The organism is Hallella seregens ATCC 51272, from assembly GCF_000518545.1.
Taxonomy (GTDB): Bacteria; Bacteroidota; Bacteroidia; order Bacteroidales; family Bacteroidaceae; genus Prevotella; species Prevotella seregens.
This window is the reverse complement of record NZ_JADU01000025.1, coordinates 1-57671: the sequence shown is the minus strand read 5'-3', so window position 1 is coordinate 57671 and position 57671 is coordinate 1. Positions and strand designations below refer to the sequence as shown.

Genomic DNA, 57671 nt, shown 5'->3' with positions numbered 1-57671 from the left:
ACCATCCACGGTGGTTTCTATCAGGCAGAGGCTGTCGCCGTCCTCTACATCAATTTTCCCAATGGGGTAGACACTTTTCGCCTTTCCTGCACGGGTTTCAGGGTCTCCTGTTTCCATATCAGCCTCGGGAGCATCCTGCACATCGCGCACATCGAATGTCATCTCCATGCCCTGTTCTTCCTGCGAATTGCCCTCATCGGGCAGATCCTTGTCGGCGCACGAGACGACCATGAGCAGGACTGCGAGAGACAGCGCCTGCACGGCAACGCTGAATGGGGGATATTTATTCCATTTTGTTTTCATACTTCCGTTTTTAAATGATTTTACTTGAGTTTTCTTCTTTGTCCTCTGCTGCCATCAGGCATTCTGTTGGCCTGTCAGCCGTTTAGGCTCACCGAAGCAGGACTATTCCTCGTCCCACTTCCAAGGCTCGAATTGTTTGGCTGGCACGCCATTGTTTTCGTCGTCCAAATTCGTGTCATTGTCATCAACCCCGGGAGGAACTACGATGGGAGTTGTGCTGATGGGCGGACTGCCGACAAGGATGGCGTTTTCGTTCTCCACGGCGACGACCTCGCAGTTGGGGCAGACATAGGGCTGCCTGTGCTTGTCTTGCTCTTTTTTTGTTTTCATGTTTATACGCTTCATTTTAGTTTGGATTTAATTTGCTTTTTGAAGTGTTTAAAAGCTGCTTATTTCCCTTTTCGTCCGGCTGCGAAAAGGGTACGAAAAGTGGGGCAAAGGAAACTCCGGGGAGTCCTTTGCCTATTGGGGTTGCGCGAGGTTCACCTCGCGCGCGTACGCGTGTATGTTTTAGAGAGAGGTAGTAAGTCTGGCTCTTAGAGAGAGAGTAGCAAATTATTTGGAACTACCAAATAATTCGACGAAAAATTTGCAGGAAAAATCATCTTTCCCTGTGCCTCTTCTGCTCTGTTGTATCTCTTTATGGTGTACATGTTTTGCGACAAATGCGCTGCAAAGTTAACGAATGTTTGCGAAACGGGCAAGAGAAAGCCGGGAAAAATTAAAAAACTCACATGTAAAGGCTATGCCCCACACCTCTTATATATACTTCTCAATTCCTGCATCCCCATTTTTAGGTATTCTCGTGATTCCGTCGGTGAAAACCCGACTCTGTGCCGTGATTTCTTCGTAATTTTGCATTGTAATCATGCAAAGCAAGGAGACATGAAATTATCAGAATTGCATACGGGTGAGAGTGGCATCATTGTCAAGGTGACAGGACATGGCGGCTTTCGCAAACGAGTGGTTGAGATGGGATTCATCCGTGGAAAGCGAGTGGAGGTGCTGCTCAACGCCCCACTGCACGACCCTGTGAAGTATAAGATTATGGGCTACGAGGTGAGTCTGCGCCATAGCGAGGCGGAAATGATAGAAGTGATCACCGAAGACGAGGCCCGCCAGAAGCAGATGCACCGCAGCACAAACTCGGATGCCACAGCTACGGCACCGTCAGGCGTAGCCCCACAGGCAGAAGCCAGTCCGGCCGCTGCCTCCACCCAACCCCTGACCGACGAGCAGATGCTGGCGGCAGCCAGAAGCGAGAGCCGGGTCATCAATGTGGCCCTCGTGGGCAACCCAAACTGCGGCAAGACATCGCTCTTCAACTTTGCGTCGGGCGCACACGAGCGCGTGGGCAACTACTCGGGCGTCACCGTGGATGCCAAAGAGGGGCATGCCGTCTTCGGCGACTACCAGTTCAATCTGGTGGACCTGCCCGGCACCTACTCGCTCTCGGCCTACTCGCCCGAGGAACTCTACGTGCGCAAGCAGCTGGTAGAGAAGACGCCCGACGTGGTCATCAACGTCATCGACACCTCCAATCTGGAGCGCAATCTTTACCTTACTACTCAGCTCATCGACATGCACGTGCGCATGGTGGTAGCCCTGAACATGTTTGACGAGACCGAGCGACGCGGCGACCACGTCGACATTGACACGCTCTCGCGCCTGTTCGGCGTGCCTATGGTGCCCACAGTCTTCACCTCGGGCAAGGGAGTGCCCGAACTGTTCCAAGCCATCATCAAGGCTTATGAGAGCGCCGAGGATCAAGACCCCCACTACCGGCACATCCACATCAACCACGGACACGAGATAGAACACGGCATTCAGGAGATACAGGAACACCTGAAAATGGAGCGCGCCTTGCGCGAACGCTACTCCACCCGCTACCTGGCCATCAAGCTGCTGGAGAACGACAGCGAGGTGGAGAACTATGTGCGCACGCTGCCCGATGCCGCCGAGATATTCAGCCACAGGGATGAGGCGGCCCGCCGTGTCAAGGAAGAGACCAAAGAAGACTCAGAGACTGCCATCATGGATGCCAAATACGGTTTCATCCACGGTGCGCTGGAGGAAGCCCAATACGAGACGGGCAACAAGGAGGACACCTACCAAGTTACCCATCTGCTCGACCGTATTCTGACCAATCAGTTTGTGGGATTCCCCATCTTTATCCTCATGTTGGGCATCATGTTCTTCGCCACTTTCATGCTGGGGGCCTATCCCATGGACTGGATAGAGGCTGGCGTGGAGTGGCTGGGGGGCTTGCTCGGCCAGTTTTTACCCGAGGGCCCGGTCAGAGCCATGCTCATCGACGGCGTGCTGGGCGGCGTGGGTGCGGTTATCGTATTCCTGCCGCAAATTCTGATTCTATACCTGTTTATCTCGTTCATGGAGGATTCCGGCTACATGTCGCGGGCAGCCTTTATTATGGACAAGCTGATGCACAAGATGGGCCTGCACGGCAAATCGTTCATCCCGCTCATCATGGGCTTCGGCTGCAATGTGCCGGCAGTGATGGCCACACGCACCATCGAGAGCCGGCGTTCGCGGTTGGTCACTATGCTCATCCTGCCCATGATGAGCTGCGAAGCCCGCATCCCCATCTACATCATGATTGTGGGCACGTTCTTCGGGCTGCGCATGCAGTGGCTCGTCATGCTCTCGCTCTATCTCATCGGCATACTGATGGCCGTAGTAATGAGCAAACTCTTCACCAAGTTTATGGTCAAGGGTGAGGACACGCCATTCGTGATGGAGCTGCCACCCTACCGCTTTCCCACCACCAAGGCCCTACTACGCCATACGTGGGAAAAGGGCAAACAGTATCTGAAAAAAATGGGAGGAATCATCCTGGTGGCCAGCATCATCGTTTGGGCACTGGGCTATTTCCCTCACAACGACCAGCTCGACCAACAGCAACAGCAGGAGCAGAGCTACATCGGACACATTGGCAAGGCCGTGGAACCCCTCTTCCAGCCGCAGGGTTTCAACTGGAAACTCGACATCGGGCTGATAGCCGGTGTAGGGGCTAAGGAAATAGTGGCCTCAACGATGGGCGTGCTCTATTCCAACGACGACAGCTTTTCAGATGACAACAGCTATAATGACGAAAACGGGAAATACGAAAAACTGCGCCAGCAGATGACCGCCGACTTGGCCCAGATGCACGGAATGACCATGGATGAAGCAGCGCCCATTGCCACACTGACGGCCTACTGCTTCCTGCTATTCGTACTACTCTACTTCCCTTGCATTGCCACAATCGCAGCCATCAAGGGCGAAACAGGCTCATGGAAATGGGCACTTTTTGCAGCCGGCTACACCACGGGCTTGGCTTGGGTGGTGTCGGCAGTAGTGTTCCAGATAGGGCGACTGCTGCTGTAGCCCTACCTCACGGTGATGTGGAAGCACCCCTGCTTCACCTCGTACTTGATGTAGCACCGTCCCGATTCGCGCATGTCGCGCAGCACTTCGGCAAGCACATACTTCAGCGTGTCGTTGCGTACGGCGCGGCGTGGCGTGCCCAGTGCCTCGACCGTTTTGTAGCGGTTGTAACACACGTCGAACGTGGTGCCGTAGAGATGGCAGCTGTTTTGGGTGGCGTTGCCGTTGTGACCGCGCAGTTTCTCCACGTCGGACTTGGAACGCAACACACTTGTAACGATGAGTTTATGCAGGGGGATACCTTTGATTTGCAGGCTGTCGAAGAAGTTGCGCCCTATATCCTGCAACAACACTGAGGCACGCGGCACGAGATAAGGAATGCTGTTGCGAAGCTTATCGACATGAAAATACGGATTGCTGCCCACATACACCAGCTCTGCCTTGCGGCGTTCGGCTTCCTCACGGTCGGTCACTGGGCTGACGCCCCACTTGTTGGCAGCAGCAAACTGCACGTCTTGCTGGTCAGGGAACGACTTGGAATAGCCCGGAACACTCAAGATGCGGTTTTTGACAAGACTGCCGTCAGGATGGAAAAAACGTGAACTCGATGTCCCTTGTCTATGAGGTATCGTGCGTACAAGGGCAATACTGTCGCGACGGGTCGGCCGGGAGGCTTCTGCCGTTGCTATAGCATCGGAATCGGTGGCAGACCCGGAGTCAGTGGACGAAGGGGCACCGGCAGCAGGACGGTGGGCCGCCACAGAGGGGAAAATACACCTGACCAATGCCAGAAGCAAGGTGACGGCCAGAAATCCTTCCAAATATCTTCTTTTCGTTATTTTCATTTCATGTGCAAAAATAGCATAAATCGGAAGAAAAACAAAACAAAAACATTGGAAAAACGGCAATCTTTCGGAAAGATTTCGCACTAAATCAACCTGCAATTCACAATTTTCTTGTAACTTTGCAACATCAATATTCCACATCATTATTCAAAAGAACAGATACATTGATAGAGAAGCATATCGTATTGGAAGACATTGATCCGCTGACCTTTTACGGTCTAAACAACGGTCATCTTCAGATGCTCAAATCCCTATTCCCCAAGTTGCGTATCATGGCCCGCGACAACGTGATTCGCGTGCTGGGCGACGAAGAGGACATGGCACGGATAGAAGAGTGCATTGAGAATATGCGGAGGCACGTGCTAAAATACAACACCATCTCGGACGAAGATATCCTCGACATTGTGAAAGGACATAAGACCAAGGCCGATGCCGCAACGGACGTGCTGGTGTACAGCATTTCGGGGCGACCCATCAAGGGTCGGTCGGAGAACCAACAGAAGCTGATAGACGCTTTCGGGAAGAATGACATGATATTTGCCGTGGGGCCGGCCGGTACGGGCAAGACTTATCTGAGCATCGCGCTGGCTGTGAAAGCCCTGAAAGAGAAGACGGCCAAAAAGATTATCCTAAGTCGGCCGGCTGTGGAAGCCGGCGAGAAGCTGGGGTTTCTGCCCGGCGATATGAAAGACAAGATAGACCCCTATCTGCAACCTCTCTACGATGCGCTGGAAGACATGATTCCGGCCACGCGTCTACAGGAGATGATGGAAAAGCGTATCATTCAGATAGCCCCGCTCGCTTTCATGCGCGGACGGACGCTAAGTGACGCCATCGTCATTCTGGACGAAGCACAGAACACGACACCCGCCCAGATACGCATGTTCCTGACACGTATGGGCTGGAGCACCAAGATGATCGTCACGGGCGACATGACCCAGATAGACCTGCCACACGAACAGAAGAGCGGTCTCAAGGAAGCCTTGAAGATTCTCTCGGGCATTGAAGGCATATCGGTGGTGAACCTTTCACAGAAAGACATCGTGCGCCACAAACTCGTCACAAGAATTGTAACAGCCTACGATGCCTACGACAAAAAACAGGAACAGGAGAAGACCAATAAAGTCAGGCTAAGGACAAGGCCCACACACGAAAGCCAGGTGCCGATGCTCGATACCAATATCATCACAGAAAACTAAAATTCAATCACTTAATATGGGAGCCCTCTGTATAAGTACCCCATAAGGGGAAGACGAGGGGATACAGTTTTATGAAAGCATTGACGAATACTGATTTCCATTTTGATGGACAGAAGAGTGTTTACCACGGCAAAGTACGTGACGTTTACAACATCGACGACGACCTGATTGTGATGGTCGCCACGGACAGAATCTCTGCATTCGATGTGGTGCTGCCCAAGGGCATTCCTTTCAAAGGACAGGTGCTCAATCAGATTGCCGCCAAGTTCTTAGACTCCACGAACGACATCTGCCCCAACTGGAAACTGGCCACCCCCGACCCTATGGTGACCGTGGGTGTGAAGTGTGAGGGATTCCGCGTGGAAATGATCATTCGCTCCATCCTCACCGGCTCGGCTTGGCGTGCCTATAAGGATGGCTGTCGCGAACTGTGCGGCGTGAAGTTGCCCGAGGGCATGCACGAGAACGAGCGTTTCCCCGAACCCATCGTCACGCCGACGACGAAAGCCGACGAAGGTCACGACATGAATATTTCGCGTGAAGAAATTATTGCGCAAGGCATCGTGTCGGCCGAGGACTATGCCGTCATTGAGGACTGGACACGCAAGCTCTTTGCTCGTGGCCAAGAGATTGCGGCCAAGCATGGACTGATTCTTGTGGATACCAAATATGAGTTTGGCAAGAAAGGCGATCAGATTTATCTGATAGACGAAATACATACTCCCGATTCCAGCCGTTATTTCTATGCTGACGGCTACGAGGAGCGCTTGGCCAAGGGCGAACCCCAGAAACAACTCTCCAAGGAGTTTGTACGTCAATGGCTCATAGAGCACAACTTTATGAACGAGCCAGGCCAGACCATGCCCGAGATAACGGATGCGTATGCCGAGAGCGTGTCGGATCGTTACATAGAACTTTACGAGCACATCACCGGAGAGAAGTTCGACAAAGCCGCAGAGGCAGGAGATATTGCAGCTCGCATAGAAAAAAACGTCAAGGACTATCTTGCCTCCCGCAAGTAACCCCACCTTATGTATAAGCAAGAGGAAATCAAGCCTTACGACGAGAAGAGCGACAAAGGGGCGTTGGTAGAGGAAATGTTCGACAACATTGCCCCTAATTACGACACCTTGAACCATCGTCTGTCATGGAACATTGACAAGGCATGGAGGCGCAAGGCCATTGGACAGCTGGTGCCCTATGCCCCTCGGGTCGTGCTCGACATAGCCACGGGGACGGGAGACTTTGCCATACTGGCAGCCAAGATGCTCAAACCGGAGAAACTAATAGGGGCTGACATTTCCGAAGGAATGATGACCATTGGAAAGAAGAAAGTGAAAGCAGAGGGATTGGACGAGGTTATCTCGTTCCGTCGGGAGGATTCGCTTCACATGTCTTTTGCCGACGAGACATTCGATGCCGTGACCGCTGCCTTCGGCATTCGTAATTTCGAGGATCTGGATCAAGGGCTCAGGGAGATGTTCCGTGTGCTGAAGACAGGCGGACATCTGAGCATTGCCGAGTTGACAAGGCCCATCTCGTTTCCAATGAAGTCACTCTTTACGTTTTATGCTCATACTTTCTTGCCTGTCTATGGCAGTTTTATCTCGAAAGACAAGAGTGCCTATTCTTATCTCACGGCCACCATTGAGGCTTTCCCGCAGGGAGAGGAGATGATGGCTATACTGAAAAAGGCAGGGTTCCGCAAGGTTTCGTTTCGTCGACTTACCTTTGGCATCTGTACGCTCTACTTCGCCGAAAAATAACCCAAACCACAATAGTCCCACCTGATAAAGTATACAGACGATGGATAAATATGGACTGATAGGCTATCCGCTGATGCACTCGTTCTCTGTTAATTACTTCAATGAGAAATTCCAGAACGAGGGCATTGATGCCGTCTACGAAAACTTTGAAATTCCCACCATAGACGGGTTTCAGGAGATTATCGACACAACACCCGGACTGCGCGGCCTCAATGTCACCATTCCTTACAAGGAGAAAGTTATCAGCTATCTGGACTCACTGAGTCCGGAAGCCAGGGCCATCGGGGCCGTGAACGTCATCAAAGTGATTCACAAAGGCAAGAAGACTCTCCTGAAAGGCTATAACAGTGATGTCATAGGGTTTACCAAGAGTATTGAGCCTTTGCTTGAAACCTATCACAAAAAAGCCTTGGTGCTGGGGACAGGCGGGGCATCGAAAGCCATCGACTTTGGACTTAAGGCTCTGGGGCTGGAAACAGTGAAAGTGAGTCGGTTTGAGCGGCCCGACACCATCTGCTATGAGCAGGTGACAGCAGACGTTGTCAAGGAGTACAACGTCATTGTCAACTGTACGCCAAGCGGCATGTATCCTCATGCAGACGAGTGCCCCAATCTGCCTTACGAAGCCATGGACAGCCGCACGCTGCTCTACGACTTGATTTACAATCCGGACGAGACACTGTTCATGAAGAAAGGATTGGCCCAGAATGCAACTGTCAAGAATGGTTTGGAAATGCTTCTGCTGCAAGCCTTTGCCAGCTGGGAGTTCTGGAACAGCAAGGAATAAGGGAGGCAGAACAAGAAAAACAAGACTGATAAATCAAAGAAAATATGAACAACCGATATATGATGCGAGGCGTAAGTGCAGCGAAAGAAGACGTACACAACGCCATCAAGAACATTGACAAGGGCATCTTCCCACAGGCTTTCTGCAAGATTATTCCCGACATACTCGGTGGCGACCCCGACTACTGTAACATCATGCACGCCGACGGGGCCGGCACCAAATCGTCGCTGGCCTACATCTATTGGAAAGAGACAGGCGACCTTAACGTGTGGAAAGGAATCGCTCAGGATGCCATCGTCATGAACACCGATGACCTGCTTTGTGTAGGTGCAACGGACAAGATTTTGGTTTCAAGCACTATCGGACGCAACAAGGCATTGGTGCCAGGCGAGGTCATCAGTGCCATCATCAACGGCACCGACGAGCTGTTGACCCAAATGCGGGGTATGGGCATTGACATCTGGCCCACGGGTGGAGAGACGGCTGATGTGGGCGATCTGGTGCGAACCATTATCGTGGACTCAACCGTCACCTGCCGCATGAAACGTGCGGATGTGATCGACAACGCCCATATCCGTCCAGGCGACGTTATCGTGGGACTGAGTTCCACGGGCCAGGCCACCTATGAGAACCGCTATAACGGTGGCATGGGCAGCAATGGACTGACCAGTGCCCGTCATGACATGTTTGCCAAATACTTAGCAAAGAAATATCCCGAGAGCTACGACCACGCCGTGCCCAATGAGTTGGTCTACAGTGGAAAGTTCCGGTTGACGGATGCCGTAGAGGATTCTCCGGTGGATGCCGGCCAGCTGGTACTCTCCCCCACCCGCACCTATGCTCCAGTCATCAAGAAACTGCTCGACGAGCTGCGGCCCGAAATACACGGTATGATTCACTGTACAGGTGGCGCGCAGACCAAGGTGCTTCACTTCGTGGGCGAGGATTGCCGTGTTGTGAAAGACAACATGTTCCCTGTTCCCCCACTGTTCAAGGCTATCCACGATGCCTCCGGCACAGACTGGAAAGAAATGTATCAAGTGTTCAACATGGGCCATCGTATGGAAATATACGTACGACCGGAAGTGGCCGAACGGGTAATTGCTGTGAGCAAGAGCTTCAACATCGATGCCCAGATAGTGGGACACGTAGAAAAAGGAAAACGTTCTTTAACCATTACCTCCGAATTCGGAGAATTCAATTATTAATGACAGACAGCAACAACAACATATTAGAGAAGCTGGACGGGCTGGAAGCCCGTTACGAAGAGGTGGGAACGCTGATTACGGACCCATCCGTGATAGCCGACCAACAGCGATACGTCAAGCTGACCAAAGAGTACAAGGATCTTGGCGACATCATGAATGCCCGCAAGCGATATGTGGAGTGTCTCAACGCCATCGCCGAAGCCAAGGATATTTTGGCTAACGAAAGTGACCCCGACATGAAAGAGATGGCCCGTGAAGAGCTTTCTGCCAATGAGGCTTTGCAGCCGCAGCTGGAAGAGGAAATCAAGATTGCCCTCGTACCCAAGGATCCTGAGGATGCCAAGAACGTACAGATGGAGATTCGTGCCGGAACCGGCGGCGACGAGGCAGCTCTGTTTGCCGGCGACTTGTTCAGCATGTACAAGAAGTTCTGCGACTCGAAAGGTTGGAACCTGAGCGTGACCAGCGTCTCGGAGGGTGCTGTAGGAGGATACAAGGAGATAGACTTTGCCGTGAGTGGTGACAATGTATATGGCGTGTTGAAGTATGAGAGCGGCGTGCATCGCGTGCAGCGCGTGCCGGCCACCGAGACACAAGGCCGCATGCACACCTCGGCGGCCACCGTAGCCGTGCTTCCAGAGGCCGACAAGTTCGAGGTCAACATCAACGAGGGCGACATCAAATGGGACACTTTCCGTTCGAGCGGGGCAGGCGGCCAGAACGTCAACAAGGTGGAATCCGGCGTGCGTCTGCGTTATCCTTGGAAGAATCCCAATACGGGCGAAGTGGAGGAAATTCTCATCGAATGCACCGAGACGCGCGACCAGCCCAAGAACAAGGAGCGCGCCCTAAGCCGTCTTTATACCTATATCTATGACCATGAGCATCAGAAGTATCTCGACGACATCTCCAGTCGCCGCAAGAGTCTGGTTTCCACGGGCGACCGTAGCGCAAAGATTCGCACCTACAACTTTCCGCAGGGACGTGTCACCGACCATCGTATCGGCTATACCACGCACGACCTGCAAGGTTTCCTCGGCGGAAACATTCAGGACATGATAGACCATCTCACCGTAGCCGAAAATGCAGAGAAACTCAAAGAAAACGAATTATAACCCTCCCATGACTCGCAAACAACTCGTAGCACAGATATTCGACAAGCAGACGTTTCTGTGCGTCGGCTTGGATACCGACATCAAGAAAATCCCAACTCATTTGCAGACAGCCGAAGATCCTGTTTTTGAATTCAACAAGCGCATTGTCGATGCCACCGCCCCCTATTGCGTGGCCTACAAGCCCAACCTGGCTTTCTATGAGAGTTTGGGCGTGAAAGGCTTGGTTGCTTTTGAACGCACGATAGCCTATCTCAAACAGCAATGTCCCAAGCATCTCATCATCGCCGATGCCAAACGCGGCGACATTGGCAACACCTCCACGATGTATGCCCGCACATTCTTCGAGGAGTACAATCTCGATGCTCTCACTGTGGCTCCTTATATGGGAGAGGACAGCGTGAAGCCCTTCCTGGCCTACGAGGGCAAGTGGGTGGTATTGCTGGCCTTGACATCCAACCAAGGCTCGCACGACTTCCAGCTCACGGAGGACGCACAAGGCGAACGGCTCTTTGAGAAAGTGCTGCGCAAGAGCCAGGCGTGGGGCGACGAAGACAACATGATGTATGTCGTAGGCGCCACCCAAGGTCGGATGTTCGAGGATATTCGCCGCGTAGTGCCGTCGCATTTCCTGCTTGTGCCCGGTGTCGGCGCCCAGGGCGGCAGTCTGCAAGAGGTGTGCCGGTATGGCATGACCAGTCAGTGCGGCCTGTTGGTCAACTCCAGCCGCGGCATCATTTATGCCGGAAACGGAGAAGACTTTGCGGAAATGGCAGGACAGAAAGCACGGGAGCTACAACAACAGATGGCTGCAGAGCTGTCTAAAATCCAGGGCTAAGACTCATTCGGAAAATGCCAAACGGCATTCCCGTGGCTTCCCGCTTGCCAAAATAATTGGGCAACAGGTTCCTTTTCCTGTCGCCCAATTATTTTAGAAGCCTGAAGCAAAAGCCGAAATAACCGGCAAAAAGAACGGACAAAAGCTTGTCTGTTTGTTACTTGAACACGATTTTCTTATGGTTCGCGATGTAGATGCCGTTTGCCCGCGGAGCGCCAACCCTGCGCCCCTGCAGGTCGTAGCAGTCATTGTCGGGGGCGCCGTGTCTCAACTCTCGAATGCCGACGGTTTCGTTGTCCTTTGAAGCCAGCAGTCTCAGATTGTCAATGTAGAGCAGACTGTTGTTGGCCGCGCCGACGGCTGCCGATGTTCCAAATCCCAACGAAATGGTGACCAGTTGTCTTTCAGCCAGTTCAAAGTCGTAGCACAGCTGCTGCCATGTGCTGGGCTGCGTGGGATACTGGAAGAAAGTCTTGTCAGCCGTGATGATTCCAGTCAGCGATGTGTTCACGTTGCCTCCCTGACTCACAACGGTTTGTCCGTCGTTCCGGCTTTCGTTGGTACATACATAGCGGGCATTCATGAGCAGTCGATACTTTCCCTTGTCAAGGCTTGTCTGCTGCGTGATGGCATTTCCGCCCTTGTCCCATGAGTTGAGAACGGTGAGCGTGCGGTTGCCGCACGCCCCATCGGCAATGGGGCGTGGGCAGCGGTCAACATAGTTGCCCACGTTGCCGGGACTTGCACAGTAGAGCGTGGTGCTGTAGGGCATGGAATACATGCGGCAGAACTTGGAACCGCCATGCAGTGTGTTGGCTGCCGTCCACCCCTTCACGGGCAAGATGTTGGGCCATCTGCTGTCATTGGCCTGCACCGTGTTCACATAACACGGGCTGTAGGTGTTGCCTCCTATTGTCACATGACCAGTGGCATCGCCATAGGTCACGTCTTCTTCAAACGAGGCGTTGGCTATATGGTTTGCCGTAATGTTGTTGTAGCCTACGGTGAGGTCTTCTTCTTTATCTTCGGGAAACTCGTTGGTTTCTTCTATCAAGAGCTTGCCGTCAACGATGCTGAGCTTCAGCGTGCCGGCCATGTTGGTGCGTCGGCGCACCACCTTCCCATGGCCCACCATGGCTGCTACGTCCACAGGCGCAAGGTTGCCCTGCAGGTTTTTCAGGTAAACAACGTTGGGCGAGTTTTTATCCTGAACGGCTTTTATTCCGTTCTTGCCGCTGATGAAGAATCGGAGCTCGCCAGTTATGGCGTGATTCTCCTCTGCCACAAAGCTGGCCGAGGCCTTTCCGTCTTCAATGTCGGTCTCGACGTTGAACACCGGGGCCCCGTAGGCCGTGCCAACCTTTTGTATTTTGCATTTTTGGTCGCTGGCAAAGTTGCACAGCAGCAGGTAGAACGTGCTGTCCGGGTCGGCCGCCATGGCGCCGTTCCATCCCTCCGGACAGACAAGCTGCCGGCCTTTTTCAAAAAGCCGCCGCGTGCCGGTGGCGGTCGTGTTGCTGTAATAGATCAGGGCACGGCGGTCTACCACATCATTCCGCCGGCAAGTCCGCTTGCCGGCACCGTAGAGCGTATAGAGCCGGGCCGTCAGTATCGAGTTGTTGTTGCTACGATCGCCGAAAGCCATGTCCTTGTATTTCCCGTCAGCGGCAAGCTGCACAATGCCCAACGCATTGTCGACGTTGACCCATGGCGTGCTGAACGTGGAGAAGCCCGCCCCGTCGAGCTGCCTGTGTCCCGTCTCGGTGTAGAGCGTCCGCCGGGTCTTGGTCAGCTCGTCCACGCTCACGGCCGTCAGTCCGCCCTTTTCGGCCGTGATGACGGCATCGGCGTTTGCACGCACATTGTCCAAATAGATCACAGCATTGCCGGGTGTGGCGTAAATGGCAAATCGGTTGTTCAGCGTCCCCTCATTGGTGTTGAGCTCGCCGTTCATGGCAAAACTGTTGCCTTTCAACTGATAGATGCCGCTCACCACGGGCGTGGCGTTGGTTTTCTTGCCGCTCACTTCGTACCATCCTATGAGGTTTCCGGTGTTGTTGGCCCTGTAAGGCACGATGATTTTATTTTTGTCCACCGAGTTTGCCGCGATATATCCCGTGTAGCTTTGCAGTCCCTTGCTCCACGAGAAAGTGACAAAGCGGTCGTTGGTCGCGGCCCGCACAATGTTTTGCGACGTGAAGAGCTTGGCCGCGCCATATTGTTCGTTGAAGTGGTTCCAGTCGGTTGCCGTCATCGAGGCTGTGGGCAGGAGCTCGTGCATGAGCCAGGTCATCATGACACGATGGGCTTCGACGCCCATGCGGCGTGCGCCCACGTCGGCTCGCAACAGCCAAGAGCCGTCGGCAGTAGTGGTTTGCCGCGCCTTGATCATCTTGTAGGCCAGGTTCTCAAGCAGCAGTGCATGCGGGTCGCGCAGGAAGCAGGCGTTGGTCGAGTAGCTGGTAATCTGGTCATAAAGAAACAGACTCCAGTCGTTGCCGTTGGGCATGGCCAGCTCGCCGTCGGCCAGTGCTAGGTGATAAAGCACCTCTTTCATCACCTTGTCGTTGTTGTGCATGAGGGCGTTTGTCTTCCATTTCTCGTGGCCAATCATTGCCGTTTGGAACAGCTTGAGCGCCAAGGCGGCCTCACCCAACTCTTGAACGACCACATTCTGGTAGGAAGTATGAAAGTAGTTGTGGTTCTGGAGCGTGTAGTCGTCGTAGAGGTTCTGCCCACGATACAGGTCTTTTACCGTGACGTTGTCGTAGTCGGGGTCGATGACTGTCATGTCGTTGGCATCGTCTTTCTGCGAATAGCTGTTGATGGCAAACTCGCGCAAGCGGGCAAACCAGCGGGGCGCCAGCTCGTCATTCGGCATCAGGCCCAAGGTTGCGGCCAGCACGTCGGCCTCCCATCCGTTCTCCTCGGCCTTGGTGTCGCCTGCATAGCCCGTGGGTATGGTGCGCTCCAGCTGGTAGTTGCACTCGGCCTTCAGCAGTTGGCAGACCTGTTTTTTCTGCTCGTCCGACAGCTTATCCCATTGAAAGAAAGCCGAGTAGGCCACCGACATGGCCCACAGAGAGCTTTCCCACACATGGTCTCGCACAGAGGTGGAGCCCCAGTAGTCGCCGCCGGCACACGTTTTCAGCCTGTTGGCCTTGTGTGTGCTGTAGGCAAAGACGAGGCTTTTCATGGCCATTTGCTCCAGGTCGGCCCAGGTAACGCCGCCAGGCAGCACCACTTTCCCCTGGGCATACTTGACGAGGAAAGCGCAAACCATGGACAGGTCGGCATTGGCCCTTACGCCCTGTTCGTTGCTGCCCATGGTGTTCTCGCCTTTGAAGCATCCGCAAGCCTCGCCCAGACTGTTGGCAGTTGCACAGTGCTGGAAGTCGTTCTTCATGTAGACGGAGAAGTTGGCCAGCATCTGCAGCAGGTCCGCCTTCATGGCATCCCCCTCCACGAAACGGGCCGTTATCACGCCCTCGGTAGGGCTTGCAACGCTTTCCTCCGTGTTGTCGTTGTGGAATGAGGCGTTCGGCACGCATCGTGGAGCGGCATCGGCCTTATGGCCGTCGGCCAGGAGAGGCACGACAAGTAAGGCGCAAAAAGCAAGAGTAACGGTTCTCGACATCATTTTTTGTTGGGTTTGCTTGACGTTTTCGGGGTGACATCGTTGGGTTGCCACGGTGCAAAGATAGCAAAAAAATGGGGAGACGATGCGTTTAAAATAGAAATAGATACGGCTTGCCGCCAGTTTGGCCTTGCGATTGCACGGGAATCATGCGGTCAGAAAGGCGTAAACGCGAGCCGAAAAGCCCGTAAACACGAGCTGATAAAGCCGTAAACACGGGCGGAAAAAGGCGTGGACGCGGACGAAAAAGGGCGTGTGGGGTGGATAGGAACCGTATTGACGGCCGAAGCCGGCTTTGTTTTCAGTCGAACAATGACGGGCCAAGAGGCGCATCGGGGACTGTGTCGGCAGTGTCTTTGGCTGTCTCCTCAAAACTGAGCAGCAGTTGCCGCGCACGGTCTGAGTTGGGATTCAGACGGTAGATGCCGCGCTGGGTGTGCTCAACGAGCGAGCTGGGGTATCTGCTGTTGGTGCGCAGGAATTGGACTACACGCATCCGCACCTCGTCGAGGTCGACGGGATGGAAAAAGCTGTTGCTGGCATTGTAGACATGCAGAATGAGCTTTTGCAGCGACATGCCTTGTTCGCCGGCCTCGGTCAGTATGCGCAGGATGGTTTCGTTCATGGGCCAAAAAGGGCCGCAACTCAACGGAACATCAAGCTGCGGCCCTCTTCTATCTCGAACTGTGCTTAGGCAAGAACCACCTTGCCCTCCAAGCCCTTCACCTTGCCTTCTTTCAGCAACCAGCCGATACCGAGCAAAACTTCTGCCTCTGTCTTGCCGGTCTTCTCGGCAAGCTCTGCTACAGACAGGGCGGTGCCTACTGCGGACAGGGCCTGATAAACGTCGCCCGCACGGAATCCGGCGTTCTCGGCGTCTACCAAAACTTCTGATTTCTTGGCTACTGACTTCTTGGTCGTTGTCTTCTTCTTGGCTGCAGTTGTCTTTTCTGCAACTTTCTTCTCTGCTGCTTTCTTTTCTGCCATGATTTAGTGAAACTATTAAATGAACTAATGAATGACTAACCGATTTATGATTTTCTGGGTACAAAATTAGCGTTTTTGCTGCGATTAACAGAGCATAAACGTGAAGAAAATGAGGCGATTAGGAGCTTTTCGCGTGCGAAACCCTGATTTATTGATTTAAATCAATGGTTTTTGCCTACGAGCTCAAACGGCAAGAGCATAAAAAAACCTTCGTGTTCGTCGAAGGCTTGCGGTGCGTACGGAACTTGAACTTGTTTCTGTAACACTCTGTATCACAACTATTTTTATTGGTCTCATTCATCTATGTAGCCAAATTGTAGCCACTATAGAGTATTTTGAGAATACTTAAATAATTCGCTCTACTGACATCACCTATGTCATTTCAGGTACAAAGGTACATAAAAAATGAACCACCGCCAAATATTTGATTGAAAATCTTTTAGAAAGATTCCGGCTACAATTTCAGTGCACGGTGCAAGCCCTTATATATAAAAGGGACTTGCACCGTGCACTGACGGTCTATCCGTGTGTGAAACAATAAAAAATGCAAATAGTATCATATTGCCAACATTGGCAATCCAATATTCTTAAAAAAGGTTTATTTCTTTGGAACTTTGCACCTATAAATCAAATAAACAAACAAATATGGATAAGAAGATGATACCTCAAAAGGGAGAGGGACGCTTGTTTATCGTGCTTCCCACTCTTGAAATCATGCTATCTTCTTGCGATAACAGCAAGATGAGAGCCCAAGTTGCCGGCATGGAGAATTCCAATTTCAGGAAGCATTGCAAGATGCAGACAGATTTGAGAATTGACACCTATACCAAATGCGCCTCCGCATTCGACATGGATGTACTTCTTTTGCATCTTCCCAAAGGAATGATAGAATCTTTGGTACATACCACCGAAGACAAAGACCATCGTTTCTTCACAATTGAGAAGGAAGACCTCATCTTTTTGTTGAACAGGCTCTGTCAGGTAGATCACAAAAGAATGATTCAACATATCATACTTCTTGCCAACCGTATAGTAAAAAAGCAAGACAACCTGTCTACATTTCGTGATTTAATGGCAGCTATTGAGGAACTTATCCAAAAACTGATGCGTGATGACAGAGAATAACATGCTTCCTACCGCCCTTTTGGAAGAAATACATTCCTTGAAAGAAAATATGGAACGGATTACAGGCTTCATCCTTGAACTGAAACAGGACTATGCCGTGTTGGAAGAAAAGATTGAGCTGAATTCTTCTGATGTCCTGCGACTTCTCGGCATATCCAGAGCTTCACTTGCGCGATGGAGAGACAGCAAGGTTGTCCCTTACCGTTATGTTTCCTGCAATCACGTGGTCTATCCCTTCAAAGGACTGTACATTGCAATCAAGACGGGACGTGCTTCCTTCAAAGGCTTTCGCAGGGTGGAAGCCTTGCAAAGGCTCAATGCCTACAAGGACGGTATACTGAAAGGATATATGGGAGACTCACAAATTCTGTTTGAGGAACTATGAACATTAAGGAAGAAATCTTGGAACACACAAACAGGGGACTTGAAGTCTTCAGTTTCTATATGCCGATTGACTTTGTTCCGAAACGGAATTTTCGGAATCCATTATATGAGGATAAAAGGGCATCCTGCAACATCTATCTTGATACAAAATCGCAATGCTACCGCATGAAAGATTTTGGGAACGAGGCATATTCGGGTGATTGTTTCTGGTTTGCAGCGACGATGCTTGGTCTCGATGTTCGATCGAATTTCAGAAAAGTGTTATTGACTATCATACAGGATCTAAACCTCAACATTACCGTGGATTTTAAGACTGATGAGAATAGAAAAACAAAATCTCCTAAGGACGTCCGTCTTGTTTCTCCAACACCAACCAATGCAAAAGAAAGGCTTTCCGAAAAGAAAAAGGTATTCAAACTATACGAACAACCATTTAATGCTGAGGAGTTGTCCTTTTGGCTGCGCTATGGGATAACAGACAGGATATTACAGCGGTATCACGTTAAGTCTCTGTTTCGTTATGAAACAATCTCTAATCAGGGAAAACCTTTTAGCTTGACTTCTACAAGGGAAGAACCAATGTTCTGTTATATGATGGGAGACTTTGTAAAGCTGTATCGTCCACAAAGTAAGTTACGCTTCCTTTACGGAGGGGATAAATTGAAAGATTATATCTTTGGTTTTGAGCAGTTACCAAGTAAAGGGGACGTTTTATTTATCACCGGTGGAGAGAAAGATGTATTGTCACTATCTTCACATCACTTTAATGCCATCTGCTTCAATAGCGAAACTGCCTCCATTCCTGAGCCTATTATCGAAAGCCTGCAACTACGATTTAGACACATCGTTCTGCTTTATGATACGGATGAAACCGGACTACGAGAAGCAGAGAGGCAAGCCAAGCTGTTGGAACCATACCATGTGTTTTATCTGAGACTATCTTTGCAAGGTACAAAAGCAGAAAAAGACATTTCTGATTTTTTTGCTTTGGGAAAGACAGAAAAGGATTTAACTTCTTTACTGACAGAAAAACTTTCAAGTATATATACCCATACAATTATGATGCTGCAATCATGTGAAATAGACTATGACAATCCTCCTGATGCTTCAAAGTCCGTTGTGGCAGTAAATGGTGTGCCACTGGGTACGCAGGATAATCTGTTCTGCATTACCGGAGGTGAGGGTACGGGCAAGAGCAACTATGTGGGTGCTATCCTTGCCGGAGCGTTGGGAGAAAAACGATTGCCGATAGAGAAGACCTTGGGATTGGAGATTACCGCCAATCCCAAAGGCTTGGCGGTCCTACACTATGACACGGAACAGTCCGAGGCACAGTTGCACAAGAACTTGGGTAAGACACTGCGTAGGGCTTCTTTGACGGCAGTGCCGGAATTTTACCACTCCCTGTATCTTGCCTCGCTCTCCCGTAAGGACCGCCTTAAACTTATCCGTGAGAGTATGGATTTGTTCCATCACAGGCATGGAGGTATCCATCTCGTGGTGATTGACGGAATAGCCGACTTGATACGTTCTGCCAATGACGAAACAGAAAGTATTGCCATTGTGGATGAGCTTTACCGTTTGGCAGGGATTTATAATACCTGTATCATCTGCGTGCTTCACTTTGTGCCTAACGGCATTAAGCTGCGCGGGCATATCGGCTCGGAACTTCAACGCAAGGCAGCGGGAATTCTTTCCATAGAGAAAGATGACAATCCCGAATACTCGGTCGTAAAAGCATTGAAAGTCCGTGACGGAAGTCCGTTGGACGTACCGATGATGCTTTTCGGCTGGGATAAGGCTGAGGACATGCACGTCTATCGTGGCGAGAAGTCTAAAGAGGACAAGGAAAAGCGCAAGACTGATGAACTCATTGCCGTTGTCAAAGAAGCCTTCCGAAATTCTTTCAAGCTCACTTACCAAGAACTTTGTGAGGTTCTGATGCGAGAGATGGAAATCAAGGACAGGACCGCAAAGAAATATATTGCCTATATGAAAGAGCAGCGTATTTTGATACAAGATACAAGTGGGAATTATCAAAAAGGAGAATTATGCCATACTTAGATCAACAGCCAGAAGATACATGGCAGAAACGCCTGTTTGATAAACTGAAGAATATGGAAGACAAGCTCGACCGTCTGCTTGTCCTACGGGAACAAGAAGTAGATACGACCATTCACCCTCCATTGAAACCCGAATACTTGGATATCATAGATGTCTCCAAAATTTTGAAGGTGGAACAAAAGACCATTTACAACTGGGTTTGGGCTGGAAAAATTCCTTATCTTAAAGCCAATGGCAGATTACTTTTCCTTCGGAAAGAGATAGATGAAATGCTACGGAAACAAGGGAACTGGTAGGCACCCGTTCATTATTTAATGCTTGTTCAACAAAATTGAACAAGCATTAAATAATGAACGAAAAAATTTGCAGTTTGATTTTTGTTCACTATCTTTGCAGTGTTCAATCCTATTGAACGACTATAAATATTGAACAAGATATGTACGGAATACAGATTATAGATCAGGCGGTTAGTGCGATAAGGAGACAGTGGGAGGATTCTCAAGATGTCATAATCGATGCGCTTCAGCCGGAAACGCCTTCGATGGAACAATACGTCAGAATTATGGGCATAGAGTTCCGATGCCTTGTTGAAAATGAGATAAATGGAACAAATATCCTGCGCATTGAAGAAAAATCAAAGAGCTGTATGGGGACTTACAAGGGACCTGTCATATTGGTTGCAAGATATGTACAGCCATCTGTCTATGGAACTTTGCGTAAAATGGAACTTAACTTTGCTGACACGGCAGGTAACTACAATATACAGTACACGAAGGGCAGGAAAGTGATATTCCACCTTTCTCACACAGGGGAGAAAGCCCCTGTGAATAACAACAAAAACTATCCTATATTCCAAGAAGCAGGCCTGAAGGTAATCTTTTATCTCTTGCAAGCTCCTGAGAATGTGGGCAAATCTTTTCGGGAAATCAAGGAGTATAGTGGAGTTTCGATAGGTACTGTCAAAAATGTGATTGATGAATTGGAAGTCCGTAAGTTTATTCTCGTAACTCAGAAGAAAAGAGTTCTGAAAAAACGTCGTCTTTTGCTCGATTTATGGTCGGAAAACTATCATCAGATATTAAAGCCCAAGTTGCTGTTGAAGCAGCTGGATTTTCGGACACCGGAACAAAAAGAAAAATGGGAAGAAATAGCATTGCCAAATGGTATGTTATGGGGTGGAGAGTGTGCATCTAATTTATTGAATGGTTACCTTACTCCGGAACTTTTTGAACTCTATACAGAGACATCTTTTTCCAATCTGATGAAGACTGGCGCAACACGGACTACCGAAGGAGTTATTTATGTATATCAGAAGTTTTGGAAAGGCGATGTAATGCCCTGCATTTTGATATATGCCGATTTAGTAAGTAGCGGAGACAGCCGTTGTATTGAAGCTGCAAATAAATTATTAAAAGATGAACTTTCAGATTTCGAGTAAGAAGATTGGCAACCCCCTGTTGGTTGAACTGCTAAGAAAAGTCAGTCATTGTTTTGCTGAGATTGGGCAGGATTTCTTTGTTATCGGGGCTACTGCGCGAGATATTTTAATTCGGCAGTTAGTAGGTATAAGTTCAGGGAGAAAGACGAGGGATTTAGACCTCGCCATAGCCATTCCCGATTGGGATGCATTCGAAGAGATTAAGCGGGCATTATTAGCACAAGGGTTTCAAAAAGACGGACAGATGTATCAACGGTTCTATGATGGCGACTACGAAATGGACATAGTACCATACGGAGATATAGAAAGAGAAGATGGATACATATACTGGCCTCCTGAGGAGGATATAGCTATGTCCGTTAAGGGGTTTGCTGATGTGCTGAGTGGTGCTATTACCGTAACGATTGACAATGAATTCGACATCAAGATAGCATCGTTGCATGGATTATTTGTATTGAAGTTCAATGCTTGGTTAGACAGGAATATCCAAACGAATAAAGATGCCGTAGATATGGCATTCATTCTGGAAAACTATTTCATTGCTAACTTGAATAGGAACTTGCATGCAGAAGTGTATGATTGGGAAGACTTTGATGAGATTGTTGTCGGAGCTTATTGGCTTGCTTATGACATTGTCGGATTTCTATCAAAAGAGCATCTTTTCCACTATGAGCAATGTCTGCGGAATGAGATAGAGAAAAGAGAAAATAGCAGGCTGATACAACAGGTTATAGATAGTAGCAGTGTTTTTTCTTATGAGAAACTGCTCCTCGCATTTCAAAAAATGATTGCCGTATTTGATAAAGTTTTGCATGGTGAAGATTCAGATTGAAAGCTTAAGTATTCCGGCTGGTAAAGAAAATGGAGATTACATTCTCCAACGAGAATTTCCTAATGGAGCAACACTCATTCTACTTGCAGATGGGATGAGTGGTTTGTCGTTGCCGGAAAGTGCTTCAAAAATTGTTTGCGAAGCTATCTCAGAATATTTTGTAAAAACCGATATAATTGATTGTACGGAACATATCCTCAGGAGCATCAAATATGCTGATGAGCGTTTGGCTGCTTTTTGCAAGGAGAAGAAATCCAAGATGGGTTCGGCTTTACTTCTTGTATATATCAGTGATGCTATGCTCTTCTACACATCTTTGGGAGATGTGCGCCTATACTATCGAGACAAACAAGGAGAAGTAACTCAACTAACAAACGATGATACCATTATGCAAGGAGCAGACACTTATCTGACAACTTGCATTGCGGGAAGAGGTTTTAGAAACCCCATTCAGGTTCAACGTTTGCCATTGAACATGGGTGATTCTCTGCTGCTTTGTAGTGATGGCTATTACAAAGTTCATGATATTCCCCATTGTTTTCACCATAAAGAGCAGACACCTCCAACATTGGTAGATGACGACAGCTCTGTTGTCAGAATAGAAATTATACAATGAATCTGTCAAATTCTCTGATACGGTTTCTCAAAAGCGTCAAACACTTTATTTCAAGTACTTGGCGCTTTTCGATACAATAAGACATTCTACATCTTCCACTTTGGTTTTGAGATAATAACTTTGCTCGTAATGTCATTGTTGTCGGATACATTCTGCTGACTATTGTTCTTGGGAGATGTGGGCAAAGGTATGTTGTCTGTGTTTTTTGAGAATGAATTCTTATAAGAACGGGGTTCTGATATATCATCTACTGATTTACTTTGCTGTATGGCACCATGCTGTGCCTCTTGCCCTATATCCTCTTTTTCCTCCTCCGGTGGAGCAAGGGTAAGTGCAATTCGCCTATCCAGTTCGGCTGCCTCGCCTTTGAGCGTGCGAAGCTCTTCTTCCTTTTTCCAAGAGCTGCCCGCAATGTTGGTGTAAACGTCTTTATTGGCTGCGACCTTTTCCATCTCCTTTTCGTGCGACTCTATTACCTTCGGGATACGCTCCAAGGCATTGATAAAGTTCTGGCAAGCAAGTTTCGGATCGGATGCCAGCTTACCGTTATTATAGGTATAGTAGATACTCTCCTGCCCCTTCACAAAGAAACGATTTACAGAGCAATCAAACAAGTCCTTGGAAGTGCTCTCCGTCTTAACCATAATAGAAAAGCCATAAATCTCACCGATTTTGTTGTATTCCCCCTTGGTGCGTGCTTTCTCGTCTATTTCCTGCAGACGTGCAGCAATGGCCTTGATATCGGTGCTGTCTTCCACACCTTTGATAGTCAGCTTATTGATAGGCACACCTTCCTCATCACGCTCCACACGCTTCTCAAAGAGAGCCAAGTCAGACTGTGCCTCCTTGACTTTGTCTGTATGGAAAGACACGGAACTCTCAATCTCTGCCAGCTTGCCCGTTGCGGCATCACGCTCACGGAGAAAGTTCTTGCGCTCTGATTCCAAGGTGGTAATCTTCTTATCCAATCTTGCTTTTTCCAAAAGGTCGGTATTGCCTGAAAGTACTGCTACATATTCTGAAAAGTTCATACCGCTGTCCTCGTCCATCGATCCCTCGTCAATGGTACGGCTCCCTAAAGTGTTCGTCTTTAACTGGTTGATGAAAAGCTGCTTGTTGTGCAGCAGGTTGAACTTGTAACTGTCCAACGAGCGTTCCACGGCATAAATAATCACATCGACCTTGTTGTCGGCAAACTCCTTGGCAACAAGATTACCTTTACGGATGGCACGCCCGTTACGCTGCTCTAAGTCCGATGGTCGCCACGGCGTGTCAAGTTGATGGACCGCTACTGCCCGCTGCTGTGCGTTCACACCCGTGCCCAACATGGATGTAGAACCGAAGATGATACGGATGTCGCCTCGGTTCATGGCATCGACCATTGCTTTCTTTGCTTTCTCGTTCTTGCACTCCTGAATAAAACGTATCTCGTATGCCGGGATATGGTAGTCCTCCACCAGCTTTCTCTTGATTTCCGAATAGACGTTCCATTCGCCAGGCTTGTAAGTACCTAAATCAGAGAAAACGAACTGCGTACCTTTCTGTGCATCGTACTTTTGGTAATAGTCATTGAGCAGCTTGGCGCAGTGGCTTGCCTTGTTGTCAATATGATCTGAGTACGCATTTTCATCAATCATGCGTAAATCAAGGCTCATCTTGCGGGCGTAGTCTGTTGCGATGAGCATTTTTGCCCTTTCCTCGCTCTCACTCAGTGGTGCTCGTCCCAAGATTGTGGCATCGCCACTCTTGGCAAACTCCATCAGTTTGCCGATAAAAACCTCCTGCTCGGGCGTGGGCGGTATGTTGTGCAGTATCTCATTCTTCTCCGGGCGGTCGATGCCGATGTCCTTTGCCGTACGGAAGTCGCAAATCTCCGCATAGAACGAGGCAAGCTCCGGTACCTTGATAAAGGTGCGGAACCGCTCTTTCTGAATGATGTCGTTTGTGATGGAGAACTCATAGTCAGTTGATTTCTTGGCAAAGACTGCTGCCCAAGCATCAAAACTGTTGATACCCTGTTTTTCTAATGCCTGCGGACGGAGATACTTGAACAGAAGATACAACTCCGTCAGGCTATTGGAAATGGTCGTTCCCGAAAGGAAAGTCGCTCCTAAGTCCTTGCCCGACCGCTCCTGTATGGTGCGTATGGCAAAGAGCATATTGAGGGCTCTCTGTGAGCCGTCGGGATTGCCCAAGCCCGACACACGGTCGTGACGGGTGTTGAACATCAGGTTCTTGAATTGATGGCTTTCATCGACAAAGAGGTGGTCGATACCCATCATCTTGAAATCCACAGCATCGTCCTTACGCTCAGCGATGCTATCCTGTATGTTCTGCAACTTGGCTTCAAGCGTCTGCTTGCGCTTCTCCAATCCTTTGAGCATCCCACGGGAGATGTCTCTTCCTTGTTGTCGCAACACTTCGAGATTCTCTTCCACGGAGTCCAGTTCCTTTTGCATAATCGCTTCCTGTATCTCCAAGGCCTGCGGTATCATACCGAACTGTTCATGTGTAAGTATAATACAGTCCCAATCGTTGTTCTTGATGTCGTTGAAAATACGCTGGCGGTTCTGCTTATTAAAATCATTCTTGCCTGGATAGAGTACCTTAGCATTGGGATAAGCTTTCCTAAAGGTATCAGCAATGTCGAATACGTTTGCCTTCAGACCGATAATCATCGGCTTGTTTGCCAGTCCCAATCGCTTCATCTCGTAGGCAGCCGTACACATGATGAGTGTCTTACCCGCTCCCACCTCGTGATCACAGATGCCGCCACCGTTGGTTTTGAGCATCCACACGGCATCCTTCTGGCTCTTGTAAAGGTCGGCAATACCCAATCGTTTGAGGTCAAGATCGGGAAACATCTGGTGCGTACCGTCAAAGTTGGGTCGCACAAAACAGTTGAAAAGGCGGTTGTACCTGTCGGAGAGTTGCTGTTTGAAGGTATCAGGTGTGTGTCCGAGCCAATCGACAAAGCCCTGTCTGATTTCCTCAATCTTGGCATTTGCCATCTGTATGGCATGTCCGTCCCTTACTTTGATGGTCTTGGTCTCTCCCGTAACCTTGTCCGTCACCTCCTTGCTCTTGTTGATGTCGGGAATGGTATTGTGTAGGGCATACTTCAGGAGATTGATACCGTCATAGCGGCGGAACTCTCCTTGTACGGCATACTTGTGCCAGATATTGGCATTCTTTCGGTCGCAGACAATGCTGTATTCGTCCATATTGGAATGATAGGACACGCTAATTTCCGTCCCGAAAAACTCCGAAGCGAACCTACCATAGACTTTGGCAGGTATCCAGCGTTCACCAAGGTTGAAGTCCAAATCGGCAAAGGGAATGGGCGTAGGTGTGGCTGCACGTAGGGCGGCAAGGCTTAGCTTGGCTTCCTCGTGTCCGGGGTGGTCCAAGAGCCACGACTCGATACGTTCCGCCTTTTCAATCACGTTACCCGAAATGAACTTGTCCGCCACCTCATAACCGCCCTCTTCGGGATTGTAGAAGATGCGTCCCTCCAGAGCTGAAATGATGTCGCTCTCTTCCATATCGGGTAGCAGGGAACTCATATAGTCGAGTTCCACCGAGCCATACTTGTTGAGCGATGCACCGAGTGCTTCCATCGGGTCAGCTGCGACGGTCAGTTCGGTGGTGGTGAATGCCGTGGGATGGTCAAAGATGTCCGCCTTGATATATTTACCGTTCTCGGAACGTTCCAAGAACAGTATCTCCATGCCCGTGGCGTCCATCTTGATGATGTCGGTATTCGTCTTCTGGTTAAAATAGCCCCAGCGTAGGACATAGCCGTCATAAAGTCGGTTGAGTTTCTCGCGTTCTTCCTTGTCCTCTGCTTGATTGTTCGCTTCATAGTCATACAGTCTGTGATAACTATCCCTGATGTCGATATATGCCTTGAGCCGTGAGAGTTGTGAATAAGGCAAGTCCATCGGATTGAAGGTGGGATGCCGCTTCAAATCAGAAAGAAAACCGACCTGCCCCTTCTGCACGACAATGGAGCCGTCCCTCAAATGCGAATCGGGCGATGAGAGAAAGGGACGGGGTGAGGAATCAAACTCCTTTTTCACCTCCGCTATCGGTTGTGGTTTTCGCTCTTCGGCTTCATTCATGAAGTCAAAGAGAGATGGCTCACGATATGAGGGGGAGATGATCTTCTTATTGCCCTTTCCTCTGGTTTTACGCCCTGGAGTGACTGTAGGTTGTTTTTCGCTCTCCTTTCCTGCTTTGTTTTCCGGTTGCTTTTGAGCTGTCTGCACCTGCGATTTTGGAGCTTCTTTAATCTCGCTGTTCACGCGCGTTACTTCCTGCGTCCAGAGATTGTATTCCTCCGGAGCGAACAGTGAAGGCTGCTCCGTTTCCTGTCGCTCGTCCATGCCGTTCATCACCGGATGATGGTCATCGTCGAAATAGACCATCTGGCCGTTCATCTCCCGTGGAGACTCCACATCGGTACGGATTTCCTTCACATCCTGCTCATACTGACGGTGAAGAGTCAATGTAGGCACGCCTTCAGGAGCAGGCTCATAGGAAATGTGGTCGATAGCCTGCACGATTTGCCTATTAGCCTTTTCCCTGACTTGCTCCCCAGCCTTTTCTACTTGAACTTCCTCCTTGTCCTCTTCCGTGGAGAGCTTCTCCTCCATTGGCTGAGCCAGAACTGTCGGCTCGGCTTTTTTCTTGATTTCCTCAATAATCGGCTCCTTGGTGTATTGTCCTTGGACAATCTCCTCCAGTTCTGCAATCTCGTGCAGTTTCTTGGGGCTAAAATATAAGTCTCGCTCAATGCCTAACCCATGTATCTTGACTTCCTCCATTTCGTCAAGCGACATATTGCCCAGTTCCCAACCATAGCCCATCGTGACAGCACCGAAACCGATGCGGGTCTTCGGGTCGTACTCCAAGAGGTAGGCCGTATATGCCCCCATCGGGAAGAAATAGCGTGCGTAGGCTATTTTATCGCCAATGAGTTCCTTCTCCGTGCTGTATAGTTTGGGCAATTGTTTCCTGATGCTGTCGGGCATGAGATTATAGGCGTTATCCGCCTCCTTGTCCGTTTTTGGCTCCTCGTTGGGCAAATCAACCGTTATACCCAACTTCTGCAGTTGTTTCTCCACTTCTTTCTGTCGTTCCTCTTCCGTCATCGGTATGCCAGTTTCATAGAGCTTTCGGTCAAAGCGTTGCTCAAATTCCAAGGAGAGTTGTGTTCTGATACTCTCCGCCATATCATCAATGCTGCCATCGAAGCGATACTCCCATGCAGGTTTGCCGTATGGGTCCCTGCCCATCGTGCGTTCCGTGGCAATGGTGCGGTGGGCTATGTCCTTCCATTCACCATCAAAGAGCGAGTTGTGCTTGAATACGACAGAGGAACCTTCGGCTATGGGAACAGACACAGAAGCTACGAACTGCTGTTCGATGCCCTCGCCGATGGTCTTGCCCGACTGCTTTTGCAGGACGATGAGGTCGCTGCCGACTTCCGTTCCTGCATTCTCAGAGAACATACCCGACGGCAGGCGGAGAGCGGAGATAAGCCGGCTGTTCTGCATCAGATAACGGCGGATGGCTTCGTTCTTCGGGCTGTCCAGCACACCCTGCGAGGTGATGAATGCCATCAGCCCACCTTCTTTAATGCAGTCCAGCCCCTTTACAAAGAAGTAATTGTGGATGGCTCGTGTGGATTCGCGTTTGAGAATGTCCTTGCCCTTGCTGTACTCACGGTCATAGACCATGAAATCACCAAAGGGAATGTTACTCGTTATTAGGTCGTACTTATCCTTATCCTCAAATTCCCCGATGGCTTCAAAAGGGACTTGGCGGACAATGATATTGCCTTGCCCATAAGGATAAATGGCTTGTGAGATACGGGCTGTGAGCAGGTCTTTCTCCATTGCATCGACCATACCGGCCTTTTTCGCAAAGGTCTCAGTAAAAGCTCCCATGCCTGCCGACGGATCCAAGCATCGACGTATGGGAACATCTACTGAAGAGAGTGCGTCTGCAATGGCATTGACGATACGGGTGTCAGTATAAAAGGACGTGAGCACGCTTGCCTTGATGCTCTCCCAATACCGCTTGGCAGTGTTGGCATCTAAGGCTTCACGATAAATCATCTGCTTGAGCCTTTGGGTAGGCTCGAAGAGGTGTTGCTCCGACTTGCTCCAATAGCGAATGTCATCGGGACTGTCGCATCGATTCAGTACGCATTTCAAGCCACCGAAGCCCTGATAGTTCCGCAAGATACTTTTCTCAGCTTCGGTGGCTTCACGGCGTTCTTTCTCCAGGCGCAAGACCACACGGATGGCTTCCGTGTTGGCTTGCAGGACTTCTTTCTTATTGTATGCCATAAGGTATAACTTTTTCTATTATGGGAATAACTACTCTGATACCAAAGCTTGACCGTAATGTCAGACTTTAGTATCAGAAATGAAGTAGTATGCTATTTCCGTTTTTTGTTTTGTTCAAACTCAAAGGTGGTGGTATAATCGTCCTTCAAGACCAGTCGGGCGTTGAACTTCTTGCCTGCCTTGCCGGTCAGCCCTTTAAGGATAGGCGTACGACCGGAACTTATCAAGTCACGGATATTATCTTCAGAGAGAAGTATGCCGCAGACTTCACGAAACACATGGAAGCCACAGGTTTCATGCCTGCACTTGGCTACCTTGGCATAGATACCGATACTTTGCTGTCCGCATTTTGGGCAGCGGTAAACAGGATAGGACTTTTGTTCGGGAGTAAGTGAAAGGAGTTCCTCACAGATGGTACTTACATAAGAGTTGATGCCTTGTGAGAACTTATCAGATGGCATCTTTCCTGCTTCAATAGCGGCAAGGGCAAGTTCCCAACTGCCTGTCATCTCCGCATTGGCTATCTTCTTATCCTTGACAATCTCATAGACAGCTAGGCCTTTTTCTGTCGGTATGATGGCTTTCTTGTCCCTTCGGATATAATCACGGAGAATAAGCGTCTCGATGATGTTGGCACGGGTGGCAGGTGTTCCGATACCACACTCTGCCATCGCTTTCTTACTCTCTGCATTTTCGACCTCTTTTCCGGCGTTCTCCATCGCAGAAAGCAGTGTCGCTTCTGTGTAGAGCGGTTTAGGTTTAGTCTTATGCTCGGTTATTTCAGCAGAAACAAGTGGCAAAACCTCTCCCTCCGTTAGACCAGGCAATGAAGACAAAACCTGTTCGTCATCATATTCTCTCTTTTCTGCTTCCGCTTCTTTACCTTTCTGTACGGCTTTCCAACCCAAGGAAATTTGTCGGTATGCCTTCCAAGTAAAGGTGTTGGTGCCATCCGTGAACCGTACCTGCATGCGTTCTTCCTCTGAATCGGGGGAAAAGGTTTCTATGAAGCGATTGACTACCATTTGATAGACAGTTGTTTCCTCTGTCGACAATCCTGATGGTGTTTCACCTGTCGGTATGATGGCGTGGTGGTCGGTAACCTTGGTATTGTCCACAGAATGGCGGTTAAGTGGATTTGATAGTGGCATGCCTATCTTGCGCAGCAGGACGGGTACTTCCTCGAAGACATCCTCGCTGATGTATCGGCTGCCTGTGCGGGGATAGGTCGTGATTTTTTTCTCATAGAGGCTCTGAGCAATTGAGAGGGTCTTGTCTGCAGAAAAGCCGTGGCGTCTGTTGGCTTCCTTCTGCAAGGCAGTAAGGTCGTACAAGAGTGGTGGCGATGTATGCGTTACCTTTATTCGCCCATGCTCATCAACCCGTCTTGCGACCGATTCAACTTTAAGCCGGCTCTGACTGCGAAGCGTAGCGAGGGCAGTCTGTGCCGATGCTTCACTCTCATAGTCGGTAATGCCAATGGCTTTCAGCGACACGCCCTCTTTCTCCATCAGGGCGGAGAGTTTCCAATAGGGTACGGAAGAAAAATCACGGTTCTCTATGTACCGACGGCAGACCATAGCGAGGGTTGGAGTCTGTACCCGTCCCAACGAATAGCCTCCCCTGCGGGCAATGGAAAGGGCACGGCTTGCATTGATACCTACCAGCCAGTCGGCTTCGCTTCTTGCCTTGGCAGAATGATAGAGGTTGTCGTAATGGCTTCCCGGTTTGAGATTAGAAAGCCCTTCACGGATAGCCTTATCGGTGAGTGAACTTATCCAAAGTCTTTCGAAAGGCTTTTTGCAATCAAGATATTGATAGATATAGCGGAAGATGAGTTCACCCTCCCGTCCTGCATCAGTAGCGACGATGATACGGTCCGCCTTGTCAAAGCAGGAACGTATCACCTTGAGTTGCTTCAATGCTGCAGGGTCTGATATATACTCCTTGTCCTTACGTACTTGTCGTACCACTAACTGAAAGGTATTGGGACGAATGGGCAGGTCTTCAGCTTTATAGGCAGAAAAACCATAGGCTTCGGGCATGGCAAGGGCTATGAGGTGTCCCATTGCCCAAGTAACGACATAGTCGCTGCCTTCCAATTGAAAATCGGTGGACGGAGTGGAAGCCAAATATCCGTCCTGCTTGCCATTTGCCCCTACGATGCGGGCAATATCTCTGGCTACCGAGGGTTTCTCGGCGATAATACAAGTTGTCATAGTGTTGAATGGTTTTAAGGTTATAGCTTACGTCCACGGGACTTCTTCTGCTTACTTTCGTCTTGTTTCTGCTTTTGGGCAGCAGTAGGCTGTGTCTGTCCCGTTTTCAGCGGTTCTTTCACGTTCTTGGTAGCTTCATTCGTCTTGCCGTGGTTGTTCACGGCTACCTGCGTTTTGTGTTCTTCGGCTACGGCAACCACCTTTTCTTTGCCGGTTTCCTGCTTCTTGTCAGGATTCCACTTGTAAAAACGTGGTCTATTCTGTTCCTTGTCCATGCGAACGTATGCGTTGAAAGGTTGCCCTTGTTTATCCACCATATTCTTTAGATATAGTGTACGACCGCTATCCAAGGCTTCACGCTGCTTGTCGGATAGTTCCAGCCCGCAGAGCTTACGGGGTGCGCCTTGCTGCTGTGTCTGCTGCTGGCGTTCCTTAAATCCACGGTTATTGTCAAAGATGAACTCAATGCCTTTCTTCTCTGCATTGACCTGAAGCGTAGCATTAAAAGACTTGCCGCTCTTGGCAGTCATACCTTCCACTTTCACGGCTTTGCCTTCCACAAGGTCTTTATACTGAGCGTCAGAAAGGGTTACACCCTTGATTTCCTTAGGGATGTTCACACGGTCGGCACGCAGGGTTATGATTTCATTCGTCTGCGGGTCAATAGAAACGTATGCAGAGAAAGGTTCGGCGTTCTTGGGTGTTACCTCGATGGTTTTACCGAGATTGCCCGTAGTGAGAAGTGCCTCCTTTTCTTCGGGAGAGAACTTGTAGCCCATATAGGGAAAGTCAAGCTGTGGTTCTTTTCTCAAAGGATGAATTGCCAAACCGATATTGCCGTTATCGTCCGTGCGGAACGCAAGGCGGGCTTCGGTATAGATAGTAGTGTCTCCAATAGGTACGGCAATCGTTAAGAGATTACTCTTCTGCCAATTGAGCATTTTGTCCAATTCTCCACTCTGTTCTAATCGCTCACGGGTAAGTCCAAGATTATCGAGTTGCTTCCAATCAATCTTCGACTCATCGATGGCGGTAGCATTCTTCTGCTGGGGCAGGTAATCCTCAAAGGGCACTCCTATCTCTGCCAGTTGCTGTTTGCTTTCTGGCTTCTCTCGGTTTTGTAGCATAGTGCGCAGGTTGCCCACGCCCTGTTCCACGTTGTCTGCCACGACCTTGTACAACCCGAAATGAGTCGGGTTATTAAACTGCTTGAGGAAATTGGTCATGAAGTTCTTCAGCAAGCCGTCTTTGTTGTTGAATTTCAAAAACGCTGCTTGATTGGCAGCTGTGGCTTCCGTTGTTTGGAGTTTTCCCTTGTCGTCAATACCCGATACAACAGAAAGTTTGCCCGCTTCCTGCTCGTTCTTCACTTCCGTGCGGTCTTCCAAGACCAGCACATAGTTGTCATTGCTGTTTGATTCCATTGCTTAATAATTTTAATGATGAATACTGTTATCAAGCAGCTAAATTATAGGTATATGAAGAGATTGAAAAACTTTTGGGAAAAGCGGGAAATACAGGGAAAAAACAAGAAGCCATCATCCGAATCTGTATGGAAAGTGGATAATGGCATGTTATAAGTAAATATGAGCGTTTCTTGTGGAGGAACTTATTTATTCCCCTTTTTCGAATATTCTTTTTCCATCAACAAATTGATGAGAAATTTCTGCAAGTCTTGGCCTGTGGGCACATTTAGTTTCTTACGGATATGGTTACGCGTCACGTCAACGTTGTTTTCGGTTTTGTCGAGCAACAGGCAGATTTCGCTCCGCTTCTTTCCAGCGAGAATGAGGCGGCACACATCCGTTTCTGATTTAGTCAGACAGGGAAAGTGGTGCTCCAGATCGCAGTCATCCATCAAGTGTTTTTTCAGATGCAGGCGCACGGCGTTGATAAGGTTGCGTTGCGATTTCGGTTTGAGCATGGAAAACAGGCGATCCGTGTCCTCGGGCGAAGGGTGGCCGTTGCCGCTCATGCGCAGATAGGCCTCTATCTCCTGCCTGTTCAGCCTGACGGCGTGCATCAGTGCTGTCTCACGGTGATGCAAATCGGTATTTTCCTTCGTTACACTCATCACATTATATCGCAGCAGTTCGCCCAGCGTACAGAGGAAAAACTGCACGAAGAGAAAGAAACCGAACAGGCGCCAAAGCGAAGGCTCTTGAAGATAGGTTGCCACACAACCGTAGCTAACCACACTGATAGCAGAGACGATAAAGGGGGTGAGCCGGACAAAGCTCAACACAAGGAAGAAGACGGCCAGCAGCGACGTTACCTGATTGATGAGGATGAGCTGCAGAAAATGGTCGGGACGCACGGTGGCGAAATAAAAGAAGCGCACGGCGATGGTACACTGCGCCACGAGCACCGTGAGTGAAAAAGCCTTGGAAAGTGTCAGCCACTGCGTGAGGTAGAGCAACAGCGAAAGAAGGCATGCCGCAAGGTGTATGCCGCTCATGGAAAGCGGCAGCCAGTCGTGCGAGCCACCCAGCCTCATGAACTGCAAGGAGATGACGGAAACAACGAGAAGGGAGTGGAGCAAATACACGATGACCCGGTGCCGCTCAATGGTGTTTGTAGTGCGCGACCGTAGGAATGCCGATACCTTTTCTGTGAGAGAATGAATGATCATTGTTTCCGTTTTTACTTTCTATAACGGATGCAAAGATACTTTTTATTTTTCTATTTTCCAAGCTTTTTATTAAGTGTTTTTAAGGGGATGTTAAGGCTTTTAAGGGGCAAAGATGCCTATTAAAATAGTCTTTCTGCTATAAATCCTTAAACTAACAATTCGCTTTATGTTATTTTTGTGTCATCTTTTGCTGCTCTCGCAAAGATTTTTCTTGTGGAATTACTCGGAAGAGCACCATTAGGTTTGCGAAATTCAGCAAAAAGGAATGTGAAATGAGAAAACGAGAACGTAAACATAGAAATATTTTTAATTCATAATTAGCGAAAAGAGTTATTCATAAAAAGTGAATGAGATTATGGCAAATGAAAACAATAGATATCTTTCAGAGGATCAGGCTCAGCACCTACCTCTTCGTCCTGATACTGGTGGCACGGCAGGGATAGAAAATAGCTCAAACAGAGCAGTAGTTGCCACAACCTGCGGGATATACTTTAGGGGGAGGAAGGACAAGAAACCTGTTATGTCTATGAAGCTGTAAAACTGAATATATATCGGAAATGAAACATTTTATCACACTGCTGTTTGTCATTACACTCTGCGCAGGAGAAATGTATGCCGCCACTCCGGCAGACTCCATCCGCAAAGAGATGAAGCACCTCAAGGGAGAAAAACTTTTGCAGGCCTACCATAATCTTTGCCGGTTGGCAGCTGCCGAAGATAATATGGGCTATGAATTACGCTGCATCCGTGAATATCTTGCCGAATCCTTACGCCAAAAGGACAAGGAGGCGGAAGCCCAGGCGCGCATCATCCAGTTGTATTGCTATTACAACTACGAGATGACCGACAGCATCAGCTACTATTTGCCTGAAGTCCTCAGTGCTATGAAAAAGAACGGCACATGGGATTATTACTACAATGCGTGGAACGTGCTGATAGAGAGTTATCTCTACGAAGACAAGGTGCAGACCGCATTGCTTGAAGCGCAAAAGATGTATGCCGACGCGCGAAAAAGAAAGAGCAACTATGGATTAGGCACTTCCACCTACGGCATGGCATGCATCTATCAGACAATGGGACGCTTTCGCGAAGCCGAGAAGACCATCGAGGAGAGCATTGTCGCACTTTCCAAGGTTGATGAAATCTCACAATTGCTCTCTGCCTACAACGTCTTGGGTGAAACGCTCGACGGACTGCGGAAATATGAAAAGCTAAGGAAGAAAAGCTCAGAATGGAAAGCGGTCATCGACAAATACAAGAACGAAGCCCTGCGAAAAGGCCTCACACCCTCGCTCAACGGACGCTATCTCTACTGCACGCTGGCAACTGCCGTCGCTGAATTGGAAACAGGCCATTACGACCGCGCCAAGGAATTGCTGCAGCTGGCCGATAAATATGCCGAGGGACGCAAAGCCGTTGCCCGATTCAAGCTCCTTCAAGTGAAAGCCCGCTACTATGCAGCTACAAAACAGTACGACCGGGCTATTGCCTGCAACAACGAGAACATGGACATCATGACTGCCGCCGGCGACTCCGTCAGCTTGCTCACCGTGCAGATGCAGCAAGCCGACCTCTACACCGAGGCCGGGCGATACAAGGAAGCTGCAGAATTGTACAGACTCGTCATCCCACATAAAGACAAACTGCGCAACACCGAGCTTGCCAAGCAGCTCGACGAATTGCGCACCATCTTCGAGGTTGACAAGCTCACACTCCGGAACGAGGTCATCACAACACGGCTCTATCTCTCACTCATCATCGTGGCATTGCTGCTTGCCACCGTCGTACTTTACATCATCTACACCCGCCGCTTGCGCCGCAAAAACAGGGCTTTGTACGACTCTATTCTATTATACCGCAAGGCGGAAAGCGACATGGAGACCGCGGCAAGGCTCGTTCCCGAGGAAGAACTCGACCGTGAAGGAAAAATCTACCGCCGGTTGTGCGAGCTGATGCAGAAAGAGAAAGTCTATAAAGACACGGAGTTGAACCGCGACATTCTCTCAAAGCGGATTGGAACAAATGCCGTCTATATCACCAATGCCGTGCGCAAGTATGCCGATGGAGCCACAGTCAACGAATTTATCAACGGCTACCGGCTGCGACACGCGGCATCGCTGCTCACCAACAATCCCGACTTGAACATCAACGAGGTGGAATATAGGTCAGGATTCAATTCCCGAGCCACATTCAACCGTTGTTTCCGAGCTTTCTTCGGGATGTCGCCTTCAGAATACAAAGCTGTTTCCAAAGAAAAGAAGAAAACGCAAAAGGGCTTATCCGATGAGGAGGTATAGGTGTTCCGGATACTTATAATTCGCAGATTCTTTGTGAATTACAAATATGATACAAGTTTTTTCAAATATGAAACGCCCTGTTGGGCTTCGTAGAATAATTTTGCAACAGAATCAACAAACAGCAAACATGAAAAAGAACTGTTGGGTATATATTTTAAAAAATAAAACCGGAGAATTCATCATTGGCTTTTCACTCGATATGGATAAAAAGTTCACCGAAATCTCCACGCGAAAGGAAAAGCTGTCTTATCTCCGTCCGTTTGAAGAACCGTTTGACGGCTTGGCGCATAAGCATCTTTTGGATTCCCTTTCCAAAGATACGATCAACCATCTTGTACGACGTAATCGGGAACAGACAGAAATATACAAGGAAGTCTTCCGGAAAACGCAGTAACTACCCCCTCCAAAAAAATAACCAAAAGAATTTTAATTTCAATTTATATGAAAACAAAAAACATCATTCAGAGGCTCTGCCTCTTCCTGTTCGCCCTCATGCTGGCCCTGCCGGCAGTGGCGACAAATTATAATCGTGAGGGCTATGAGATATTCCGCTCACGCGAATTAGGCAAGCACCAGACAGTAACAACACTCCGAAAGGGACCTGTGAAAGTCTGGTTTAGCGATTGCAAGACCTCCGGTGGAACGGGCAGCGATGCCATCTTTGAGCTGCAAAAGGGAACCCGCATCCAAATAGAGGTTGACGAAGGCTATGCTATCCGCTGGGTCATCCTGCGCGACACGGAGGGTGGAAAGCGCTATAGCGATCCTGAAGGTATCAAGCGCATCAGCAGCGTTACACCGGGCTATAAATATTACTTCGAGAGGAATGCCATCTCGAATTCGCATATAAGCGGAGGCAATCAAAATCAACTCAATGACGACGACAACAACATCGTTGTCTACAATTATGATGCTCCAGAAAAAATTGTCTATATGTGGAGCCACCACAATAAAAATTGGTACCAGTTCAAGGTACGCGACATCATCGTGGGTTACGTCAGGGCACCCAAGGTGAGGTTCGAGCGGGACAGGTACGATATGTACTACACATCGATACCATCAAGTTTTTTTAAGCCCGTCCTCAACTATGATACTCACAACGTTAATGCCGAGTTCAAGGTGGACAATAATGATATTGCGACTGTCACCTCGGGCGGATTCCTAAAGTTCAAGCGCCCCGGAACGGTAGTCTTCACCGCCACTTGCAGTGCCAGTGAGAACTGTGCCAAAGCGCAGTGCAGCACGACGGTCACCACGAAGCGCGACGGAGTAACCTTTACCTCAGTAGGCCTGCCCGATGTGCTTTTCAGTAACACCCCTCACAACTTACGCGACTATCTCAATAATAGCAAAACAAAGAGCGGCGAGAATTTTGATTATAACGATGAGTCCTTCAGCGTTACCAGCAGCAACAACGCCATCCTCCGCTACGATATGCCTTATCTCAAGTTCGGCGGCACGGCAGGCGAGGCGACTATCACCTTCACGCAGAAAGAGACCAATTTCTACGAGGCGGCCTCCCTCTCGCATACCATCATCGTGATGCGCCGTGACCAGGACGGCACGATACTCATCAAGGACGCCAACGAGTGGAAGCTGTTCTGCAAACTCGTCAATGAAAAGGGCATGACTAATCTCAACGCCAAGCTCGAAGCCGACATCAATCTCGGTGGAGATATCGCGATGATAGGCAGATATGACCATAAGTATGCCGGCACGTTCGACGGACAGAACCATACGCTCACGCTCAACTGGAACACCGGCGAAAGCGACATCGCCCCCTTCCGCAGGGTGGACGGCGCAACCATCAAGAACCTGCGCACCGCAGGGACTATCAAATCGAGCGGTCACTTTCTGGCAGGGCTGATTGACGAGGCATCCGGCGATAACAACACCATCTCGAACTGCGTCAGCGCGGTGAACATCACGAGCAGCTATACCAGCGACAGATGCGGGGCTGGAGGCTTGATTTCCTATATATACACCAACACCCAAGTCACCATCACCGACTGCCTCGTCAAGGGCGCAATCAACGCCACCGGTGCAGGCAGGACAGGCATGGGCGGATTTGTATGTTACCAGTATGGCACCTGCACCCTGACTAACTGTCTCTACATTGGCGAGAACAACGCCACCGGCGGCAACACCTTCGCCGCCAACGCCACCATCAACAACTGCTACTACCTCAACGCCTGCGGTAGTGAATACAAGCAGGGCACGAAAGTAACCGAGGAGCAGCTGCGGAGCGGCGAAGTAGCTTATAAGTTGCAGAACGGCAGAAACAACACCGTCTGGGGACAAATGCTCGGCACGAACGACGAGCCCCTGCTCACTGACGACGGCGCGAAGCGGGTCTATAAGGTGGATTTCACCTTCAACAGCCAGGTGCGCGCCACGCGCTACGCCACGCGCAACAAGGCCATCTACGGCTCCATGCCCACCTTTACACCAAAGGACCTCCTTGGCAGCGACTACAACGAGCACCATTATTACTCCGGAATCGCCTTTGAGGACGGCTTCAACGGCTCAACCACCGTAACATCCGACAAGCAGGTGCGCATCAACCTCGCCGAAAAGGACTGCTACGAAATCGCATCAAAGGAGAACTGGAAGGCGTTCTGCGACATTGTAAACAGCGGACAGAACAAGATCGACGCCAAGCTCATGCGCAACGTCGACCTCGGCTCGGAAATCAACATGGTGGGAAATGATTCGAAAGAGTACGGCGGCACGTTCGACGGGCAGGGATATACGCTGAAGCTCAACTGGGATAGCGGTTCAAACGGGTACATAGCTCCCTTCAGCGTTGTGGAAGGCGCCACCATCAAAAACCTGCGCACCGAAGGGCAGATAACCTCAAACGAAAAGTTTTTGTCTGGATTGCTTATGAGTGCCTATGGCACCATCACCCTCACTAACTGTGTCAGCAATGTGAACATCACGAGCAGTATTCTAATTAGCGCATGCGACGCGGCGGGCATGATTTACTTTGTAAAACCCGGTGCCAATGTTACCATCGATGACTGCGTTGTAAAGGGTAATATCACTGCCACGACGGATATAGGAAAGGATAAAATGGCGGGATTCGTAGGAAGTCAGGAAGGCACCTGCACTCTGAACAACTGCCTATATCTTGGCAGCGGCAATGGGGATACATTTTCAAGAACCTTTGTAGGTGACGCTTACTACGGCGCAACCACAACCCTCAACAACTGCTACTACCTCAACACCTGCGGCAAGGCACAAGGCACGAAGATAACCGCCGAGCAGCTCAAGAGCGGCGAGGTGACAAAGAAGTTGCAGGCCGACCGCACCGACAAGTGCTACTGGGCACAGCAGTTGGGTGAAATGCCCGACTTCTACAACGCAGCCGACAAGAGCAAGGCGAACTACGTGTACTACGACGCGGCAAAGAACGGCTGGGCGTGCGACGACTTCCGCCTCACCGACGGACAGCCGTTGCCCATCGGGCTCGACTTCACTGCCGCCACCGTTACCTACGAGCGCAACTTCAATGGCGCGCAGAAAGCCACGCTGTGTCTGCCTTACGACTTGTCTGCTCAGGGCTTCAAGGCCTACACCCTCTCGGGCGGCAACAAAAACGAAGTCCATTTCAAGGAAACGAAAGATAAGCTCACGGCATACACACCGTATTACATCACTGCCGACGGCACGCCACTGCTCGGTGGCACGAACATCGAGGTGAAAGCCTACACCGGAGCTAATCTGACGACCAGCGCCAATGGCTACTCTATCAAGGGCACGGTGGTAAGCATGGACAACGCTACGGCTGCCGCAGCCAACGCCTACATCCTGCAGGACGATGGTATGTTCCACAAGGTAACGACCGACAACCCCGGTGCCACCGTTCCTGCTTATCATGCCTACATCATCTGTCCACCGCAAGCGTCAGGTGCCAAGCAGCTCTCTGTTGTCCTCGACGGCGAGACCACCGGCATCGGCGACGTGACGAACGAGGCGACCGACGGAAAGAACGGTCCGGTATACGACCTGCAGGGCCGCCGCGTGGCCGACCGCTTAGACGACGCACGCCACCAGCTGCCCGCAGGAGTTTATATCGTCGGAGGACGGAAGGTCATCGTGAAATAAAATCTCTTGTCATCAAGGGGGAGCGCCCGCCGTAGGGCGAGATTCATCACGTTCCGAGATCTCTCAGAGAAACGGGGGCGCTCCCGATAACCAACCAATTTTAAATATTCAAATTAACTTTTTAAACATTCAAGCAAAATGAAAAAGTATATCAAACCGGAAATTAATGTGGTTCCCATCGTATTAGAAAACGCTATCCTCGCCGGCTCCACCAGCGTGGGCATCGGCGAGGGTCCCGCAACGGGACCAGCACTGTCGAAAGGTAACAACTTCTTTGACGGCGAGGAGGACGACGATGACTATGACGCCCCGAGCCGCCGCCCGTCATCGCTGTGGAACGATTAACCCTGTCTTTTCATCGGGGGTGCGGCGCGCAACAAGTGCCGCGCTCCCGATGTTCGGGAAACGTCTGAACAAATAAATACAGATGAAAAAAGGATTTGTAGGATTTGGAAAGATTTGTATGATTTCTCGGCGTAGCCGACTGAAAGAGTGTACCTATGGGCTCATCAACTCGTCTCGGCAAGGCCGACCCATATATTAAGTATATATAAAATGAAAAACGTAAAATGCTGAGAGCCTTGCCGAAGTTCGGAAAACACCAAAACATAACGGATGTTAAATGCCGAAGTTCGGAAAACGTCAAGGCGTAACGGATGTTAAATGCCGAAGTTCGGAAAATGTCAAGGTATAACAGATGTTAAATGCCGAGACTCGGCAGACGTCCCGACAAACGACGGCAGACTTTCCGAAGCTCGGCAAACGGCTCGGCAAACGGGCTACTCCTTATTTAAGTGAGCAAGAGCCGGGTCGGCCTTGATGCGTTCCTTCTCCGATTCCACAAGTGAGATAATCTCTTGTTTGACACGTTTATAGTTGGCTTCGATGGTCTCTTTGAGATTGTCGGAGCCATCTTCGTTTGTAAAGTCCGCGATTATAGGGATTGGTTGATAGGCTTTCATCTCGGCGGAGATTTTGGCACTATCTACGACTATCTCCGCATGGAAAATCTTTTGGTCGATGCGCTCATCGAAGTTGTCGGAGACGGCACCGACAAACATTCCTTGTGTAAGGTTGCTGATTTTCGATGCAGGTATAAGACTGTCCATCTGTGTAGAGATTGAAGTGGATTTATCGTTGCGGTTGATGGTCATGGACTGCCGCTGCTGCAAGACCTTACCAAAACGTTCGGAGAGTGTTTTGGCAGTTTCGCCTACGACCTGACCACTAAATACATTACCCACCGTGTTCTGGATCACCTTACTTTCCTTGTCACCATAATCACGGGTAAGCTGTGAAAAGTCTTGAAAACCAAGACACACTGCCACTTTGTTGCTTCGTGCAGTAGCAATTAAGTTATCAAGCCCACGGAAGTAGATAGTCGGCAACTCGTCGATAATCACCGAGCTTTTGAGCTGCTTCTTCTTGTTGATGAGTTTCACGATACGGCTGTTATAAAGTCCGAGTGCAGCCGAGTAGATATTCTGGCGGTCGGGATTATTGCCCACGACAAGAACTTTCGGCTCATTGGGATTGTTGATGTCGAGTGAGAAATCATCACCCGTCATCACCCAATAAAGTGCAGGAGAAATCATACGGGATAGTGGTATCTTGGCACTGGCGATCTGTCCCTGCAACTGGTCTTGCGCACCGCCTTCCCAAGCGTCCATAAAGGGAGAAAGGTAATTGGCAAGCTCATCATAGGAAGTAAGTATCGGGAATATCTGTGCGTAGGGACGGTTAAGAAACTCTATCGCATGAGGAAATGTGCAATACTTCCCGTTCTCGTATATCTTCAGAAACCAAATGATGGCAGCCAGCAAGATAATCGGCGACTCCACGAAGAAATCCCCCTGTTTCTGTATCCACGAACGGTTAAGGTTGAGCATGATGGTGTAGGCACTCTCATAGGCATCGGATATGTCCGTCATAAAGGCAGGGTTGATGGGATTGCACCGATGCGATTTGCGAGGGTCATCGAAGTTAATCACAAAGAACTGCGGTTTTACTTCATAGGCATCCAAATGATGGAGCAGGTGATTATAGGCAATCTCGGAAAGGTCGGGAAACTTGTAATCATAGATATACATGGCAAAGCCTTTCCGAATCTGTTGCTTGATATAGTTGTTCACAATGGCGTAGGATTTACCCGACCCCGGTGTACCAAGCACCATTGAGGCACGGAAGGGATTGACTACGTTAATCCAACCATTGTTCCACTTCTTCTTATAGTAGAAGCGTGTAGGAAGATTGACAGAGTATTCATTCTCCATCAGTCGGGTTTCCTGCATAAAACTCTCGTTCTCTGTATTGAAAACATCGTCCATCAGGTTGTTTTTGAGTAGTCGGCTCATCCATACGCCACCCATCAGCAGACAGATATAGCCCACAGAGAGCGTGAAGATATAAAGCGAGGCTGCACCGACCTTACCGATCGGCAATGCTAAGAGCCACCAGTTGAGGAAGAAAAGCACAAAACCGGAGAAAAGTATTGTCCAAATCTTCGGCCATGTAATTTTCTCTTCCTTCACGCCTTTTGTCCCCAAACAGGACAGTGCAAGGAATACCACACAAAAGAGTTTCGTCCAAAGTATGGACGAGAACAAGCCCGCCGTGTGTTGGAAATTCATCAGAATTCTGTTGACGACGCCGAGTGTAAAATGCCACTCCTGAAATGCCTCGTAGCAGAACCAATAGCAGTTGGTAAGTAGGAATATCACTGATATGCCTCGCATAAAGTCCATCACCTTACCCAATGCCCTTAAATCATCTTCTTGTGCCATAATCGTATTGCTTTTATATTTGTTGTATTATCATTATTTGAATTGCGTTTGAATACTGTTCAAACAAAATTTGAAATACCTACTTATCTTTTCCTCCGTTTGAGATTGACTTTGCTTTGCCTGCGAAGTTTACGCTGCCATGCCGCTTCTTTCCAATCATCATTGCCCGTAGATCTGAAAGAGTCACCCACTATATCCTCGATGAGTTCATCGACAAGGTTGTCTCCATCTTCCGTATCTGATTGCAAGGGATGAGCGGTTGGCGATGGTTCCAAACGAACAGACGAACCACCATACAGCATTTCAACCAAGAATGGGTTGTGCGTAGGATTGGAGAAGTAGCCATTGAATACATTGGCGGCATATCCCTTTCCCAATCGTGAACCGTTGAGTGCAACACCTTGCTCGTCATCAATAAAGGTAATGCCGTAAATTCTTCCATTGTCATTTTTTCGGATTACCACACGCAAGCCTTGTTCCTCCAATCTGCTCCGCAGGTCTTTCTCTGTATTGGGAGAGGTGCGCATTGTTTGTAACACCTTGTTCCTTATGGTTGGTATCAGTGGCTTGATGGTTTGCTTGGACTTCTGTATCCTGTTTTGTATGGCAGTATAGCCCACACCATGCCCGATGTCCGAGGCATGGATGGGTGTGCTTACTTTATTGCTCTTGTCATCTGTCGGAACATAGACCAGTCCGTCATATTTCTTTCCTCGGAACTCCGTTTTTACTTCTTCTACGGCAAGGTTATATTTGCTCAGAATGGTGTTCAGTTCTCCTAATGAACAGAACTTATAATGTTTCAGCACCATGCGGACAACATTTGCCACCTGTTCCTTGATATTCCCTTTTATGGTATCCACCTTGGGCGTTTCTGCTACTGCCTTCTCAGTAACCTTTGAACTCGGAATAAGGTTATACTTCCTTTCCAAGGCATCGGTAATTTGCTTGCTCCGCCGTTTCTCAAACTTATCATTAATCTTCTGCCCACGACTGTCCACCCGAAGTGATACGATGTGTATATGCTCACGGGCGATGTCGCTGTGCTTGAACACGATATAAGGTTGATTGCCGTAGCCGAGTGCCTCCATATACTCCTTGGCAATCTGCATGAGTGTTTCATCTGAGAGCTTCTCGTCCGGATGCGGATTAAGGGAACAATGGAACACCGTCTTCTTCGTTCGGCATTTCTTGGGTATCAATGCCTCCATGTCGGCAAGCACGTCCTCCATCGTATAACGTCCCTCTCTGTCCTGATACAACTCAGCGGCAAGGAGAATGCTTGCTTCCCCTTTCTCCACCTTTTTGAAGTTATAGCCGAGTGCCCCTCCAAGGTTCTCCGTTGCTGAAATTTTTGCTATCATTTTTCTAACTAAATTCTCAATACTTCTTCTTTCTATAATCAATGGTTAGATTGATAGCCTGCTCTTGTAAGGCAATGATTTGAGCCGACAATTTCTCCAACTTCTCAAGCATAATCTGTGCAGTCTTTATGCTGTGATAGCTGTTGATGGCACGCACGGCTTGGTTATACAGCACGCCAATCTTATGGATTTGCGTCGTCAGTTCTGAGAGCTTCCGGTAATATTCCACTGCGGATTTATCCACCGTAATCACCTTGAAACTCTCTCCAAGAATACGTCCACGCACGAAATCCGACTTTGTTTTTGCCCCCGAACGCTGAAACAAATCTATCGCCCGTTGCTGGTCTTTGGGGTTGGGCAACCGCACATGCCAGTTGTCCCAACGAGGCTTTTCTGCCTTTTTTCGTTCTAAACGATATTCTGTACCTTTATTCATATTCATTTGGTCTTCTAATTACGACTTTGGAGTAATTCATCCCCCTTCGGGGCAAGGGCCTTTGTGGTACAAATGGCGGTTTGTGTTACAAAGACACACCTTGCCAATATCAAGAGTTGATACGATTGAAGTATCCACCCTTATGGGGTGTCTGCTTCGGGATATTACCTCCATGTATTATTCTCGCCTGCAAAGTTACGGCAGATTTCCAAATATCTCATTATCAGCCATATTCCCTCTTTTTCCTTTCATTTCCCTCCATTTCACAGGCATAGAAAAATCTATCGAAAAAGCTTTTATTTTGCAGACAGAACGAGCGGACAATCGCTCGAACAAACGTTCAAAAGGACGATAAAAAGTTCGGAAAATAGATTGTTCGATTTCTCGATAGTTCGAGATGTAGATTTCTCGAACTCTCGACAAACCGAATGGTTGATAGAACAAATGATTGATAAATCAAATGACCGACAGATCGGCAAGACAAACTATAAAACAAACTGTCGATGGTTCTATCGGACAATCAAACGTTCAAACGGCATATCGCCCAAAAGACAGTTCAATAAATAAAAATATCTATCGCAATGGAACAGACAAATACATCGCCCATCTTTCTGGGCTTTTCCTCCCAGAAAGGAGGTGTCGGAAAAAGCACGCTGGCAGAAATCGTCAGCAGCATCCTCTATTATGAGAAAGGCATCGAACTCTTCATCGTAGATTGCGACCTTTCGCAGGACTCCTTTTACAAGCTCCGCCAAAGGGAAAAGACCTTTGTTGAGGATGATCCCTTGATCTCCGAGCAGATGAACAACTATTTCTCTGCACTGGGGCGTGTCTCCTACCGTGTGCTTAAGGCCGACCCGAAGGGTGCCATCGCCAAGGCTGCCGAACACATCCGCAAAAACCCAAAGAAACGCTTTGATCTGGTGGTCTTCGACTTTCCCGGGCATGCGGGGACGAGTGATCTGCTGGAACTCTCACTAGAAATGGACTATATCCTTTCCCCCATCGAGGCCGACGTACAGTCAATGGTTTCCTGCCTTGCCTATGCCAAGACCATGCAGGACTTGGGGGTGTCGATGACTGGGGCGCGTATCAAGGATGTCATGCTCCTTTGGAACAAGGTGGACAGACGGGTGAAGAGCACGCTGATAGAGAAATACAGCGAATACATCAGGAACGAGGGCTATACGCTGTTTGACGAACACGTCTATGCCGCCCACCGTTTCTGTCACGAGTTGGAACAATACGGCTTTCGTGGGGCATTCCGTTCCACTTATCTGGCTCCGGGCAAAGCCCAACGTGCAGGCACGGGGTTGGATGAGATGATTGACAGCCTGCTCACGCATATCAGACTAAAGAAGGAGGCGGACAATGGCACGGATTGACGAACGGAGAAAAATCTTGGAAGCCAAGCTCAAGGAGATGTCAGAGGACGGCATGATGAAAGGAAAGCCCAAGGAAACGCTTGCCTTCGACCCGCCCGATGAGGATGAAGAAAACGAGCAACAAGAGGCGAAGGAGGTTAGGCCGGTTCAAGGGAATACTCCCGTCCTCCAAGAAACGAATGCGGAAAGGACAAAGGAAATGTCGCATGAGACTCCGGCACTCTCATTGGATAATTACCGGACACGCTATTTTCACGCTGTCCGTATCCGCGAAAAGACTGCCTTCACGATGAACGTGGAGACCTTGCAGGTACTAAGGAACGTGCTGCAAGACTTGGGTGAACGGGTATCGATGGCATCCTACATAGACAACATTCTCCGTGAGCACCTCAGAGAGCATAAGGAATTGCTCAACAATGCCACGGCAAGACAACGGCGTAAAACAACCATAACAATATAACATATTATGACAACAAACGATTTTCTGATTTTATTCTTGGTATTCAGCAATATTCTTCTGATTATATATTGCTGTGTCATTTTCTTTCAGGTTTACATAAGAGACATGAATACCAAGGAAGACAACACGGACAATCCCACTCAGGTAAAGAAAACAGCGTCCGGAACTCAGCATCTTATGGAAGACAGCAAGGATTTTACAGATACGGATTACCTTGCTGACTTTATGCTGCAAAGTACAGAGGAGCAATGGGAGGATTACAAAGCCAAGTTCTTTATTCCAAGGCGGTCCCGAAACAAATCGGGGTTCACGATCAACACAGAGACCTTAACCATACTCCGCAATGTTCTCCGCGATACGAAGGCGGAAACGACGTTGACGGCTTACATAGAGAATATCCTTACCAATCACCTCAAAACTCATCAGGAGCTTATCAATGAGATTGCAGACAAGCAGAAATTAAAAAACACTTTATACCTGTGAATATGGAAACTGTTCTTTTAGATATTCTCCTTTTCTTGGGTGTTGTTTGGGTGATTTTGGGCATCGCATACCTGTGGAGTTTGTTTCAAGGTTTGAACATAAAACCAAGAAAAGACACTGAAGAAATGAAAGCTGGCAAGCAAGGTGAAAGTCCCAAGCCTTCTGTTTCCCAAGAGCAAATTGACAGTGCCCGCCATATTCTGGTAGGCAGGAGCAAACCTTTCACTTCCCCGTCTGTCCCTGAAGTTCCCGCCGTTTCCCCGTCTGAAAAATCAGCCAAAATTTCTGATACTTTTGCAGGGCAAAACTCCTTGGCAGGGCAAGATGCTGCCGAAAAAGCAGGAAGTACCGCTGAGGAGGACGACAATGAGATGAATGTCGACTATACGATGGACGAACCGGATGAGGACACCATAGCCCGTGAGGAACTGCAATTGGAAATCGGCGGACGAGGTGAAAGCCTGATAGCAGACGATTCTCTGCCCGAAGTATCACCGTCCAGCATCCTCGCAAGGGACATCATCCGTGTCAATGGTTGGCACAAGAATGACGATGCGCTTGATGAGGAAGACGAAACTGACGTTCACGAAACGCTGCAAGCGATACGAGGGACTGAGCTCATGGAATACATGAAAGAAGTCGCACTCGGACAGGAGCAAGACCATCAAAAGCTACTCGCTGCCATCCGCAAGGTCGAAGAAACGGAGTTGCAGGAGAATGATACAAAAATGACTTCTGTCCCCGAAACAGACAAAGAAAACAATAACGAGGGAACGACGGAAGAAAAGCCGCTTTCCTACTATCTGTAAAACAATCCATATTGCAAACAGGGAAGGAGTAACGGACGGGGCGGCTCACTGGTAAAACAATCTCATACGATAAGACAGAGCCAGCTCCGCCGTCTCCTCCCATCAAAGACTTATCATTAACAACTTAAAAATAAACAGAACAATGGACAAAAAGAAAATCATGATGCTGTTCCTGCTGACGGCTACTGCCATAGGAGCGTATGCACAGGGCAACGGCATTGCCGGAATCAATGAAGCAACGAAAATGGTAACCTCCTACTTCGACCCCGGCACGAAACTCATCTATGCCGTAGGGGCGGTGGTAGGTCTGATTGGAGGCATTAAAGTGTACAACAAGTTCTCAAGTGGTGACCCCGATACGAGCAAGACCGCAGCCTCCTGGTTCGGTGCGTGTATCTTCCTCATCGTGGCTGCCACTATCCTGAGAAGTTTCTTCCTGTAAAGCGATGGCTGCATTTGAAATCAACAAAGGTGTAGGTCGGACGGTGGAGTTCAAGGGTTTGAAGGCGCAGTACCTCTTCCTCTTTGCAGGAGGCTTGCTGGCAGTCTTTATTCTTGTGGTCATTCTCTATCTCTGTGGAGTCAGCCAAATTACCTGTCTTGTCATAGGTGTAGTGGGTGCCAGCTTTGTGGTATGGCAAACGTTCACCATGAACAGAAAGTACGGGCAATACGGGCTGATGAAAAAAGGAGCAGTGCGTATGCACCCACGCTACCTTGTGAACCGCCGTACGGTCTGCCACCTTATCCGTAACCTTCAACCAAAGAAAGCGAAGAAATGAGAAATAAAAGCAAGATAACCACCTTGGAATCTAAGTTTCCACTGCTCTCCATAGAGCAGGGCTGTCTGGTGAGCAAAGATGCTGACATCACGGTGGCTTTCCGTGTGGAGCTGCCCGAACTCTTTACCGTCACCTCTACAGAATACGAAGCAATGCACTCTGCCTGGCATAAGGCAATCAAGGTGCTACCCAATTACAGCATCGTACACAAGCAGGACTGGTTCATCAAGGAGGACTATCAAGGAAAGCTCTCCGATGGCGGACTGAGCTTCCTTGCCCGTTCCTCTGAACGGCATTTCAATGAACGTCCGTATCTTCACCACTCAGTCTATCTCTTCCTTACCAAGACCAACAAGCAGCGTATGGCACAACAGAGCAATTTCTCTTCACTCTGCCGTGGACACCTGCTGCCCAAGGAGATTACCAACAAAGATGAGGTGATGAAGTTCATGGAAGCAGTAGACCAGTTCGAGCGTATCATCAATGATACCGAGCTGCTAAGGATTGTCCGCATGACAGAAGAAGAGTTAGTTGGCACAAATGAAAAGGGCGGACTGCTCGACAGGTATTTCTCTTTATCTGAAGAAGGGCATGCGTCTTTGGAGGACATCCGTCTGGGCGCAGACCTTGTGCGTGTGGGCGACAATATGCTTTGTCTACACACACTCTCCGACACGGATGACCTGCCGACAACGGTCAGCACGGACAGCCGATATGAACGGCTATCCACCGACAGAAGCGACTGCCGTCTTTCCTTTGCCTCGCCCGTAGGACTGATGTTGCCCTGCAACCATATCTATAACCAGTACCTCTTCATCGAGGACAGCGATGCCAACTTGGAACGGTTCGAGAAGCAGGCAAGAAACATGCACTCGCTGGCACGCTACAGCCGTAGCAACCAAATCAACGAGGAATGGATACAGGAGTATCTCAATATTGCCCATTCACAGGGGCTGACATCTATCCGTGCTCACTTCAACGTATTGGCATGGAGTAGCGATAAGGAAGAACTTCGCCAGATCAAGAATGACGTGGGCTCTGCACTTGCTCTTATGGAATGCCACCCACGCCACAATACCATTGATGCGGCAACGCTCTACTGGGCAGGCATTCCCGGCAATGCCGCAGACTTTCCAGCAGAAGAGTCGTTCTATACTTTCATCGAGCCTGCCCTCTGCTTCTTTACGGCAGAGACGAACTATAAGGACTCGCTATCACCCTTCGGTATCAAGATGGCAGACCGCCTTTCAGGAAAACCTGTTCACTTGGACATATCGGATTTGCCGATGAAAAAGGGAATCATCACCAACCGTAACAAGTTCATCTTGGGTCCTTCAGGTAGTGGCAAGAGCTTCTTCACCAACCACATGGTACGCCAGTATTACGAGCAAGGGGCACATGTCCTCTTGGTCGATACGGGTAACTCATATCAAGGCTTGTGTGAACTTATCCACCGCAAGACCAAGGGCGAGGACGGCGTATATTTCACCTATACCAATGAAAGTCCGATTTCCTTCAACCCTTTCTACACGGATGATTACTTCTTCGATGTAGAGAAAAGGGAGAGTATCTGCACGCTGCTGCTTACACTTTGGAAGAGTGCTGATGAGCATATCACTAAGACCGAGGCTGGTGAACTTGGTTCTGCCGTAAACTCCTATATCGAGCTGATATGTGCTGACCACAGCGTTACGCCATGTTTCAACACCTTCTATGAGTATCTGCGGGACGTGTACCGAAAGGATATGGAAAAGCGTGACATTAAGGTAACGCTCTCGGACTTTAATATCAACAACCTCTTAACAACATTGAAGCAATACTATCGTGGTGGTCGATATGATTTCCTGCTGAACTCGGACAAGAACATCGACCTGCTCTCCAAACGCTTCATCGTCTTCGAGATTGACCAAGTGAAGGACAACAAGGATCTCTTCCCCGTGGTGACGATTATCATCATGGAAGCCTTCATCAACAAGATGCGAAGACTCAAAGGCATCAGGAAAATGATACTCATTGAAGAAGCGTGGAAAGCCATTGCTTCGGCTAACATGGCAGACTATATAAAATATTTGTACAAGACGGTGAGAAAGTATTTCGGGGAAGCCATTGTCGTGACGCAGGAGGTGGACGATATCATCCAGTCTCCGATTGTCAAGGAGAGCATCATCAACAACTCCGACTGCAAGATACTGCTTGACCAGCGCAAGTACATGACCAAGTTCGACGGCATACAGGCTATGCTCGGCTTGTCCGAAAAGGAGAAGAGCCAAATCCTCTCCATCAACCAGAACAACGACCCGAACCGGCTCTACAAGGAGGTGTGGATAGGGCTGGGCGGTATGCAGAGTGCTGTCTATGCTACGGAAGTGAGCATGGAGGAATATCTGACCTACACCACGGAAGAAACCGAAAAGGTGGAGGTAATGAACAGGGCTGCACAGCTCGGTGGGGACATCGAAACGGCTATCCGGCAGCTTGCACAAGAGAAACGGGCTGCACGAAACCATTAATCGGACAAGACATGTAAAGGATGTATTGGTTTAGCCAAACGTAGACAAATAATGCTCCAAACGTGGATAAACAATTGGACAAACGTGTCCAATCAATTAGACAGTCGTGTCCAAATACTTGGACTAACTTGTCCAGCTTATCACTATAACAGCAAGTTGAATAGACATCCCTTAGTGGACATTCAGACAAACATAGTATTCACATCATAAACAAAAAGAACAATGAAAACAAGAATTTTAATGCTGCTGATGGGCACCGTCCTTTTATTCAGCGGAAAGGCCCACGCACAGTGGGTGGTGACTGATCCCGGTAACTTCGCCGGCAACATCGTCAATTCGGTCAAGGAGATTGCCACCGCCTCCAAGACGGTGAAGAACACCTTGGACGGATTCAAGGAGGTGGAAAAACTCTACAACGACACCAAGAAGTATTACGATGCGCTTAAGAAGGTGAACAACCTCATCGGGGATGCCTACAAGGTCAAGGAGTGCATCCTGATGGTGGGCGACATCTCGGAGATTTACGTTACCTCGTATAAGAAGATGCTCTCGGACAAGAACTTCCGCCCTTCGGAACTTGCTGCAATGGCTTCGGGCTATGCCAAGCTTCTGGAACAGAGTGGGGAGAGTCTCAAGGAACTCAAGTCCATCGTCAAGTCGGGTGTCCTCTCGATGAACGACCACGAGCGTATGCAGGCCATCGACCGTATTTATACCACACTGAGGGAAAACCGCTCGCTCGTGTCGTACTACACAAGAAAGAACATTTCCGTGAGCTACGTGCGTGCAAGGGAAAAGAACAACCTTGCCTCCGTCAAGGCACTCTACGGCAATACGGCAAGCAGGTATTGGTAATTAAGTTATTGGTTATTGGTCATTCATACATCTAAACACACTTGCTTATGGATTTTGCCAGTTTACACGAGCTGCTCCACTCAACCTATGACGAGATGATGCCGCTCTGCGCCCAGATGACGGGCATTGCCAAGGGTATTGCAGGCTTGGGTGCACTCTTTTATATTGCCCTTCGGGTATGGGCTTCCATAGCCCGTGCCGAGGCGATAGACGTCTTTCCCCTTCTCCGTCCCTTTGTCTTGGGTTTCTGCATCATGTTCTTCCCGACAGTCGTACTGGGTACGATGAATGCCGTTCTCTCGCCCGTAGTGCAGGGAACGGAAAGCATGGTGCACCAACAGGAGACCAACTTGGCGGAGCTTACCGCCAAACGTAACCGTCTACAGGAGGAAGCCTACCTGCGCAATCCCGAAACAGCCTACTTGGTATCCAACGAGAAGTTCGACCAAAAGATAGAGGAGATGGGTATCATCGGACCTGAAGATGCCGTGACGATAGCGGGTATGTATGCCGAGCGTGCTGCCTATCAGACCAAGCAGTGGGTGATGAAAATGGTGCACGACCTCATGGAGCTGCTGTTCCATGCTGCAGGACTTATCATCGACACGCTGCGCACGTTCATGCTCATCGTCCTTTCCATCCTCGGTCCGATAGTCTTCGGCATTGCCGTATGGGACGGGTTGTCGGGTTCGCTCACGGCTTGGTTCTCACGCTATATCTCTGTCTACCTGTGGCTGCCTGTCAGCTCTATCCTTACGGCACTGCTTACGAAGATACAGGTGCTGATGGTACAGAAGGACATCGAAGCACTCAGTGACCCCAACTACCTGCCTGATTCGGGGACGTGGTACTACATCGTCTTCTTCCTTATCGGTATCGTGGGTTACTTCTGCGTTCCCACCGTTGCAGGCTGGATTATCGAAGCAGGAGGCGGTATCGGCTCTTATGGTCGCAATGTCAATCAAGCTGCACAGCGCGGTGCACAAAGTGCCTACACGGGCGGACGATATGCCGCAGCAGGTGCCGGGTCGGTCATCGGAAATGTCGGTGGACGTATCAAGGGTGCACTGCTTAAAGGAAAATAGAAATGGAGCAATAATGCTTAATTCATCAACAGCTATAAAAGGAAAGAAAAAAATGGAATTCAAATCACTCAACAACATCGAGACCTCATTCAGACAGATAAGACTCTATGCCTTTGTCTTTGCTATCGTCTGCGTGGCAGTAAGCGGTTATGCCGTCTATGCCTCGTACAGCTTCGCCAAGGAGCAACGGGAGAAAATCTATGTGCTTGACCAAGGCAAGTCGCTCATGCTTGCCCTCAGTCAGGATGCAAGTCGAAACCGTCCCGTAGAGGCAAGGGAGCATGTCCGCCGTTTCCATGAGCTGTTCTTTACCATTGCGCCTGACAAGGATGCCATTGAGAAGAACATGGAGCGTGCCTTCGTGCTGTGTGATAAGTCGGCTTTCAACTATTACAAGGACTTGGCGGAGAAGGGCTATTATAATCGTGCCATATCGGGTAATGTCAACCAGCGCATAGAGGTGGACTCTATTCACTGCAACTTTAATACTTACCCTTATGCGGTAACGACTTATGCAAGGGAGTTTATCGTCCGTCAGAGCAACGTCACAGAGCGCAGTCTTGTTACGACCTGCACGCTGCAGAACTCTGTCCGTTCGGACAACAACCCGCAAGGCTTCCTGATGGAGAACTTCCTCGTCAAGGAGAACAGAGACATACAGACTTATAAACGATAAGGCTATGGCAAGAAAAAGAAACTTTTTACTATCACGTCACTATCTGCGCTTTCACCTATGGCTCCGCCATCGTTGTGAACGGCTCACGATAAGGCAGAGAAAGGAAATCGTCTATGGGCTGAGTTTCATCTATCTGCTCTGCTCGCTTTGGATGATAGTGCAGTTTTTCCTTCCTCCAAAGAAGGAAAAACTACCCATCCCCACGGGAAAGCTGACGGACAGTCCGATACGGACGGACAGCACTTTACATGAGTTACACGGCAATTTTTACCTACAACATCATCAAACAATCAAGGAAAATGGATAATAAACAGAAAGAACAAATGAAGAAAGGCTTGGTCTTCGGAGGACTGGGACTGCTGTTTGCCCTCTCTATGTGGTTTATCTTCGCGCCTTCGGGCAAGGATAAGACCGCTGCAGAGCAGGGACTCAATGACAGCATCCCGCAGGCAACGACTGAAAAGCTCACCGAAAACAAGCTCAAAGCCTACGAATTAGGCGACAAGGCACACGAGGAAGAACAGACCCGCGAGGAGATGGGCAGACTATCGGACTATTTCGCACAGAACACCGCCCCATCAGAGGCGCAGCGTGCAGAGACAGCTGCTTCTACGGCAAAGATAGAAAACTCCATGCATCGCTATGAGGAGAATAATCGGCTCTTGAACTCCTTTTACACTCCCGACCCACACGAGCAGGAGCGTGAAGCCCTGCGCTCGGAGATAGATAACCTTAAAAAGGAACTCTCTGCCAAAGACAGCAGGGAGGACAATGAAGAAAAACGGCAGCTTGCCTTGATGGAAAAGAGCTATCAGATGGCAGCGAGGTATCTTCCCAAGGCTTCTGCCGTTCCACCATCTTTGGGTAATGACTTTACCGAGGGTAAAGGGCAAACGGCAACGAACAAAGGTCAGAGTATGGGCAGTAATATAAGCGGAGGTTCGGCCGACTTGCCTGCAATGGAAATCTTGGCGGAACGCAAACAGGTAGTATCCTCACTGGGGCAGCCGATGAGCGACGCTGACTTCATCAAGGAGTATGGCACGAAAGCACGCAACTTGGGCTTCCATTCGCTCGCAAGTGCGGCTGCACCCACGATGCGCAACACGCTCAAAGCAGTGGTAGACCATACTACGACACTCAAGGAAGGGGACAACGTGGTGCTCCGTCTGCTGGAAACCGCCAAGGTACAGGGATTGCAAATTCCACGACAGAGCCGACTGATAGCCGTCGCCAAGATAGTAGGCAACCGTATGCACCTGCTTATCAAAAGCATTGAGGTGGACGGGCATATCATAGCCGTCAAACTCTCGGCATACGATACGGACGGACAGGAGGGTGTGTATATACCCGGTTCGGAGGACGTCAATGCGCTTAAGGAAGTCGGGGCGAACATCGGCGGTTCAATGGGAACATCCTTTACCTTCGCTTCCTCTGCCAAGGACCAGATTATCTCCGAGGCTGCACGTGGCGTGATGCAGGGGGCGGGTCAGCTGCTGCAAAAAAAGCTGCTCACCGTCAAGGTGACGCTCAAAGGCGGTTATCGCCTGTTTTTGGTACAGACAAAATAAAAATGTAAAACAATCAAATCAATAGCAACAATGAAGAAATTAATTTTATCAATGGCTATGCTTGCCACGATGGGAGCTACAGCACAAACCACAACTTCAACGCTCACACCTGACCGTCCGCTTACTTCGGGCGAACTTTTCCAAGGCATGAGCCGTGCCATACCAAATGGGCGCGTTATCCTTCCATACGGCTTGGACGTTACTTTCGATAAGACCGTACATCTTATCTTTCCCGCTGCCGTCCGCTATGTGGACTTGGGCTCACAGAACATTATCGCGGGAAAGGCGGAGGATGCGGAGAACGTGCTGCGTGTCAAGGCTGCCGTCAAGGACTTTGAGACGGAAACCAATATGAGTGTCATCTGTGAGGACGGCTCTTTCTATGCTTTCAACGTGAAGTATGCCGATGAGCCGGAGAAGCTCAGCATTGAGATGAAAGACTTTCTCTCTACGACAGAAGGCAGGTTGCCAAGCAATCGCTCTGATATTTACTTTAAGGAACTCGGCAACGAGTCGCCCGTATTAGTAAAACTGATGATGCAGACCATCTATCAGAATGACAGATGCTGCATCAAGCACATCGGTGCTCAGCAGTTTGGTATGAAGTTCCTGCTTCGTGGCTTGTATGCCCATAACGGCTTGCTGTATTTCCACATTCGTATGGGAAACGGTACGAATATGCCGTACTCAGTGGATTTCATCACCTTTAAGGTGGTGGATAAGAAGATGGCAAAGCGCACCGCCATTCAGGAGCAGGTGCTTCAGCCACTTCGTGCCTATCATCAGGTGATGCAGGTGCGTGGTATGGGTAGTGAACACACTGTGTTTGCGTTCGAGCAGTTTTCTCTTGCAGAAGACAAGCAGCTTGAAGTGACGCTCTATGAGAGAAATGGCGGTCGTACGCTGACCTTTTATGTAACGGCAGAAGACCTGCAGTTGGCAAAGAAGATTGATAACCTCAAACTGAAATGGTGATGAAGAAGAACAATATCATTCTGACAGTATGCGTTGCGGTGGCCATGACTTTCAGTCTGCCATCGCAGGCACAGCGACTGATACCCAAGCAAAGGGGCGTAGAGGTCGTAGGAAGTATTCCGCTTATCAAGGGTGAAAAGTTCCTTGTTGCTGACAATTTCGGCATGGGAGCATCACTCACCCGATATCTGGGTCGTGAGAATTATACCTTTGTTATGGCAGAGTATGAACAGCAGAATATGCCGTACAGAAGCTATAACGTAAAACTCAAGGATGCTCTCTTGCAGGTGGGTTATATGCACCCTGTTCTCTCCGACAGAGGTAAAAACGTGTTTCTCTATGGTGGTATATCCGCCTTGGGTGGCTATGAGCAACTGAATGAGGACAAGAAGCTGCTGCCCGACGGGGCAACACTGCTCGACCGCTCCCGCTTTGTCTATGGCGGTGCCGTGCATGGTTCGGTGGAAGTGTTTCTGACGGACAGGGTGCTCTTTCTTGTAAAGGCACAGGGACGTTTCCTCTTTGGATCGGACGTGCATCGTTTCCGTCCGGCTGTTTCAGCAGGACTTAGGTTTAATCTTTAAGCAAGAATAGAAAATGAAAAAGAAAATATTAAGTTCGATATGGATAATGGGTGTGCTGACCCTTGCCGTGTTTTGCCTATCTGCTTGTGATAGGGATTTGGATGTTCAGCAGTCTTATCCGTTTACGGTGGAGACAATGCCGGTTCAGAAGGACATCATAAAGGGACAGACGGCTGAGATACGCTGCACGCTCAAACGAGGGGGCGACTTTGCTGACACTCGCTATACGATACGTTATTTCCAGTCTGATGGCAAAGGCTTGCTAAGAAATGATAACGGTACAATCTTCAAGCCCAACGACCGCTATCCGCTGACCAAGGATGTGTTCCGCTTATACTACACTTCTCTGTCAGCCGACCGCCAGACGATTGATGTATATGTGGAGGATAGTTTCGGTAAGGTTCAGCAGCTAACCTTTAGTTTCAACAACGAGCGGGAAGAGGGCAAGGACAAGCCCGCATCTTCTCGCCACTAAGAACGTAATTGATGCGAACGATAAATTCTTTCATTTTACTTTGTGTATTCTGCCTGTTCTGTCAGCCGACCCTTGCCCAGCGCAGGGTGCGGCTGGCAGACTTGCCACCTTTCGAGCGTGTCGTGGTTGTTGTTAAATACTTTGAGGGACTCCATAATAAGCCGAAGGATTTTCCTTATGTAGGATATGGTCATCAGTTGCAACCAGGAGAGCACTTCACGGCGGATATGACGGAACGGCAGGCAGACTCCCTGCTCCGTGCCGACCTTTGGAAATGCTTTGAACACTTCAAA

47 protein-coding genes and 1 pseudogene (1 of these 48 running past the window's edge) are annotated in these 57671 nt (G+C 49.2%); 35 read left to right on the top strand and 13 right to left on the bottom strand.

Going from position 1 to position 57671, the window contains the following annotated elements; translation table 11 throughout:
• Positions 1 to 303, bottom strand: the 5' end (the start) of a protein-coding gene (locus L888_RS0108790; RefSeq protein WP_027952620.1) for a fimbrillin family protein. 2301 nt of this gene lie to the left of the window's left edge; the window shows 303 of its 2604 coding nt (coding positions 1-303); its start codon is at positions 301 to 303; its stop codon lies off the left edge, out of view.
• Between the two features lie 102 nt (positions 304 to 405).
• Positions 406 to 633, bottom strand: a complete 228-nt coding sequence (locus tag L888_RS13515) for a hypothetical protein (protein ID WP_245594851.1) — start codon at positions 631 to 633, stop codon at positions 406 to 408.
• A gap of 555 nt (positions 634 to 1188) precedes the next feature.
• On the opposite strand from L888_RS13515, the gene feoB reads away from it, so the two are divergent.
• Positions 1189 to 3690: a ferrous iron transport protein B gene (feoB, locus tag L888_RS0108775; protein WP_027952619.1), complete on the top strand. Its 2502-nt coding sequence runs from the start codon at positions 1189 to 1191 to the stop codon at positions 3688 to 3690.
• A 2-nt stretch (positions 3691 to 3692) separates the two neighbouring features.
• Here feoB and L888_RS0108770 read toward each other — a convergent pair whose 3' ends face one another.
• Complete coding sequence (locus L888_RS0108770) at positions 3693 to 4535, bottom strand: DUF5715 family protein (protein ID WP_027952618.1); 843 nt, start codon at positions 4533 to 4535, stop codon at positions 3693 to 3695.
• A gap of 164 nt (positions 4536 to 4699) precedes the next feature.
• On the opposite strand from L888_RS0108770, the gene L888_RS0108765 reads away from it, so the two are divergent.
• The 7 genes from L888_RS0108765 (at position 4700) to pyrF (ending at position 11445) form a co-directional block, all read left to right on the top strand.
• Positions 4700 to 5734 (top strand): PhoH family protein, encoded by a 1035-nt coding sequence (locus tag L888_RS0108765; protein WP_005843403.1) that lies wholly within the window; start codon positions 4700 to 4702, stop codon positions 5732 to 5734.
• Positions 5735 to 5805: 71 nt separating this feature from the next.
• Entirely contained in the window at positions 5806 to 6756 is a 951-nt protein-coding gene (locus tag L888_RS0108760; protein WP_027952617.1) for a phosphoribosylaminoimidazolesuccinocarboxamide synthase, read from the top strand.
• A gap of 9 nt (positions 6757 to 6765) precedes the next feature.
• On the top strand, positions 6766 to 7500 hold the full coding sequence (ubiE, locus tag L888_RS0108755; RefSeq protein WP_027952616.1) for a bifunctional demethylmenaquinone methyltransferase/2-methoxy-6-polyprenyl-1,4-benzoquinol methylase UbiE: 735 nt from the start codon (positions 6766 to 6768) through the stop codon (positions 7498 to 7500).
• Between the two features lie 40 nt (positions 7501 to 7540).
• Positions 7541 to 8287: a shikimate dehydrogenase family protein gene (locus L888_RS0108750; RefSeq protein WP_005843398.1), complete on the top strand. Its 747-nt coding sequence runs from the start codon at positions 7541 to 7543 to the stop codon at positions 8285 to 8287.
• A gap of 44 nt (positions 8288 to 8331) precedes the next feature.
• Positions 8332 to 9495 carry an AIR synthase-related protein gene (locus L888_RS0108745; protein ID WP_027952615.1) on the top strand — a complete coding sequence of 388 codons (1164 nt, stop codon included), beginning with the start codon at positions 8332 to 8334 and terminating at the stop codon, positions 9493 to 9495.
• Positions 9495 to 10610, top strand: coding sequence for a peptide chain release factor 1 (prfA, locus tag L888_RS0108740; protein WP_005843395.1), 1116 nt, complete (start codon positions 9495 to 9497; stop codon positions 10608 to 10610). Before L888_RS0108745 ends, prfA begins: the two co-directional genes overlap by 1 nt.
• Positions 10611 to 10617: 7 nt before the next feature.
• A complete protein-coding gene (gene pyrF, locus L888_RS0108735; RefSeq protein WP_027952614.1) occupies positions 10618 to 11445 on the top strand; it encodes an orotidine-5'-phosphate decarboxylase in 828 nt (275 codons plus the stop codon).
• A gap of 157 nt (positions 11446 to 11602) precedes the next feature.
• Here the strand turns inward: pyrF and L888_RS0108730 are convergent, their stop codons facing one another.
• From L888_RS0108730 to L888_RS0108720, 3 genes are all read right to left on the bottom strand, one after another.
• Positions 11603 to 15085, bottom strand: a complete 3483-nt coding sequence (locus L888_RS0108730; protein ID WP_245594850.1) for a hypothetical protein — start codon at positions 15083 to 15085, stop codon at positions 11603 to 11605.
• Between the two features lie 298 nt (positions 15086 to 15383).
• Complete coding sequence (locus L888_RS0108725; protein WP_005843387.1) at positions 15384 to 15707, bottom strand: hypothetical protein; 324 nt, start codon at positions 15705 to 15707, stop codon at positions 15384 to 15386.
• A gap of 65 nt (positions 15708 to 15772) precedes the next feature.
• Positions 15773 to 16069 (bottom strand): winged helix-turn-helix domain-containing protein, encoded by a 297-nt coding sequence (locus L888_RS0108720; protein ID WP_005843385.1) that lies wholly within the window; start codon positions 16067 to 16069, stop codon positions 15773 to 15775.
• A gap of 645 nt (positions 16070 to 16714) precedes the next feature.
• On the opposite strand from L888_RS0108720, the gene L888_RS0108715 reads away from it, so the two are divergent.
• From L888_RS0108715 to L888_RS0108685, 7 genes are all read left to right on the top strand, one after another.
• Complete coding sequence (locus L888_RS0108715) at positions 16715 to 17194, top strand: hypothetical protein (protein ID WP_004346458.1); 480 nt, start codon at positions 16715 to 16717, stop codon at positions 17192 to 17194.
• Complete coding sequence (locus tag L888_RS0108710) at positions 17181 to 17579, top strand: hypothetical protein (RefSeq protein ID WP_023925234.1); 399 nt, start codon at positions 17181 to 17183, stop codon at positions 17577 to 17579. Before L888_RS0108715 ends, L888_RS0108710 begins: the two co-directional genes overlap by 14 nt.
• Positions 17576 to 19642: a bifunctional DNA primase/helicase gene (locus tag L888_RS0108705; protein WP_027952612.1), complete on the top strand. Its 2067-nt coding sequence runs from the start codon at positions 17576 to 17578 to the stop codon at positions 19640 to 19642. The genes L888_RS0108710 and L888_RS0108705 overlap by 4 nt, the downstream gene beginning before the upstream one ends.
• Complete coding sequence (locus tag L888_RS0108700; RefSeq protein WP_004365230.1) at positions 19630 to 19938, top strand: helix-turn-helix domain-containing protein; 309 nt, start codon at positions 19630 to 19632, stop codon at positions 19936 to 19938. The genes L888_RS0108705 and L888_RS0108700 overlap by 13 nt, the downstream gene beginning before the upstream one ends.
• 140 nt (positions 19939 to 20078) lie before the next feature.
• Positions 20079 to 21080, top strand: a complete 1002-nt coding sequence (locus L888_RS0108695) for a type IV toxin-antitoxin system AbiEi family antitoxin (protein WP_004378812.1) — start codon at positions 20079 to 20081, stop codon at positions 21078 to 21080.
• Positions 21058 to 21912 (top strand): nucleotidyl transferase AbiEii/AbiGii toxin family protein, encoded by an 855-nt coding sequence (locus tag L888_RS0108690; protein WP_004378811.1) that lies wholly within the window; start codon positions 21058 to 21060, stop codon positions 21910 to 21912. The genes L888_RS0108695 and L888_RS0108690 overlap by 23 nt, the downstream gene beginning before the upstream one ends.
• On the top strand, positions 21893 to 22528 hold the full coding sequence (locus L888_RS0108685; RefSeq protein WP_084567356.1) for a PP2C family protein-serine/threonine phosphatase: 636 nt from the start codon (positions 21893 to 21895) through the stop codon (positions 22526 to 22528). Before L888_RS0108690 ends, L888_RS0108685 begins: the two co-directional genes overlap by 20 nt.
• An 86-nt stretch (positions 22529 to 22614) precedes the next feature.
• On the opposite strand, the gene L888_RS0108680 is transcribed toward L888_RS0108685, so the two are convergent.
• The 4 genes from L888_RS0108680 to L888_RS0108660 all read right to left on the bottom strand — a co-directional run bounded on the left by L888_RS0108680 (position 22615) and on the right by L888_RS0108660 (position 33738).
• The gene (locus tag L888_RS0108680) at positions 22615 to 28887 is read right to left on the bottom strand and encodes a helicase-related protein (protein ID WP_027952610.1); all 6273 of its coding nucleotides are present in this window, start codon (positions 28885 to 28887) and stop codon (positions 22615 to 22617) included.
• Positions 28888 to 28979: 92 nt separating this feature from the next.
• On the bottom strand, positions 28980 to 31106 hold the full coding sequence (locus tag L888_RS0108675; RefSeq protein ID WP_027952609.1) for a type IA DNA topoisomerase: 2127 nt from the start codon (positions 31104 to 31106) through the stop codon (positions 28980 to 28982).
• A 20-nt stretch (positions 31107 to 31126) separates the two neighbouring features.
• The gene (locus L888_RS0108670) at positions 31127 to 32530 is read right to left on the bottom strand and encodes a DUF4099 domain-containing protein (RefSeq protein ID WP_027952608.1); all 1404 of its coding nucleotides are present in this window, start codon (positions 32528 to 32530) and stop codon (positions 31127 to 31129) included.
• A gap of 185 nt (positions 32531 to 32715) precedes the next feature.
• Entirely contained in the window at positions 32716 to 33738 is a 1023-nt protein-coding gene (locus L888_RS0108660; RefSeq protein ID WP_027952607.1) for a helix-turn-helix transcriptional regulator, read from the bottom strand.
• 557 nt (positions 33739 to 34295) lie between these two features.
• On the opposite strand from L888_RS0108660, the gene L888_RS0108650 reads away from it, so the two are divergent.
• From L888_RS0108650 to L888_RS0108635, 4 genes are all read left to right on the top strand, one after another.
• Complete coding sequence (locus tag L888_RS0108650) at positions 34296 to 36035, top strand: helix-turn-helix domain-containing protein (RefSeq protein WP_027952606.1); 1740 nt, start codon at positions 34296 to 34298, stop codon at positions 36033 to 36035.
• A gap of 127 nt (positions 36036 to 36162) precedes the next feature.
• Positions 36163 to 36429 (top strand): hypothetical protein, encoded by a 267-nt coding sequence (locus tag L888_RS0108645; RefSeq protein WP_027952605.1) that lies wholly within the window; start codon positions 36163 to 36165, stop codon positions 36427 to 36429.
• A gap of 47 nt (positions 36430 to 36476) precedes the next feature.
• Complete coding sequence (locus L888_RS0108640) at positions 36477 to 40145, top strand: hypothetical protein (RefSeq protein WP_027952604.1); 3669 nt, start codon at positions 36477 to 36479, stop codon at positions 40143 to 40145.
• Between the two features lie 138 nt (positions 40146 to 40283).
• On the top strand, positions 40284 to 40490 hold the full coding sequence (locus tag L888_RS0108635; RefSeq protein WP_027952603.1) for a hypothetical protein: 207 nt from the start codon (positions 40284 to 40286) through the stop codon (positions 40488 to 40490).
• Positions 40491 to 40924: 434 nt separating this feature from the next.
• On the opposite strand, the gene mobC is transcribed toward L888_RS0108635, so the two are convergent.
• The 3 genes from mobC to L888_RS0108620 form a co-directional block, all read right to left on the bottom strand.
• Positions 40925 to 42928, bottom strand: a complete 2004-nt coding sequence (mobC, locus tag L888_RS0108630) for a conjugal transfer protein MobC (RefSeq protein WP_027952602.1) — start codon at positions 42926 to 42928, stop codon at positions 40925 to 40927.
• Positions 42929 to 43011: 83 nt separating this feature from the next.
• Entirely contained in the window at positions 43012 to 44292 is a 1281-nt protein-coding gene (mobB, locus tag L888_RS0108625) for a conjugal transfer protein MobB (RefSeq protein WP_027952601.1), read from the bottom strand.
• 16 nt (positions 44293 to 44308) lie between these two features.
• Positions 44309 to 44734: a plasmid mobilization protein gene (locus L888_RS0108620; protein WP_372778665.1), complete on the bottom strand. Its 426-nt coding sequence runs from the start codon at positions 44732 to 44734 to the stop codon at positions 44309 to 44311.
• Positions 44735 to 45309: 575 nt separating this feature from the next.
• On the opposite strand from L888_RS0108620, the gene L888_RS0108615 reads away from it, so the two are divergent.
• The 16 genes and pseudogenes from L888_RS0108615 to L888_RS14890 form a co-directional block, all read left to right on the top strand.
• Positions 45310 to 46113: a nucleotide-binding protein gene (locus L888_RS0108615; protein WP_027952599.1), complete on the top strand. Its 804-nt coding sequence runs from the start codon at positions 45310 to 45312 to the stop codon at positions 46111 to 46113.
• Positions 46100 to 46573, top strand: coding sequence for a DUF3408 domain-containing protein (locus tag L888_RS0108610; protein WP_027952598.1), 474 nt, complete (start codon positions 46100 to 46102; stop codon positions 46571 to 46573). The genes L888_RS0108615 and L888_RS0108610 overlap by 14 nt, the downstream gene beginning before the upstream one ends.
• 105 nt (positions 46574 to 46678) lie before the next feature.
• Complete coding sequence (locus tag L888_RS0108605; RefSeq protein ID WP_223381209.1) at positions 46679 to 47056, top strand: DUF3408 domain-containing protein; 378 nt, start codon at positions 46679 to 46681, stop codon at positions 47054 to 47056.
• Between the two features lie 2 nt (positions 47057 to 47058).
• On the top strand, positions 47059 to 47865 hold the full coding sequence (locus tag L888_RS0108600; RefSeq protein WP_027952597.1) for a hypothetical protein: 807 nt from the start codon (positions 47059 to 47061) through the stop codon (positions 47863 to 47865).
• A 142-nt stretch (positions 47866 to 48007) separates the two neighbouring features.
• Positions 48008 to 48307: a DUF4134 domain-containing protein gene (locus L888_RS0108595; protein WP_004343295.1), complete on the top strand. Its 300-nt coding sequence runs from the start codon at positions 48008 to 48010 to the stop codon at positions 48305 to 48307.
• A 4-nt stretch (positions 48308 to 48311) separates the two neighbouring features.
• Complete coding sequence (locus tag L888_RS0108590; protein ID WP_006256403.1) at positions 48312 to 48647, top strand: DUF4133 domain-containing protein; 336 nt, start codon at positions 48312 to 48314, stop codon at positions 48645 to 48647.
• On the top strand, positions 48644 to 51157 hold the full coding sequence (locus tag L888_RS0108585) for a TraG family conjugative transposon ATPase (RefSeq protein WP_027952596.1): 2514 nt from the start codon (positions 48644 to 48646) through the stop codon (positions 51155 to 51157). Before L888_RS0108590 ends, L888_RS0108585 begins: the two co-directional genes overlap by 4 nt.
• A gap of 222 nt (positions 51158 to 51379) precedes the next feature.
• Positions 51380 to 52012 (top strand): DUF4141 domain-containing protein, encoded by a 633-nt coding sequence (locus L888_RS0108580; RefSeq protein WP_008823910.1) that lies wholly within the window; start codon positions 51380 to 51382, stop codon positions 52010 to 52012.
• Positions 52013 to 52059: 47 nt separating this feature from the next.
• On the top strand, positions 52060 to 53097 hold the full coding sequence (gene traJ, locus L888_RS0108575) for a conjugative transposon protein TraJ (protein ID WP_027952595.1): 1038 nt from the start codon (positions 52060 to 52062) through the stop codon (positions 53095 to 53097).
• A 52-nt stretch (positions 53098 to 53149) separates the two neighbouring features.
• A complete protein-coding gene (gene traK, locus L888_RS0108570) occupies positions 53150 to 53773 on the top strand; it encodes a conjugative transposon protein TraK (RefSeq protein WP_021583851.1) in 624 nt (207 codons plus the stop codon).
• A 4-nt stretch (positions 53774 to 53777) separates the two neighbouring features.
• Positions 53778 to 54080: a hypothetical protein gene (locus L888_RS14095; protein ID WP_075261856.1), complete on the top strand. Its 303-nt coding sequence runs from the start codon at positions 53778 to 53780 to the stop codon at positions 54078 to 54080.
• Complete coding sequence (gene traM, locus L888_RS14500) at positions 54073 to 55344, top strand: conjugative transposon protein TraM (protein WP_027952594.1); 1272 nt, start codon at positions 54073 to 54075, stop codon at positions 55342 to 55344. Before L888_RS14095 ends, traM begins: the two co-directional genes overlap by 8 nt.
• A 30-nt stretch (positions 55345 to 55374) precedes the next feature.
• Entirely contained in the window at positions 55375 to 56319 is a 945-nt protein-coding gene (gene traN, locus L888_RS14495) for a conjugative transposon protein TraN (protein ID WP_027952593.1), read from the top strand.
• A complete protein-coding gene (locus tag L888_RS0108555) occupies positions 56313 to 56903 on the top strand; it encodes a conjugal transfer protein TraO (protein ID WP_027952592.1) in 591 nt (196 codons plus the stop codon). The genes traN and L888_RS0108555 overlap by 7 nt, the downstream gene beginning before the upstream one ends.
• 13 nt (positions 56904 to 56916) lie before the next feature.
• The gene (locus L888_RS0108550; protein ID WP_027952591.1) at positions 56917 to 57378 is read left to right on the top strand and encodes a DUF3872 domain-containing protein; all 462 of its coding nucleotides are present in this window, start codon (positions 56917 to 56919) and stop codon (positions 57376 to 57378) included.
• Positions 57379 to 57389: 11 nt separating this feature from the next.
• Positions 57390 to 57671, top strand: a pseudogene (locus tag L888_RS14890) (lysozyme); the annotation flags it as partial.

Bases quoted from the DNA above. Each gene is read 5' to 3' on its own strand.
- L888_RS0108645 (WP_027952605.1), top strand. From the start codon at position 36,163: ATGAAAAAGAACTGTTGGGTATATATTTTAAAAAATAAAACCGGAGAA.
- L888_RS0108720 (WP_005843385.1), bottom strand. From the start codon at position 16,069: ATGGCAGAAAAGAAAGCAGCAGAGAAGAAAGTTGCAGAAAAGACAACT.
- L888_RS0108555 (WP_027952592.1), top strand. From the start codon at position 56,313: ATGGTGATGAAGAAGAACAATATCATTCTGACAGTATGCGTTGCGGTG.
- L888_RS0108615 (WP_027952599.1), top strand. From the start codon at position 45,310: ATGGAACAGACAAATACATCGCCCATCTTTCTGGGCTTTTCCTCCCAG.
- L888_RS0108685 (WP_084567356.1), top strand. From the start codon at position 21,893: ATGGTGAAGATTCAGATTGAAAGCTTAAGTATTCCGGCTGGTAAAGAA.
- ubiE (WP_027952616.1), top strand. From the start codon at position 6,766: ATGTATAAGCAAGAGGAAATCAAGCCTTACGACGAGAAGAGCGACAAA.
- traN (WP_027952593.1), top strand. From the start codon at position 55,375: ATGAAGAAATTAATTTTATCAATGGCTATGCTTGCCACGATGGGAGCT.
- L888_RS0108700 (WP_004365230.1), top strand. From the start codon at position 19,630: ATGCCATACTTAGATCAACAGCCAGAAGATACATGGCAGAAACGCCTG.
- L888_RS0108770 (WP_027952618.1), bottom strand. From the start codon at position 4,535: ATGAAAATAACGAAAAGAAGATATTTGGAAGGATTTCTGGCCGTCACC.
- traJ (WP_027952595.1), top strand. From the start codon at position 52,060: ATGGATTTTGCCAGTTTACACGAGCTGCTCCACTCAACCTATGACGAG.
- L888_RS0108690 (WP_004378811.1), top strand. From the start codon at position 21,058: ATGAACTTTCAGATTTCGAGTAAGAAGATTGGCAACCCCCTGTTGGTT.
- L888_RS0108675 (WP_027952609.1), bottom strand. From the start codon at position 31,106: ATGACAACTTGTATTATCGCCGAGAAACCCTCGGTAGCCAGAGATATT.
- L888_RS0108760 (WP_027952617.1), top strand. From the start codon at position 5,806: ATGAAAGCATTGACGAATACTGATTTCCATTTTGATGGACAGAAGAGT.
- L888_RS0108680 (WP_027952610.1), bottom strand. From the start codon at position 28,887: ATGGCATACAATAAGAAAGAAGTCCTGCAAGCCAACACGGAAGCCATC.
- L888_RS0108670 (WP_027952608.1), bottom strand. From the start codon at position 32,530: ATGGAATCAAACAGCAATGACAACTATGTGCTGGTCTTGGAAGACCGC.
- L888_RS0108620 (WP_372778665.1), bottom strand. From the start codon at position 44,734: ATGAATATGAATAAAGGTACAGAATATCGTTTAGAACGAAAAAAGGCA.
- L888_RS0108725 (WP_005843387.1), bottom strand. From the start codon at position 15,707: ATGAACGAAACCATCCTGCGCATACTGACCGAGGCCGGCGAACAAGGC.
- pyrF (WP_027952614.1), top strand. From the start codon at position 10,618: ATGACTCGCAAACAACTCGTAGCACAGATATTCGACAAGCAGACGTTT.
- mobB (WP_027952601.1), bottom strand. From the start codon at position 44,292: ATGATAGCAAAAATTTCAGCAACGGAGAACCTTGGAGGGGCACTCGGC.
- L888_RS0108730 (WP_245594850.1), bottom strand. From the start codon at position 15,085: ATGATGTCGAGAACCGTTACTCTTGCTTTTTGCGCCTTACTTGTCGTG.
- L888_RS0108745 (WP_027952615.1), top strand. From the start codon at position 8,332: ATGAACAACCGATATATGATGCGAGGCGTAAGTGCAGCGAAAGAAGAC.
- L888_RS0108715 (WP_004346458.1), top strand. From the start codon at position 16,715: ATGGATAAGAAGATGATACCTCAAAAGGGAGAGGGACGCTTGTTTATC.
- L888_RS0108635 (WP_027952603.1), top strand. From the start codon at position 40,284: ATGAAAAAGTATATCAAACCGGAAATTAATGTGGTTCCCATCGTATTA.
- L888_RS0108590 (WP_006256403.1), top strand. From the start codon at position 48,312: ATGGCTGCATTTGAAATCAACAAAGGTGTAGGTCGGACGGTGGAGTTC.
- L888_RS0108605 (WP_223381209.1), top strand. From the start codon at position 46,679: ATGAATACCAAGGAAGACAACACGGACAATCCCACTCAGGTAAAGAAA.
- L888_RS0108695 (WP_004378812.1), top strand. From the start codon at position 20,079: ATGTACGGAATACAGATTATAGATCAGGCGGTTAGTGCGATAAGGAGA.
- L888_RS0108550 (WP_027952591.1), top strand. From the start codon at position 56,917: ATGAAAAAGAAAATATTAAGTTCGATATGGATAATGGGTGTGCTGACC.
- L888_RS0108580 (WP_008823910.1), top strand. From the start codon at position 51,380: ATGAAAACAAGAATTTTAATGCTGCTGATGGGCACCGTCCTTTTATTC.
- L888_RS0108600 (WP_027952597.1), top strand. From the start codon at position 47,059: ATGGAAACTGTTCTTTTAGATATTCTCCTTTTCTTGGGTGTTGTTTGG.
- L888_RS0108750 (WP_005843398.1), top strand. From the start codon at position 7,541: ATGGATAAATATGGACTGATAGGCTATCCGCTGATGCACTCGTTCTCT.
- mobC (WP_027952602.1), bottom strand. From the start codon at position 42,928: ATGGCACAAGAAGATGATTTAAGGGCATTGGGTAAGGTGATGGACTTT.
- L888_RS0108585 (WP_027952596.1), top strand. From the start codon at position 48,644: ATGAGAAATAAAAGCAAGATAACCACCTTGGAATCTAAGTTTCCACTG.
- traM (WP_027952594.1), top strand. From the start codon at position 54,073: ATGGATAATAAACAGAAAGAACAAATGAAGAAAGGCTTGGTCTTCGGA.
- L888_RS13515 (WP_245594851.1), bottom strand. From the start codon at position 633: ATGAAAACAAAAAAAGAGCAAGACAAGCACAGGCAGCCCTATGTCTGC.
- feoB (WP_027952619.1), top strand. From the start codon at position 1,189: ATGAAATTATCAGAATTGCATACGGGTGAGAGTGGCATCATTGTCAAG.
- L888_RS14095 (WP_075261856.1), top strand. From the start codon at position 53,778: ATGGCAAGAAAAAGAAACTTTTTACTATCACGTCACTATCTGCGCTTT.
- L888_RS0108595 (WP_004343295.1), top strand. From the start codon at position 48,008: ATGGACAAAAAGAAAATCATGATGCTGTTCCTGCTGACGGCTACTGCC.
- L888_RS0108710 (WP_023925234.1), top strand. From the start codon at position 17,181: ATGACAGAGAATAACATGCTTCCTACCGCCCTTTTGGAAGAAATACAT.
- traK (WP_021583851.1), top strand. From the start codon at position 53,150: ATGGAATTCAAATCACTCAACAACATCGAGACCTCATTCAGACAGATA.
- L888_RS0108705 (WP_027952612.1), top strand. From the start codon at position 17,576: ATGAACATTAAGGAAGAAATCTTGGAACACACAAACAGGGGACTTGAA.
- L888_RS0108650 (WP_027952606.1), top strand. From the start codon at position 34,296: ATGAAACATTTTATCACACTGCTGTTTGTCATTACACTCTGCGCAGGA.
- prfA (WP_005843395.1), top strand. From the start codon at position 9,495: ATGACAGACAGCAACAACAACATATTAGAGAAGCTGGACGGGCTGGAA.
- L888_RS0108610 (WP_027952598.1), top strand. From the start codon at position 46,100: ATGGCACGGATTGACGAACGGAGAAAAATCTTGGAAGCCAAGCTCAAG.
- L888_RS0108660 (WP_027952607.1), bottom strand. From the start codon at position 33,738: ATGATCATTCATTCTCTCACAGAAAAGGTATCGGCATTCCTACGGTCG.
- L888_RS0108640 (WP_027952604.1), top strand. From the start codon at position 36,477: ATGAAAACAAAAAACATCATTCAGAGGCTCTGCCTCTTCCTGTTCGCC.